Raw genomic sequence first — 57,671 nt, 5'->3', positions numbered from 1 at the left:
TTCCAGCTCCGCGAACGCCGTCTGGCGCGCCGCTCCACGGCGCGCGCTCGCGGCGAGTATGGCGCTGCCCGCGTCGGCCATGACACGGCAGATGTCGAGGATCGGGATGCCGGCGGCCAGGTTCGGATAATAGTGGACAAGCCGAGCGTGGATCATCAGCATGACGAGTGATCGAGCGGCGGCCTGCTGCGGTGCGGTCAGGGTCGACGTCTGTAGTGGCTTCCGCCGTTGCGGCCGTGCGTGTGGCGTGGTGAGGTCGGCCGCCTGGCCGGCTGTCGATTCGTGCCATCGTGGGTCGTCGGGCCAGACCGAAGCCTCGGTGGCCTGCAAGCGACCGCTGCGCCCGATCGCCACGGTCGGACCGGAGCTGGTGCGGCTTACGGCCATCCCAATTCGGTCCTCGGCGTCGAACTGCAAGTCGCTGACCCCATTGAAGGTGAACCTTAACGGCGCGGCCTGCCATGGCATTTCGGACCCGTCCCGCGAGACACGTCCGGTACTGGGTGTGAACCGTCGTGGAGTGGCCAGAGTCAGGTGTACCTGCAATCCCTCATCCGACGGTTGAGCGGTCAGCGAGCGCACGCTGCCGTTGGCGAGGTCGTAGTCCTCGGCCAGTGCATCGATGATTTCCGCGGTCAGCCGGAAGGTGACCGGGAAGACGCGTCCTTGGTAGTCCCGGTGCACGGAACGCTCCGGCGGTGCGGTGGGAAGCACCCTGTCCAGGCTCGGGTTCAGGTCGACCATAAGCCTGCGTCGGTCGGCCCCGAGGCCAGCCATCCAGCGGAGGCCGCTGCTGGCTCGTTTGGATCGAAGTGGCCAGGGAGCGCATGCGGCGCCCACCAGAGGCAGAGTGTTGTTGTCCCAGATGTCGGCGATGCGGCCGATGCGAGTCGCGTCGAAGCTCCGCGCGTCCGTGGCCAGGGTGGCGATCTCTCGGATGGAGCGATCGAGCAGCCCGGCGAAGGCTTCCAGTGGCGAGCTCACGTCGGCGAGTATGGCACCCGCGCGAAGAGGAGGGCCGCGTCGATCACGAGACGACTTGCCGGCAGGGTGCAGCGCCACCGCCGCCGAGCGACCCCCAGTAACCTCGACCAAGCCTGGCTGGGCTGCGGTCGTACCACCAGTCGATAAGTAGCCGACGACAGTGCCCCCGGTCGTCCTGGGCATACCGCCGCCCTGCGTCATAGCGGCGGCACCCTGCAAAGGCGGGAGCCGGGGGTTAGGTATCGAACGTCCGGCGGTAGATCCCCGGGCCTTCCTGCCTGAAGCCGTTCTGCTCGCCACCGGCAGTGCCGGTCTGGATACGACGTGGATGCCAGCAGCGGCGGCCGCCACGGCACGCCGTACGACCTACGGGGCGGCCACCGTGTCGGTATGGGCTCATCCCCGGTGATGTCGGCGGTACTCCGGCGGGAGGTCGCCGAATCCGAGTCCGTTCTCGTCCAGGGCGTTGTAGACGGTCAGCCAGCCGTCGGTGAATCGCATGCCCACGGCCACGGTACCGGCCGCCAGGTCGTCGCCGGCCCACTCGAGAAGCTCTACCGCCTCAAGCCGCTGTCCGCGCCGGGCCGTCAACAAGGCGGGGACGTCATCTCGCCACCGCAGCCGGAAGCCGTCCGATGTCGGCCACGCCGGCGTCCGGGTCACGTCGATCGAGTTCCACGTGATCGACAGATCGTCGAACTTCTGGTGGTTGACTTCGAGGCGTTCTCCTGCGAAGTCGAGCACCACCGGGCAATCGGCGAACCACTCGTCGCGGTCGTCATCCCACACGAGCCAGGTCGAGGTCAGTCGGCTGCCGACAAGGTCCTGCAGCCGCCGAGCGTGACGGTCGGCGATCTCGTCGGCCCCGTTGAGCCACCCCGGTTGGTAACCAGCGATACCGAAGTCGAATGCCACCGAGGGATTGTGCCCGACGTCGGCGCGTTCACGTGACGCTGCCAACCCGGGTGCGGGCCGCATCCATCTGTCGCGAATTCGGTGCGGCGTCCGACGGCGCGGCTCCACCGAGTGTGCGACGAGTCGCTCAGGAACATCCGAGAGGCAGGCCCCGGCCACGACGAGTCTTCCGCCACCGTCCCGGCCGACACCAGTTGGGCTCGGCAGGCGGTCCGGTGCGACGCCAGGACCGGGGAGCGGATTGGTTGCAGGCCAGCGACGAGGTCGTCCCTTCGAAGAGCTCAACCGGTCGCGTCCCGGCCACGTCGCTGAGCAGTAACGTTGGTGTGCTCCGGAGCGGTTGACCTCCCAGTAGCGGTCGAAGTTGTCGGGCCTCGCCGCTTCCGGGATGGCTGGTGCCGGCCGATGTCTCGTGGTGCCAACAAAGTGGCGTTGTTGTCGGACGAGACCACCGCTGCGTCACGCGGTCGCCGCGGCAGCCCGTTAGGCGGATCTGGTGGGCCACGGGCTGGAGGACTTCGTGCTGGCGGTGCACGAACTGGTCAAGGGAAGGCGAGGCGACCTTCAGTCAGCCGATCGTGAACCCGGTCAGCGTGCTGTCCACCGGGGTGGGCGAGCAGGCGAGCGGCCAGGCCCACGCACTGCCATGGGTGCGACGACCGGTCATGTGCTACGGTAACCGAGTTGCAGTTTTGATTTCCGTAGACGTTATCCGGCGCCTGATGGGGCATCTGAAACCCATCCAGGCGCTTTTCGTTTTTCGTGTCGTTTCGACGCGGGTGATCAACGCGGCGGCGTAAGGGTCCGCACAAGGCGGTCTCTCACAGCCTGCGAGGAGCAGACATGACTACAGGTACCGTGAAGTGGTTCAACGCCGACAAGGGCTTCGGCTTCATCAGCCCGGACGACGGCGGCGCCGACGTCTTCGCCCACTTCTCCGCGATCTCGGCGAGCGGCTTCCGCAGCCTCGACGAGAACCAGAAGGTGGAGTTCGACGTCACCCAGGGCCAGAAGGGCCCGCAGGCGGAGAACATCCGCCCGCTCTGATCCACATGCTGTAAACGGCGGCCCGACTGGTTCAGCGGGCCGCCGTTTGGCGTTTAGTGCGCTTGCCACGGCGTCCCCCCACCTCCAGAGGTGCACTCTCGCCCGCGCTGGTCACCACCTCACTACGGTGAAACGGGCCGGGGAGATCGGCCCTTGCGTGCGACTGCCAGCGCCCATCGACCGGCTACTTCCCGACGGTCGGTCCTTGGTGCACGCCATCGGCAAAGGCCACCTCACCGCGATCGACATCTCGCCCACGCCGACGTGAGCACTCTCGGTCCTTGGTCGACCGCACCGAATGCAGCAGAGCGTCCCGGACGGATGTGACCCGCCGTAATGCGCCTCTGACGGTAACGCTCCGCAGGAACGGCGGCCAGTGCGCCCCAGCGGGAGCGGGCTGCACGTCGTCGCTATGGTTGGTGTCGTGGAGACACTGGGCCGACTTGCCGGAGTCACGGTCGACTGCCGGGATCCGCAGCGACTGGCTGACTTCTGGTCCGTGGTGCTCGGAGGACGCGTGACGGAGTCTCTTCCCGGCTGGCGTCGCGTCACTGTCGCCGGGGGCGGCCCGGTGCTGACATTCCAGCCGGTCCCGGAGCCCAAGGCCGGCAAGACGCGACTACACCTTGACATCGCCGTTACCGATGTTGACGAAGCGGTCGATCGGATCGGGATGTTGGGCGGGCGGTGGACAGGTGAACGGCATGACTACCAAGAGGGCGCAGTCCTCGTCATGACCGACCCGGAGGACAACGAGTTCTGCGTCGTGCAGTACTACCGGGTGTGATCTGGTTAGGCTTTCGACCGAGCATCCGAGAACTGCTGACGGCGTCGTACGCACCGTCGTCGTTGCACACTGCACAAGCGGCCGCAAGAGTGTGGAGCCGTCGACAGACTTTTCTGCCGCTGACAAGGGGCGGCGATCGTGGGCGTGATCCCCGATCGACCGATGTGGCTGCGGGAGCCAGCGCTGTTGCCAACCAAGGCACTGGGCCGGCAGTTCACGATCGGTCAGTGGCCCGGTGCGAGCCCGGTTTGGAGTGAGCAGTTCGAAAGCAGTGGGGTGCCCTGAACGGCCTTGAACTGCGTCCCACGGCATCGAGGGCCCCCATCGGCGGAGTCGAGCCGATCTGCCGTGCCCTGACCGGGCACGGGTTGAAGATCGCGGCCAGCACCTACTACAAGCCCAAGGCGATGCCGCCGTCGGCGCGGTCGGTTCAGGACGCCCGGTTGCCCGATGAGATCCGCCGGGTTCACGTGGCCAACTACGGCGTCTACGGCGCCCGGAAGGTGTGGCGGCAGCTACGCCGTGACGGTGTCGAGGTAGCCCGCTGCACCGGGGAGCGGCTGATGCGCGACGCGGGCCTGCGCGGAGTCGTGCGGGCAAGACGATCCGCACCACGGTCGCCGATCCTGGCCATGAACGCGCCGATGACCACGTCGCCCGGGACTTCACCGCCGCAGCAGCGAATCGCTGCTGGGTGGCCGACTTCACGCACGTCGCCACCTTCGCCGGCGTCGTCTACGTCGCGTTCGTCGTGGACGTCTACTCCGGAGCGATCGTGGGCTCGTCGGCGACCCAAAAGCGATCTACTTCGGACGAGAGCTATTCACCATGCCGGCGGTGCGCCGCGCCCCGCAGACTCAGCGACGGGCTAAGGGTTTCATCTGGTTCGCCGTGTCCGCTGTGCCGCGGATATCAGACGATGAAAACGAGCCTGCCGTGTGGGTCGACGGGTTCGACGAGCCGTGGACGACGTCGAGCGGGGCTGCGTCGGCGGCGTCTCTCTCCTGCGATACCATCGGCGGGTGATTCCAGTGGAGGCGGTCGCGGCTGCGTACTCTTGCTGGTTCACGCCCGCTCTGCCGTTATACGGCAATGAGCACGAGCGGTCCGACTTCGCTCCCTGACCCGTGTCGGCGACTGCCCACCGGTCTCTTGCTCTTTTCATCGTCACTGGGAGCGATGTCTCATGCCCAAACCCGGTATCCGGGTCGTTCTGCGTACCCCTCAAGTGCTCTGGGTCCTGTCTTCCGCCCAGGTCGGCCGGCTGCCGTCGGCCTCCGGGCCACTCGCTCTCCTGCTGTTCGCCCGGCAGTCACTCAGCCTGGCCGCAGCCGGGTTGCTCGTCGCCGCCTACACCGCCGCGATGGCGGTGGGCACGCCCCTGTTCGCCCGAGCGGTGGACCGTTGGCGTCAGCCTCCGGTGCTGTGGTTGTCGGCCGTCCTGTCGGGCACCGGGTTCGTTTTCGTGGCTACCGGCGCCCTGGGCGCGACCGGGGCCGCCGTCGGCGCTGCGGTCGCCGGGCTCGGCACGCCCCCGCTTGAGGCGTGCCTGCGCTCGCTGTGGCCGGATCTCCTGCCACCGGCGGCCGTGCCGGTCGCCTACGCGTTGGACGTCGCCGTCCAGGAGATCATCTTCGTGGTTGGTCCGCTCACCACGCTGCTCGCGGTGGCCCTCGGCGGGCCGTCGGCAGGGCTGGTCGTTGCCGCACTGCTCCAGCTCGTTGGCATCGCGGTGTTCGTCTGCGCTCCGTCCGTCCGTGCCTGGCGTGGCATTTCGGTGGCACGGCATTGGGCGGGCCCGCTGCGGGCACCGCAGTTCGTGGTCCTGCTGGCGGGGGTCGCTGGCACGGGTATGGCGATCGGCGGCATCGCGGTCGCGGTCACCGCCTATGCGGAGGCGGCCGGTGACCGGCACCTGGCCGGCTGGCTTCTCGCTGCCCAGGCGGCCGGCGCGCTGACCGGTGGTCTGCTCTACACGCGGGCGCGCCCCGGTGGACCTCGACGTCTGCCGCTGCTCGCCGCCGGGCTGGCCCTCGGGTTCCTTCCATTGCTGCTGATGCCACGGCCCACGTTGATGGCGGCGCTGCTGGCCGTCAGCGGTCTGGCCCTACCGCCGATGTTGACTGCCATCTTCCTCAGGGTGGACCAGCTGGCGATGCCGGGGACCGTCGCTGAGGCATTCGCCTGGGTCGCCACCGCGTTCACCATCGGCAGTGCCGCCGGCTCGGCACTGACCGGTCTGGTGGCGGCGAACGGCGTCCGCTACGGCCTGGCCTTCGCACCCGTCGCGGCACTGCTCAGCACCATCATCATGGCGACCCTCGCCAGGAATCCGCGCGCTTCGACATCGGCAGAGGGCAACCCTTCCCCGGTCGGTACATTCCAAGCAGGGTGAGGGACGCCAAGCAGGACGGCCATTACCGTGACAACGCGCGCCGAGCCGATGCTGGTCGCCACCAGGCCGGAGAACGGCAGCGCCAGCAGAGACCCGGCGGCGACAGCGAGCAGCAACAGGCCAAGAGCCGCCGGATCGAGGTCGAGGCGGTCGCGGACCTGCGGAATCCGGGAAGCCCAACTGGCGAACGCGAAGCCGGAAGCGTTGAGGGCCGCGTAGGTTGCCGCGCTGGCAACACGGACCGCTGGCAACGTGGCGGCGGTCGGGGTCATCGTGTTCGGCAAACCGCAAGGAGGAACGGGGCCCACCTAGCCATCAACATGAATTCGAACATAACAAACGGCTTTCCTGTTTGAAACGTTGTCTTCTAGGTGAGTATGGGGTTCAATGGCGGCATGATGATCGGTGACCGTCACCGGCGGATCCTCGACGCGGTGCAGCAAGCCGGCGAACTCGGCGTCGGTCAGCTCGCCGAGCTGACCGGCACCTCGGAGATGACCGTGCGCCGAGACTTGGAACAGCTGGCCGATCACGGGATGCTCGAGCGCTACCGCGGCGGCGCGCGCAGCCTCACCCTGCGTGGCGAGGCACCCCCCTTCGCCCTGCGCATGCAGGAAGGCCGGGACGCCAAGCGCCGTATCGCGCAGGCAGTCGCCGGCCTGATCGCCGACGGCGAGGCCGTCGTCATCGACAGCGGCACGACCTGCCTGGAGGTCGCCCGACTGCTCACCACGCGCCGACTCACGGTCATGCCGCTCTCACTGCATACGGCGAACACTCTGGCCGGCGCTCCGCAGCTTCGGCTGCTGCTGCCCGGGGGCGAGCCCCGGACCGACGAACTGGCAATGACCGGGCCGCTTGCCGAGGCATCGTTGACCGCGCTGCGCTTCGACACCGCGGTCCTCGGCTGCTGCGGGCTGACCGCCGCCGGGCTAACCGCCTACGACCTTGCCGACGCTGCGATCAAACGCGCGATCATCGCCTCCGCCCACCGCGTCATCGCCGTCGCCGACCCCGCCAAACTTTTACGTACAACCTTGGCGTTCGTGGCACCCATCTCGGCGCTCAGCATGGTCGTCACCACCGACGACGCAGCCGACGAGGAAACCCAAGCCCTCGTCGGTGCCGGCACCATCGTCCACAAGGCGTGACCACTATGCCAGAAATCATCCTGTTCGACCTGTTCGGAGTAATCGCCCGCCACCAATCCCCGGCAGGCCAGCAGGCGCTCGTCGCGACCGCCGGCGTCCCCGCCCCCGCGTTCTGGGACGCCTACTGGCGGCTACGCATGCCCTACGACCGAGGAGAGGTAACCGGCGCCGAGTACTGGCACCAGGTCACCACCGAGCTGGGTACCACGTTCGACGCGGACCGGCTCAGCGCGCTCATCCGCGCAGACATCGCGAGTTGGAACTCCGTCAACGACGACATGGTCGCCCTGATCGAGCAGGCCGCGGCCTCAGGCGTGCGCCTGGCGCTCCTGTCGAACGCCCCCGAGGAACTCGCCGCCTACTACGAACAGCACCACACTCGCTGGCTGCAGCACTTCGAACTCATCGCTTTCTCGTGCCGCATCGGCCAGGCCAAACCGGAACCTGAAGCCTTCCGCTGGTGCTGCCACAAGCTGGGCGTAACACCCGAACGGATCCTTTTCATCGACGACCGCAGCGAAAACGTCCACGCCGCGCAACGCCTCGGCATACACACCCACCTGTTCATCGACCCCGCCACGACAGCGCAAGAAATCAACAACACGTGGCGACGGCGCGTCGCCGCACCTGCGGAGTAGCGGCCAAACCCGCGCACATCGAGGCCAGCGGGAGTACGCCAAGACGGCCGCGCCGACGGAGATTTAGGGCGTCGAGGGTAGGGCGGTCAGGCGGATTGCCGGTGGCGGCCGAGTGACAGGAGCAGGCCGGCGGCGGCCAAGGCGATTCCGGCGACGGCGGTGTACGCCGGGAGTTGGGCGGGGACGCCGAGGTAGACGGTGATGCCGAGGATGCGGGACAGGCCCCAGGGCAGCAACGCGAGCTGGTCATTCCACACCGTCAGCGCGCGTTCCAGGCCCACTACCGACACCAGGGCGGACAGCACGCCGAGGGGCACACCCGCGGCGGTGAGGGTCAGCCCGACGGCGCTTCGGTGGTGCAGGCCGTACCGGTCCCGCAGGACCACGGCGACGACCACGAACAGCCAGCAGAACGCCGCGAACGCGACGGTGACGTACGCCGCGCGCACACTCGGTGCAGTCCAGAAGGCGAACCAGTAACCGCCCGGTCCGCGCCCGGCCAGCGCCGCCAGCAGCAGCACGCTGCGCAACAGCGCGACGCCACCGACCACGGCCCACAGGTGGAACGGATCCCGCCGGCCGACGACGAGGCGTACGACGAGGGCGAACAGCGCCCACCCACCGAGGGTGACCAGCAGATGCGCCGGCGCGGCGAACCAGGTCAGCACGAGCCGACTCGCCACCAGCACCACGGCCGGGACCAGCCACACCAACACCCGGTCCGCCCGCGTCATGGGCGTCGGCAGCGCGGCGACCCGCCACGGCCGGAGCGCGCCGAGCAGCAACCCGCGCGCGGCGGCTGCGCCGAACCCGCGCCCGTACAGGCCGAGGAGCACCAACAGCACGATCGCCCCGAGCATCGCCCGGGCCGCCCAGGCCATCGCCGGGTCCCGGTCGGCGCGCCGCGCCCCGAGGTCGGCGGCGGTGAAGTTGTACGCGGGCAGGTCCAGGTCGGCGCCGTAGCGCTGCCGGTGCGCGTCGCGCGCGTCCTGGTAGGCCGCCGCGGCCCGCCGCCAGTCGTGGCGGGCGGCCGGGGCACCCGTGTCCAGCCACTGCGCGTGCCGCAGCACCATGGCCCGGTACGCGCTCAGCGTCTCGAACAGGTCGACCTGGTAGTCGAGAGTCGCGGTGAAGCGCCCGCGCAGTTCCGCGTCCCGCCAGGTCGCCGGCTCGGTCGCGGCGACCAGGTCGCGCATGCGCCGGGCCAGCACGACGGCCTGCGTGCCCTCCTCGATCGCCTCGTCGACGCGGCCGCCGCTCACCGCGTAGATGCTGTCCAGCGCCGCGGAGTCGCCGGTCGGGATGTCCCACTCGAAGATCCACATCATGGGCGGCGGTTCCAGCCCGAGCGCCCGCACCGACCGGTCGGCGTACGGACCGATGTAGAGGCCCTTGGTGACCGCCTGCCGGGACAGCGCCATGGCCTGCCCGATCGCGGCGACGGTGGCCGGGTCGCCGGAGAACGTGCGGTACGCCCAGTCCGCCGTGACCTGCGCCGGGTCGACGTTCGGGTCCCAGGCCAGGCGGCCGACGGCGTACGTGTTGAGGTCGTAGAGCTGCCAGAACCCTGCGCGCAGGTACAGCGACATGGGCCCGGCGCGCAGCGGCCCGCCGTCCTGCGTCCAGTTCCAGACCCCCTCGACGTTCGGGTTGGCGGCAAGGAATGCGCGCAGCGCCTGGCGGTGCAGCGGGCCGAGGTCGTTGGGCAGCGAGCCGAACGCCTCGAACTCGCGCCGGGCCTGGAACTCCACGATGCGGCGGTGCCCGCCGCTCAGCAGGGTGGTGTTCAGCGGCAGGTGGCTGTAGAAATCGCCCAGGGTGTACTTGGTGGACACGATCAGGTGCGGGTCGTCGAGCCCGCCGAGGACCCGCGCGTACGACACCGGGTTGGTGTGCAGGTCGCCAACGGCGCCAACGCCCACCGTCCACGTGCGGAAGATGATTTCCTTCCCGGCTGTGCCCGCGGTGTCCAACAGCGCCCGCAGCATCGCGCGCACAGACGCTTCCGTGGTGACCGCGAGCCGTGACGAGTAGTCCCAGCCGGTTCCGGCGTACACCTCGCCGCCCTCGCCGACGCGGACCATGAGGCCGTCGACGAACGGCATGCTCTCGAACAGCTCGGCCAGACCGGACTGGTAGACCGCCCACAGCCGAGGGTCGGCCGCGTCGAGGCCGCCGACGGTCCGCGTCAGGTATGCCTCCAACGGGGGCGACACCGCGAGCATGTCGGTCAGCAGATAGACCCGCACGCCCATGTCCTCGGCGTACCGGAAGACGGGGCCGAACGCCGCGACCATCGCCCGTGCGCGCTCGACGTGCGGGTCGCCGGGCGGGTAGACCGCACGCCCGTCGCCGACCTTCATGAACGTGACGTACTCCAGGAAGCCGGGCACGACAATTCCGTTGAATCCCTGCGCCACCGAGTGGTCGACGAACTGCCGAAACTGCGCGTCGATGCGGGCCACCGCGCCAGCGTCCACCCACGGCGCGCGAGGCAGCACCGCCGACCCGACCACGTCGGTGTTCAGGCCATAGTCGTCGCCGGCGGCGAAGACGGCCGGGTCGGGCTCGCGTCCCACCGAACCCGCGTCGGTCAGCCGCAGGCCGAGCCGGGGGATGACCACCCGACCCGCGTCCGCCGCGGGGAGCGCCTCGGCACCGGAGCGGATCCGGTCGGCCAGCCGGTACATGCCTGCGGCCACGCCCGCGACGTCGCCGCCCTGGACGGCCAGCTCGGCGCCACGCACGTCGAGCCGGTACGACTCGGGCGTCGCGCTGAGGGTGGCCAACACGTCCGCCCGCAGCGTCCTCACCGCCGACAGGTCCGGGGCCGCGACGCGCCCGGTGCCGGTGCCCGGCGCGGCCGTCGCGGACCTGGCCGGGCTCGACACGGCCGGGACGAGCACCGGCCGGGGCAGGCCGCGGAAGACGACCGCGTCGGCGACGGCGGCTGCGGCCTTCCTGACGCGCAACTCGTCGGGCACGACGAGGGACGCCAACGGCGGAACCGGTGCGGGCGTCCGCGCCGGCGCGCCGGCAGCGTCCTCGCCCGGCACGGCGGCGGGGGCGTGGCTCAGCCCCAGCGTGTCGCCGACACCCCAGGCCGTTGCCGCGCCGAGCGCCAACAGGACCGCCGCGGCGACGAGCAGCGGGTACGGCCTGCGGGCCTGGGCAACGTGAGCCACGCCCGCATAGTAGTAGCCTCGCCGGCCTTCGTCCTCGACGCGGAAGCAGGCGTCGAGCGGGTTCGGTCGCCGGGAACTCCTCTGCGGCCCGGCGCCTGGCGGCATTGGCGGATCGGCGCGGCGGTAACCGCCCTTCCCCGGCTACCCGCGCGGCCGGCTCCGGCCAGCCGCGAGCCGGGTGAAGGCCAGCACCGCAGCAAGGCTCGCCGGCTCCTCGCGCGACCATCTGCGGGGTCGACGAGGGCCCGATCGCGCCGGCTGTCGCTGCCCGCAAACAGCGCACGCTTCCTACTCGGGCTCGGCCAGTGGAGGGTCCACTGCGCGACCTAACGGGCCATCCAACGCAATGTCCGCTTTGTCCAGAAAATGTTATGGTGGAACGTATGTTCAGAACTAGCACGTCACCCGACACCACTGAGTTCGCAGGAAAGCGGGCGATCGTCACGGGAGGTTCTCGCGGGATCGGCGCGGCCATCGCGCAGCGGTTGCTCGACGGCGGGGCGACCGTCGTCACCACGGCGCGTAACGCCTCCGACGAGACGCCGAAGGCCGCCACCTTCATTCAGGGCGACATCGGCACACTCGCGGGCGTGCAGGCATTCACCGCGGCAGCGCTCAACGAACTCGGCGGCGTCGACATCGTGGTCAACAACGCGGCGGCGGCCCGTGCCCACATCGGGGGCATCTCGTCCATCCCCGACGAGGAATGGCTCGACGCCCTCTACCTCAACTACCTGTCCGCCGTGCGGGTCAACAACGCGCTGCTGCCGGCGCTGCGCGAGGCCGGTTCGGGCAGCGTGATCGTCAACATCTCATCGGGAGCGGCCCTCACGCCGGCGCCGCCACTGGCTCACTACGGTGCCGCCAAGGCCGCCCTCAACACCTACAGCAAGGCGCTCGCCTCCGAGCTCGCGCCTGCCGGAATCCGCGTCACCACGATCATCCCCGGCAACGTGCTCACCCCGGGCGCCGACGCGATCCGCCAGAACTTCGCCGACGCGATGGACGTCCCGCTTGCCGCCACCACAGCGAGCATCCCCATGGGCCGTCCCGGGGACCCGCGCGACATCGCCGAGGCCGTCGCCTACCTCGCATCGGACCGGGCTCAGTGGGTCACCGGAATAAGCCTGACAGTCGACGGCGGTGAAATCCCCGTCGTCTAGTGCGGTGCCCACGAACGTTCACCGGGTGTCCAGTGGTCGTTGTGGATCATCGCCTTATGGGCGAGCGAATCTCCTCCCGGTGGTGGGGCGGGCCTGCGCGGGCCAACTGATCCTCGCGCCGCCCGTGGGCGGCGGTGGGGGCCGACCGTGCCCGGCCGGCATTTCCCTGCGTGGTGGGGGAGAATCGAATCATGTTTGTCATTAAGGAGCGGTTCTTCTCGATCGGCGATGACTTCGACGTGCTCGACGAGCACGGCACCAAGGTCTTCCACGTCGACGGCAAGGTGCTCAGCGTCCGCAACAAAGTCGTCATCGAGGACGCCTCCGGCCAGGAGGTCGCCACGCTGCACCGGCACCTGGTGGCGTTGCGTCCCACGTACGAGATCCGGATCGGCGGCGAGAAGGCCGCAGAGGTCCGCAAGAATCTGCTCACGCCGTTCCGCGACAAGTTCACCATCGACGTGCCGGGTCCCGACGACCTGGAGATGAAGGGTGACCTGCTCGACCACGAGTACGTGATCGAACGCGACGGCACCGAGGTGGCCGCGGTCTCCAAGCGGTGGCTGACGATCCGGGACACCTACGCCGTGCAGGTCACTGCCGGCGTCGACCCGCTGCTCATCATCGGCAGCGTCCTCGCGCTCGACCTGGCCATGAACCGCGACAAGAAGAAGGACGACGAGGACTGACCGTGTGGGCGGCAGCCGCGTTGCTCGGGGTCGGGACGGTCTACCGCGTTCACCGATTCGGCGGCGACGGCCGGTCACCTGCGCCGCGAACAGCCGGTAACCAGGCTGGGCAGGAGCGGCCGGCTGCGCTACTGGCTTCGGGGCCGGATGTTGTGGTTGAGGTGGAACACGTTGTGCGGGTCCCAGATCGTCTTGAGTGCGGTGAGTCTGGCGAGCTTGGCGGCCGGGTATGCGCGGCGTACCCCGCGTTGCCCCTCGTCGGCGGCGAGTGAGTTGACGTAGACCCCGTCGGCGTACGGGTCGAGCGCGGCTCCGGCACTGCGAGCCGCTGCCATCCGAATGTCGTCCTCGGATGGCTCGGTCCAGCGGGAGCCGGCGCCGTACTCGAACGCGGTGCCGCGGTGGCTGAACGCGGCGTCGGCGTCCGCCACGTCGGCGATGGCGCCGCCGTGCGCCTGCAGGCCGACACCGGCCAGGTGTACGCCGGTGTGCAGGTCCGACGCGCCGCGCAGCAGGAACGCCTCGATCGCGGCGGTGGGGAACCGCCGCAGGTAGTGCGCACTGGAGTACCGGCGGTAAGCGTGGCCGCCGACGGTGTCGTCGCGTTGCTGCAGCTCCAGGTACGACGGGGTCGTGACCCGCTCAGCGACCGGGTGCCCGAGCGCCCGCATCGCCGGCAGCAACCGGTGACCCTGTGCCGGGTCGCCGACCCATACGAAGCCAACGGTGGCGATCGGGCCCCTGGCCGTGCTGTGGACATCGGCGGTGAAGGTCGCCTGCCGCGGCGCGGGGGCGTTGAGGTCCCGCCAGCCTTCGAGCACCGGTACGGCGTCCTCGGCGCGGAAGTCGAACTCGGCGACCAGGGTCTGCGTTCCGATGTGATGGAGTTGGAAGTCGAAGTTGGTAACGATGCCGAAGTTGCCGCCCCCGCCGCGCAGGCCCCAGTGGAGGTCGGGGTTCTCGGCTCGGCTCGCGGTCACCACCTCGCCGTCCGCGGTGACCATCGTGTAGGAGACGACGTTGTCGCAGGCCAACCCGTGTTGGCGGGCGAGCCAGCCCATGCCGCCGCCGAGGGTCAGGCCACCGACCCCGGTGTGCGAGACGTTACCCGCGGTCGTGGCGAGGCCGTATGGCTGCGACGCCTTGTCGAGTGCGCCCAGCAGCGCGCCGCCCTCGACCCGGGCGCGCCGCCGGATGGGGTCGACCCGAACCCCGTTCAACGGGGTCAGGTCGATCATCAGACCGTCTGCGGGGACGGCGAGGCCGGCCACGTTGTGGCCGCCACAGCGTATCCCGATCTCCAGGTCGAGTTCGCGGGCCAGGCGCACCGCGGTCACCACGTCGGCGACGCTCGCGGCCTGCACGATCATCCGTGGGCGGCGGTCAATCATGGCGTTCCAGACGGTGCGGGCCGCGTCGTAACCCGGGTCGCCCGGGGTGAGGAGGCGGCCGTCGAAGCGAGCGCTGGTCCCTGTCGTCATACATGTGAGCCTGACCGAAATCGGTACACCCGGTAAGGTCCGATCGCATGGGCCAAATCAGGACCAATTCCAGCACGGCGACGGACCTGCTCCTCGATGTCGACCGGTCTGCGGCCGAACCGCTGCACCGGCAGATCGCCGCGTCGATCCGGCGCAGCATCCGGGCCGGCCGGCTGCGTCTCGGGACGTCCCTGCCACCCACCCGCACCATCGCAGCCGATCTGGGAGTGTCACGCGGCGTCGTGGTCGAGGCCTACCAGCAACTCGTCGCCGAGGGCTACCTCACCAGTCGGGCGGGCGGCTACACCCGGGTGGCGGTCGAGCCGGTTGCGCCGTCGGCGGGTCGGCCGGGCGGGGATCGGCCGGCGGCCCGGATCGACTTCGGGTACGGCCGTACCGACGTGTCGTCGTTCCCTCGGGCCACCTGGCTGCGTTCGGTCCGAACGGTCCTCACCACCACGCCGAACGAACGCTTCGCCTACCTCGACGGGCGTGGCGTACCCGAACTGCACGCAGCCCTGACCGACTACCTCAACCGGGTCCGCGGCACATCGGCCCGCCCGGAGAACGTCGTGATCTGCAGTGGCTACGGCCAAGGCATCGCGCTGATACTCCAGGTGCTCGCGGCGCGCGGCGCCCGCCGGCTGGCCGTCGAGGACCCATCCGCGGACGACGACGCCCGCCCCGTCGCGGCCGCCGCCGGCCTGGACGTGATCGGCGTCCCGGTCGGGCCCAACGGCATTCTCGTCGAGAAGCTCGAACAGACCGACGCGGACGCCGTCGTGCTGACGCCCTCGCACCAGTGGCCCACCGGCGGCGTCCTGTCGGCCACCGCGCGGGCCCGGGTCATCGGCTGGGCGCAGCGCCGCGGTGCCGTGGTGATCGAGGACGACTACGACGCGGAGTACCGCTACGACCGCTCGCCCGTCGGCGCCATGCAGGGGCTGGCACCCGACACCGTCGTGTACTGCGGCACAGCGAGCAAAACCCTGGCGCCAGGGCTGCGCCTCGGGTGGTTGCTGGCGCCGTCACACCTGGTCGACGACATCACGGCCGCCAAGGTACGGGCCGACCGCGGTTCTCCCGTCATCGACCAACTGACCTTCGCCGACTTCCTCACCCGCGGCGAATTCGACCGGCACCTGCGACGCATGCGCCCGGTCTACCGCCGCCGCCGCGACGCACTCCTGGCCGCGCTGCGCGCACGGCTGCCCGAACTGAAGCCGGTCGGTGTCGCGGCCGGCCAACACGTCGTGACCTGGCTCCCGCACGACCTCGACGAGGGCGCGGTCGTGGCTGCCGCCGCCCGGCACGGACTGGTCGTGCAAGGCGTCTCCCGGTACCGCCTGAGCCCCGCCGGACCCGGCGGGCTGATCTTCGGCTACGCCACCCTCACCGAACGCACCATCACCGACGGAGTGGAAGCCCTTGCCACCGCGGTCGCAGAGGTCCGTGCGGAGATCTGCCGCTGATGGTGCCCGTCCGCCGGTCTAGGGTCCCTGGGGTGGTCATGAGCGCGCGGGATGTTGTGGGCGTCATTGAGTCAGACCCGAGAGCAATGAGAATTCTTCGGGCTGCGGCCGACCTTGGACTGCCGGACTGGTGGATCGGCGCCGGCTTCATCCGCAACCGTGTCTGGGACGCGATCAGCGACCTCCCGGTCTCGTCGGAGCGCGACGTGGATGTCGCCTACTTCGACCCGGAGAAGCTGGACCCACGTGAGGACGCACGCGCCGAAGCCCAAGCGATGGTGGCCCTGCCGGGGGTGCCGTGGGAGATTCGCAATCAAGCACGGATGCATCAGCGCAACGGTGATCGGCCGTACGCGTCCACGCTGGACGCGATATCACGCTGGCCCGAAACAGCAACGTGTGTCGCGGTCACTCTGCGGGGTGGCAGCGTTCGCCTGGCGTCCTGCCATGGGTTGGCCGACCTCGTGGAAATGGTTGTCCGCCCCTCTCCAGCCTTCGACAACGCACTGGGGCGCGCGACGATACAGCGCCGCCTGGAGGCCAAGGGATGGCTCGACCGATGGGCCGGACTGCGGCTGGAGATCTAGCTGTCGCCTGCGCCAGGCGCAGACAGCTCCTGGGGGACGACGCCCGTGAGGCGGGCCGGCGCGGCTGCTAATGAACCCGACGGCCATATGAGGGCGTAGGTTCGCCAACATGTTCGACCTGCCGCTCGCGTCCGCGTTCACGGTCTTCAACGACCAGGACTCGGGATGCTTGTCCTACGGCGTCGAGCATGCCGGGCGCCGCTGGTTGGTCAAGAAGGCGACCACCGCACAGGCTCGCCACTCTCTGATCCGGGCCACGCACGTCCACGCCGCAGTCCAGCACCCGGCGATCGTCCGCCCCGAGCGGATCCTCGACAGCCTTGACGGGCCAGTGCTGGTCTACCCGTGGCACGACGGGTCAGTACTGAACCACGCCACCACGCAGGGCTCGAACCGAACCGCACTTACCCGGTTCCAACAGCTGCCCCTCTCCGACGTCGAGGCGGCGATCACCACGATCCTCGACGCGCACGAGACCGTCGCGGCGGCTGGTCACGTCGCGGTCGACCTGTACGACGGCTGCTTCCTCTACGACTTCGACGCCCGACAGATGTGGCTGATTGACCTGGACGAGTACCGGCGCGGCCCCTTCATCCTCGACGCCGACCGGCTCCCCGGATCCCGCCGCTACATGGCCCCAGAAGAGTTCGTCCGCGGTGCCGTCATCGACCAGCAGACCACCGTGTACACCCTCGGCCGCACCATCTGGCACCTGCTCGACTCCTCAACCGGCTGGCGAGGCACCACGGCCCAGGCTCGGCTTGCCACCCACGCCACCCACCCGACACCTGGTGATCGACACCCCGACGTCCGGGCACTCGTCGACGCGTGGCGAGCCACCCTCTCGACGTGAAACGGGCGTTGCTCGGTCTGAGCAATGGCGTTGCGCATTGCCCAGGCCGGCCAGTTAGGCTGCTGGCATGAACAGCTCGCACGCGTTCCCGACGGCGTCCCCCGACGTCCTGTTCGGCGCGCTGCGACGCCGGCGGTCCAACGACCGCCTGCGCTGAGCATTTTTCTCTGCGACCGGCGGATCGAGCCGCCGGTCATCGTCGATCGTCCTCGGTCCGCTCGCATTCCCCTTCGGTGATCCGCGCGGCGGATCCGAGCGAGATCGGCGTACCCATGGATCTGGAAAAGCTGCTGACAGACCGGCTGGCGCCGGCGTTCGCGACGGTGGCCGGCACGTCGGTCGACCCGGTGGTACGGCGGTCTCAGCGCGCGGACTTCCAGTCCGACGCGGCGCTGGCGCTGGCGCGGCGGCTCGGTCGGCCGCCGCGGGCGATCGCCGCCGAGGTGGTGGATCGCGCGGACCTGGCCGACCTGTGCAGCGCGGTGGAGGTCTCTGGGCCGGGCTTTCTCAACCTGACCGTCGCCGACGAGACTCTGGCCGGGCTGGTCTCCGCGCTGGCCACCGATCCGCGGCTCGGGGTGCCGGTGGTCGCCGAGCCGGAGACGGTGGTGGTCGACTATTCGGCGCCGAACGTGGCGAAGGAGATGCACGTCGGGCACCTTCGCTCGACCGTGATCGGCGACGCGGCGGCTCGGCTGCTGCACTGGCTGGGGCATCGGGTGCTGCGGGCCAACCACCTGGGCGACTGGGGCACACCGTTCGGCATGCTGATCGAGCACCTGGTCGACCTGGGTGAGGCCGAGGCGGCGCAGGAGCTGTCCATGGGTGACCTGGACTCGTTCTACAAGGCGGCTCGGGTCAAGTTCGACGCCGACGAGGCGTTCCAGGAGCGGTCCCGGCGGCGGGTGGTGGCGTTGCAGGGCGGCGACGAGGCGACGCTGCGGCTGTGGCGGCTGCTGGTGCAGCAGTCGGAGCGGTACTTCCTGACCGTGTACGACCTGCTCGACGTGACCCTCACCGAGCGGGACTTCCACGGCGAGAGCAGCTACAACGGCCTGCTCGGTTCGGTAGTCGAGGACCTGGACCGGCTGGGTCTGCTGCGCGATAGCGACGGCGCTGCCTGCGTGTTCCCGCCCGGCTCCGTGGGCCGCGACGGCGAACCCCTGCCGCTGATCGTGCGTAAGTCCGACGGCGGGTACGGCTACCCCGCCACCGACCTGGCGGCGATCCGGCACCGGACCGGCACGTTGGGCGCGACCCGGCTGCTCTACGTGGTCGGTCTCCCGCAGCGGCGGCACTTCGAGATGGTGTACGCCGCTGCCGCGCAGGCCGGCTGGCTGGCCCCGCCGGCCTGGGCCGAGCACGTCGGATTCGGGTCGATCCTCGGGTCGGACGGGCGAATGCTGCGCAGCCGGGCCGGCGGATCGGTGAAGCTGGTCGGGCTGCTGGAGGAGGCTATCGCCCGGGCCACCGCATTGGCCCGGGAGCGCAGCCCGGAGCTGAGCGAGGCGGAGGCGGCCGAGGTAGGCCGGGCGGTCGGTATTGGTGCGGTCAAGTACGCCGACCTGTCCAGCGACCGGCACAAGGACTACGTCCTCGACTGGGAGCGGATGCTCGCCCTGGACGGCAACACCGCGCCCTATCTGCAGTATGCGTACTCGCGGATCCAGTCGATCTTTCGGCGGGCCGGGGTGGCGGCCCGACCCGAGGCGAAGATTTCGCTGGCCGAGCCGGCCGAGCGGGCGCTCGCCTTCGAGTTGGTCGGCTTCGGCAGGGTGGTCGGCGAGGTGGGGGACAACCTGGAGTTCCACCACCTGGCCGGGTATCTGTACCGGCTGGCCGCCGCGTTCAGCGCGTTCTACGAACGGTGCCCGGTGCTGCGGGTCGAGGGGCCGACCCGGGATGGCCGACTGGTGCTCTGCGACCTGACCGCCAGAGTGCTCCGGCAAGGGCTGTACATCCTCGGCATCCGGACTTGTGAGCGCCTGTAATCAAAATGGACGGTTGCTCTGGTTGAGGACTGCGATCGGCAACGAGCTGCGCGACGCTTGATCACCCGTAATGCGAGCCATACGTCCAATCCGGCTCGCCGCGTACCCGTCGGCCATGTTGCTGGCACACGGCCGGGGCGGTGAACAGGCAGGCCATGTGCCACACATCGGGCGCACTCCAGGGAAATGAGGCGGCGCGGCAGGCAGCTATGACATAGATGGAATTACATGTATTGAACAAGCTCAGGTATGAAGGCCGAAGGCACGTCTCGGTGCTGATTCCGGAGAAGGAGCGACAGATGAAGCATTCCCTGCGCCGTCTACGAACGGGGGCGGTCGCGCTCGCTGCCTGCTCACTTGGGCTGAGCCTACTGTCGGTACCCGCCGCCGAGGCGTACTCGGTTGCCCCTCTCGCGCCGCAATCCGAGCGGGCACCGGAATCGAACCAGTTTTCGGCAGAGGGCGTGACCACCATCGGTGAACTCCGCACCGTCGACAGCTCCCTGTCCTACGCCTCCAGCGGCGGGACACAGATCATTCAGCATCCCGGCGCCACGTACGTCAAGGTGCACTTCAGCGCACTGCGATTGGCCCAAGGCGACTACGTCACCGTGACGAGCCGCGATGGCAAGGAGAGCTACCGGTACGACCGCCACCTCAACAGGGCGACCGGTTCGGACTACACCACCGACGGACAGCCGGGTTTCTGGGCGATGTCGGTGCAGGGCGACACCGCCGTGGTCACTCTGCACAGCAGCCGCGCCTCACGTGGCAGCACCGCCACCATTGACCGGTTCTGGCGCGGATACGACGCCACGGAGATCGCCGAGCACAACTTCTCCACCCAGTCCGTGTGCAGCACCGACGCCCGACGGGACGTGGTCTGCTACCAGAACAGCCACCCCACCGAGTACGCCCGCGGCAGGGCGGTGGCGCGGCTCCTGATCAGCGGCGGTGGACTGTGCACCACCTGGCGGGTCGGCAACACCAACCGGATGCTGACGAACAAGCACTGCTTCTCGACGCAGTCAGCCGTCAGCGGCAGCGAGATGCAGTTCAACTACCAGTGCGCCACCTGCGGCGGCGCGAATCCCGGCGCCGGCACCAAAGTCAGCGGTGCCACCCTCTACCGGGTGAGCAGCGGCGGCTCCAACCAGCTGGATTACACCCTGTACTCGGTCAACAACTTCGCCGCCATCCAGGGATTCGGCACGCTCTACCTGGCAACCACCGCCACCAGCAACGGCACCCGGATCTACGTGCCCGGGCACGGCGACGGCAGCGCGAAGCGGCTCTCGATCTACGAGGACGCCCAGAACGGCGCGACCTGCGCTGTCCGGAACGCGAACTACAACACCTGGAACATCAGTTACAGCTGTGACACCTCCGGCGGCAACTCGGGTTCACCCGTGCTGAATGCCAGCCACCGTGTGATCGCCCTGCACCACCTCGGCGGGTGTCCGTCGAACCAGGGCGCGAAGGCGCACCTGATCTACAACGAGATCGCCAGCCTGATCGACAACGGCTGAGACGGTGGGCCGCCAACGCGCGCAGTGCGCTTGGCGGCCTATCGGCATTCTCGCCCTTCGACCTCGGCGACCTCGGCCATCGAGACGGACGCCGGTCCGGCGATCCCCGTCGGACCCGTTCACGACCACCGTGCACATTCGACGTCGAGGCGTGCGTCGGTGCGCACCCAGACTTCGCCCCCGGCGGCCCCGGCCGGGGCGTCGACCCGTTCGAGACCGAGGAATGCGATCAACTGGAGCAGTTCGGCTCGTTCGGCTCGGTCATCGTCGACATCATGCGAGTCGAAGAAGACGTAGTACTGGTCGCTCGGGTCGACGATGCCCGAAGCTGCCCAGATCCGACCGACTTCTTCGATCGCCGCTGCTTCCGTCGTGATCGTGGCGGCGCGGGCGGCACCGCGGGCCTCCGGCGACGCGTCGAGGTCGGAGAGCTCGGAGAACCACTGGCCGAAGTGGTCGAGGCCGGCATATCCGTTCTCGAAGAACAGCATCGCGCTCGGAAGGTAGCGGTTGGCCCTGTCGACCTGGAGGTGTTCCGACCGAGATTGGTCCGCGTCCTTGATCCGGGAGATCACCCCCAGACGGGGCATGAGCACCAATCTCTGCCTCGCCGACTCATCCTTGATGGTGTAGGTGTCGGACTCTCGACCCCGGAAGAACGCAGCGAACGCCACGTAGGCCTCCTGAGGGTCGCCCACGGAGACTTGTTGGTCGTTGCCATCACCGACAGCGAAGACGAACTGCTTCGGTCCGGGATCGTAGGGGCGGGCCATGTGCGTCCTCCGCTCGCGTGTGACAGCACCACCAGCGTGGTGGATCAGAGCGGACAGGCCCGCGGCCCTGATCATAGAAGTTCGGCAGTTTCTGCACGGCCGTACCCCTGGCTCACCCGAAAGAGCGGGTTCGTCACAAGGCCGTGGCATCGCGGTGAGCGATGCCACGGCCGCTTTGTCGTGTCAGTCCGGTCCTCGACGGGATCTCCGACGTGGCGCAGAAGGAGACCGGTGAGCGCCGTCGGCCGGCGGCGCTCGACGAGCCGGCACGGGTCGCAACAAAATCACCCGTTCGGCGGCGCGTGCGCGCACGGTGGCCGGGATAGGCTGCCGCGTCGTAGAGCATGATCAACGTATCGCGGGGGCTTTGTGATGAGAAAACGTGCGCTTGCTCGGCTCGCGCTCGTGCCGCTGCTCGCGGCGGCCGGCATGGTTGGTTCGGCGGCGTCGGCGGCACCTGCGACCGCTGCGGCGAACGAATCCTCTGAGTTGTACGTCAGCAACAAGTACTGCTCGCCGACGGGCGTGCAAAACGGCAGCCCGGAGGCGCCGTTCTGCACCATCCAGGCCGCCTCGGCCGTCGCGGGGCCGGGTCAGACCGTGCTGGTGCAGCCGGGGGTCTACCGGGAGAACGTGTCGTTCAACCGTTCCGGCACCGAGTCGGCGCCGATCACGTTCCGAGCGGTCTACCTTGCCAACGATTCGGTCCGGGTCGGCAAGTACGAAACCACCGCCGTCACCGGCGCAGTCATGGTGATCTCGGGTGTGCACGACGTCGTGATCGAGGGCTTCGACGTGTACGGCGCCGACCGCTCCGACGCCATCGCGGTCATCGATTCCAGCCGCATCACGCTCGACAAGATGACGATCCACGGCGGTTCCCTCGGGCCCACCGGGGTGGAGGTCAGCGGCGTCTCCGACGACGTGACGATCAGCCGCGGCCTCATCCAGAACACCTCCGGACCGGCCCTCGACCTCGACCCGGGCACGACGAACGTCACCGTGACCGGCAACCAGCTCATCGACTCCGGCCTGCTCGCCACCGTGTCGCCCGGACTCACCGTCACCGGCAACACGGTCGTGACCGACTGCCGGCCCGGAATCGACCTGTACGCCAGCTCGACCGGCGCCTCCGTCCGTAACAACATCGTGCAGACGTCGAAGTCGCGTCAGCCCTGCGCCAACCCGGCGGGGGCCACCGCCATCCGGGTCGACAGCAGTTCCGCAAGCGACACCACCGCCGATTACAACCTCGTCGACCCGCTCAGTGGTGGACCGATCTACACCTGGGCCGGCGAGGCATACGCCGCGCTCGCGCCATTCACCACGGCGACCGGCCAGGGCACCCACGATCTGCACGCCAACCCGCTGCTCACCCTGCAACAATTCAACACCTGGAGCAGCTGGTACGGGACTGGGACGGCGTCGCCCGCCCGGGATTCGGCGGACGCGGCCGCCCCGGGGGCGCTGGACACCGACCTGCTCGACAACTCGTACGCCGACGACCCGCAGGTGCCGAACACGGGCACCGGCAGCCAATACCGGGACCGGGGGGCCGTGGAGACGCAGGGCCCACGTGTCACCGATCCGCAGTATCTCCGCCGTAAGGCCGGCGGCGGCCCGTTCGACGTGGTGGCCGGCCAAGGCATTCGCTCCTCCTGGACGGTCGAGCAGCAGCGGGCGAAGTACGCCTACCAGTTCTACGGCGACTTCTACGAGACCCGCTACTGGCACGTCACCGATTCCAACTCCGTGGAGCACACCTTCCGCCGAGGCGGTCGGGTCTGCGTACAGATGCAGGGCAGCCAGCGAGACTTCCGATCGTCCGACAGCTACCGTACGGAGGTCTGCACGGTCGTCGGGGCACGGTACGTGCCGGTGACTCCGACCCGGCTGCTCGACACCCGGACCGGGCTCGGCACCACCTCGAAGCAGCCGTTGGGGCAGGACGGCAGCGTCGTCATGCCGATCACGAGCCTCGCGGGAGTGCCCGTCGCGGACATCACCGCGGTGGTGCTCAACGTGTCGGTGACCCAGCCCACCGAGTCGGGCTACATCGTCGTCTATCCCTGGGGCGCGGTACCGAACGCCTCCACCATGAACTTCGTCCCCGGAGAGACGGTGGCCAACCAGGTCACCGTGCCGGTGTGGAACGGCCACATCGCGTTCACCCACCGCGGCCTGGGTCAGGTGCACGTCGTGGCGGATCTGCAGGGCGTCTACACCGCGTCCGGCTCCGGCTACGCCTCCATGTCACCGGCTCGGATGCTCGACACTCGCGAGGGCCCGGCCGGTCCCATCGCCGCCAACGCCACCCGTACCCTCGACCTCTCCAGCAAGCTGCCGTCCGACGCGACCGCCGCCGTCCTCAACGTGACCGCGACCGGCCCGACGGCCAACGGCTTCCTCACCCTCTTCCCGTACGGCGGCACCGCGCCCACGGCGTCGCACCTCAACTACGTCCCGGGGCAGACCATCCCCAACCTCGTGACCGTGCCGGTCGTCAACGGCCGGGTGAACATTCGCAGCGCCAGCTCCGGCACCACCCACGTGGTGGTGGACCTCGCCGGCTGGTTCAGCCCGTCCGCGACTCAGACCTTCGTGCCGCTCGATCCCACCCGGGTGCTGGACACCCGCGACGGCACCGGGCGCGGAACCGTGAACGCTCCGCTGCGGGGGTTCGAGACGATCAGGGTCGACCCACGCGTGGTGGCAGCAACCTGCAACCCGGCATGCCCCGCGCCGACCGCGATGGTGACGAACCTGACCGTGACCGCACCCACCACCGCCGGTGTACTCATCGCGCACCCCGGGGGACAGCAGCGACCCACGGCCTCGAACGTCAACTTCGTGGCCCGCGAGACTGCGTCGAACGCCGCCCTGGTGGGGGTCGGCGCCGGGGTCGACGTGTACAACAACAGCTCGGGTCAGACCCACGCAATCGTGGACCAGCTCGGTTACTTCATCGGTCCGCCCGCCTGACGGGTCCCGCGCGACACCACGGCCACCGATCGCCCGCCGATCGGTGGCCGTCGTGTCAGGTCTGCTGCTGGGGAGGCCTCGTCGGCGCGCCCGAAGGCGCCAGCACCGGTGGTCCCGGTGGTGGACGGATGTGGCAGCGCTGCACGGAGCAGGCGTCAGGAGACCGATGGCGGCCAGCGGTATCCGCGCCAATCGTCCCAGGTCGCGAATCCAGCCGGTGGGTCATCGATGGGTTCACTGCCGTCGAGCTCGCCTCGCGTGGGGATCTCGACGGTGGCAGCCCACTCGGCGAGTTCCTCGTCGGAGATGGGCCAGGTCGTGTGTGGCGCTTCGACTTGACGCCGATCACGTCGTCTCCGCTGCTCGGCCGGGGTGAGTTCGAAGTAGTGCAGCTCCACCATCGCACCGAGGTCTGCTGCTGCCTGGCGGAGCGCGGAGCGCTCGTCTCGACTCCAGAGGCCGTAGTCGATTACGACATTGTTGCCCAGTTCAAGGGCGCGCAGACCGATCTGGATGAGTCGACCCTCGATCACGTCCCCAGCCGATGGTGGATTCTCGTGGCCGTAGAGAGCCTTCACCCATTCGTCCTTCGTGAGCCGAAGCGCATTCTGCTCGATCTCGATGCGTCGAGCGGCAGTGGTCTTCCCGGTGCAGGGGAGTCCCACAGTCAGGAACAGTGTTGGTTGCCTCATCATCACCCGTCTCCGACCGAACCGAACGTCTGATCATTGCCGACACCCGTCATGCCGCCTCCGAGGGCTACGGATCTTCGAAACCTGCGCAGCCAACATCACCGACCTTGCCGAGGAACACGGCCACCCTGGTCGGGGTACGTCGATGCCGACGGCTTCTTCTGGACGCCCGACCAGGCGCTCGGCTCGCGGCCCTGGGGCTACGTCGGCGGCAGGACGCCTGCCACCAAGGCCAACATCGCCGGGACCGAGGACGACGCGCTGGTCCGCACCCAGCAGACCGGCCAGACGTTCAGCTACGTGTTCTAGAACGCGCGTCTCCCTCCGGTCTCGGCCGTCGCGACGAATACCTGACAGATGCTCGACGAAGTGGCGACCAACTGTCTGGGTAACTGTTCAATCGTGTCGTCGGAGGGGGTGGGCCGGTGCGGCGATCGGCGCAGCTGATGCTGTTGGTGGCGGCTGGGCTGCTCGCCGCTGCCGCCGGCACGGTGCTGGCGGTGTCGGTCAATGTGGCCACGGGTGGGGCGGCTCGGGGGATTCCAGCGATCGAGTGGCACCCGTGGTGGTGGTCCGCCGGGGCAACCGCCGCGGTCGCCGGTGCAGGGTTGATGACGTGGTGGGCCCAGCGCCGGTATGAGCGAGCGTTGCTGGAACTGGTGCCAGCGGTGCAGCGGCCGGAGCCGTGGGTGGTGGACCGACCCTCCGAGCTGGTGGAGGTTGTACGGGCGTTGCGGGGGCGCGGTGTGGCGACGGTGGGCATCACCACCGCGGTGCATGGAGCCGGTGGCTTCGGCAAGACCACCTTGGCGAAACTGGTGCGCGCGGACGCGCGGGTGGTGCGCCGCTTCGGTCGGCGGGTGTACTGGGTGACGCTGGGACGCGATCTGCATGGCGCCGGGTTGGTGGAGAGCGTCAACAATCTCGCCCTCAGGATCGATCCCAGCCGAGCGCAGCCAACGGCCGGTCTACGTCAGGCCGCCGAGCAGTTGGCAGCGGTACTGGCAGACGGCCCTCGGCGGCTGGTGATCCTCGATGACGTGTGGTCCGAGGATCAGCTGGCAGCCTTTCCCGTGGCTGGCCGGTCGGCCCGATTGGTGACCACTCGCTCGAGGTCGCTGCTAGCCGGAAGGGCAATCCCGGTCCGGGTGGACCGAATGTCGCCTGAGCAGGCCCGCACCCTGCTGGTGTCTGGTCTTCCGCAGCGACCCTCACCGGCGGTCGTCGATGGTCTGTTGGACGAAGCCGGGAACTGGCCGTTGCTCGTACGCCTGATGAACAAGATCTTGGTCAAACAGGCCCTGTCCCGCACCGATGTGACTGCATTGGGCCAGGATCTGCTGGAGCAGCTCCGCCGCAACGGGGCTCTACGAGTGGACACAATCACCGGCGCGGCGGCCCGCCAACTCGACGTCGATGATCCTGACCAGCGGGCTGACGCAGTGGCGGCCACGATCGAGGCGAGCACCGGACTGCTCTGCAGCAACGAGTACGACCGATTCGCCGAGCTAGCGATTTTCGCCGAGGACGAAACCATCCCTGTGCCGCTGGTAGCGAGGTTATGGTCGGCCGCCGGGATGTCCGAGATAGCTAGCCGGGCCTTGTGCGCACGGCTGGCAGATCTGGCACTGATCGCCCTCACCCCGACTAACGGCGGCGGCACCCTCAGCCTGCATGACGTCGTCCGCGACTACCTCGCCGAACACCTACGAGGCACCAAACACCTTGGGCCGCCGGAGATCACGCGGCTGCACCAGGTGCTGCTCGATGCGGTCACTGCTGACCTGCCTGATGAGTCGGCGGTGTCCGGCCCGAAACCACCCGTCGCCTGGTGGCAGCTACCCGAGGACGCCCGCTACCTGCGCGAGCATCTGATCGATCATCTGCTCGCCGCCGACCGCCACGGCGAAGCCGAACGCCTGGCCACCGATCTGCGGTGGGTCCAGGTGCGGCTCCAAGAAGCGGGACCACTGGCAGTTCTCACTGACCTTGCCCTGGTGAATAGTCCCCGTGCGCGCCGGCTGAAGAGGCTACTCGAGCATTTTGCACACCTGCTGGCACCGACCGAACCCGCACCTTCACGTCTCGACATCTTCTACAGCCGGGTCTCGAACGACCCGGACTGGGGGCCGCCGGCCCGTGTCTTCGCAGCCCAACGCACTCCACCCGCACTGATCTGCACCTGGCCGATGCCCGATCTTCCGCACCCCGCGCTACTTCGGTCACTCACGGCCCACACCGGCGCAGCGGCCGTGGTGGTCGCCCCGGACGGGACCTGGCTGGCGACCGCTGGCGGCGACGGTGTGGTACGGATCTGGGATGCCGTCGCCGGCCAGGAACGCGTCCAGCTCACCGGCCGTATCAGGGGACTGTCCCCAACGCAGATGGCTATCGCGCCGGACGGCAGCTGGCTGGCCACCGCCGGCTACAACGGCACGATACGGACTTGGGATGCGGTCACCGGCCGGGAACGTGCCGTGCTGACGGGGCACGCTGGCCCGGTGTCGGTGGTGGTGATCGCACCGGACGGGACCTGGTTGGCCACCGCCGGCCGCGACGGCACGGCACGGATCTGGGATGCGGTCACCGGCCGGGAACGTGCTGTGCTGACGGGGCACGCTGGCCCGGTGTCGGTGGTGGTGATCGCACCGGACGGGACCTGGTTGGCCACCGCCGGCCGCGACGGCACGGCACGGATCTGGGATGCGGTCACCGGCCGGGAACGCGCCATGCTCAACGGTCAACTCAATGCGTATTCTTCACCGCGAATGGCCATCGCGCCGGACGGCACCTGGCTGGCGACCGCCGGCCGCGACGGCAGGGTGCGGATCTGGGATGCGGCCACCGGCCGAGAACGTGCCCGGCTCATCGGGCACACCGGCCTGGTGTCGATGGTGGTGATCGCCCCGGACGGCACCTGGTTCGCCACCGCCGGCTCCGAGGGTGGCAAGCTGGAAGGCGTCGGCGACGACACGGTGCGGATCTGGGACACGCTCACCGGCCGCGAACGTACCCTGCTCACTGGTCACGTCGGCGCGGTGTCGGTGGTGGTAATCGCCCCAGACGGTAGCTGGTTGGCCACCGCCGGCCCCGACGGCACGGTGCGGATCTGGGATCCGATCAGTGGCCAGGAAAGCGCCCGACTTGCCGGTCACACGCGTGACGTGACCGCGATGGTGGTTTCACCGGACGGCAGCTGGCTGGCCACCGCCGGCCGCGACGGCACGGTGCGGATTTGGGACGCGAGCGCCGATGGGCGATCCCAGACCACTGGTCACGTCGGTCGGCTGCGGGCGATGACAGTCGCGCCGAACGGGACCTGGCTGGTCACCGCCGGCCGCGACGGTTCAGTGCGGATCTGGGACGCGACCAGCGGCCGGGAACGCGCCGCACTCACCGGCCACCCCAGCGGGTTCTCCCAATCGCCAATGGTCATCGCGCCAGACGGGACCTGGCTGGCGACCACTGGCCGCGACGGCGCGGTGCGGATCTGGAATCCGGTCAGCGGCCAGGAGCACGCCCGACTTGCCGGTCACACCAGCGTGGATGCGATGGTGGTCGCGCAGGACGGCACCTGGCTGGCCACCGCCGGACGCGCCGGCGGCACCCACATCCTTCAAATTTGGGACGCCACCCGTGGCCGAGCACGCTCGCGCCGTAATGTGGACGCCAGCTCGAGGGTGGTAGCAATTTCTCCTGACGGCACCTGGTTCGCCACCGCCGGCACCGACGGCAAAGTACGCGTCTGGGACGCGGCCGGTAACCGAGCAGGCCCCCGCCGGACGGTGAAAACCGGCATGGTGCTCGCGGTAGCAATTTCTCCGGACGGCACCTGGCTCGCTACCACCGACCTTCTTCATCGAGTACGAATCTGGGAGACGGCTACCGGCCGGGAACGTGGTCAGCACACCGACGGCATTGGGCTCTCCTCGGTGATGGCGATCGCCCCGGATGGTTCCTGGCTCGCCACCACCGGTCGTGGCGGCACCGTGGTCATTCGGGACACGTCTAGCGGTCGGGAACGCACCAAGCTCACCGGCCACACCGGCGAGGTGTCGGTCGTAGCGATTACGCCCGACGGCGCCTGGGTCGCTACGACCACGACCGACGGCACGGTGCGGATCTGGAGCCCCGGCAGCGGTTCTTGCGTCGCCATGATGCGCGTCGAACGAGAGATCACCGCTTGCGCCTGGAGTCCGGTCCGCTACGAACTCTTCGCCGGAGGCCCAGCTGGCCTCTACCGATTCGACTTCAAGCCGCCGATTGCGTAGACCCGGCCTTGGCTGGCACCGGGCCGAGCTTGTCAGGGCGCAGGGTCGGGACTCGCACGCCCGTTCCGCAGGCCGGCTCAAGACCGCGGCCAGCTGGGGCGTGTCCTGCCGATCTTGTTCCCGATCGGCTCGGCCGTATGAGTAAGGTGCGCGTCATGATCAAGGACGCTGCATGCCGTTGACGAATCCGTGGCTGGCCGGGCCCACGCCGGCGAAGCGGCTCGATCGTGAACGGCTTGAAGAGCGCATTCTCAACCTGCTGTCGTCGCAGAACATGTGCGTGCTCGCGACCACGGGTCCGGACGGGCCGTTGGCCACCCCTGTGCGGTACTACTCGCTCGGCTTCACGGTCCTGTTCACAGCCGCGCCGCGTTCGCCGAAGATGCGCAACGTCGCTGCCGATCCGCGGGTGTCCGTCGGGATCTTCGCGCCGCTGGTCGGGCTGGCCAGCAGCCGCGGGGCTCAGTTGTTCGGTGCTGCCCGGGTGCTTGACCCAGGGCATCCGGACCGTGCGCACTACTGGGAGGCGTTCCGATGGGAGAACGAGCACGCCGAGCGGGGGCGATTGCTGTCCGAGCCGCCCGAGGACACGCTGGTGGTCGTCGAGGCGGAGCGGATTGTCTATACGGAGCACTGGCTGCGACGTGAAGGGTTGGCACCCCGCCAGTTCTGGCATCGCTGAGGTCACGCCACGGCGCACCCGTGCAAGATCCCGTTGATGACCTGACGGTGATCGCGCCACCGCCCCCGCGCACCGCCGGGCTCCGGTAGCAGCGGCGCGATCACCGCCCATGCCTCATCGGTCAGTTCACCACGACGCACCACCGGCACATCGTCAACGATCAACCACTACAAGATCGGCAGGACGCACCCTAGGCCGGCGGCTCGACCGCCTCGACGAGAACCTCGAGCACGTGTCGGTACGGCTGCCCGGTCGCCCGACTCATGCCCATCTCGCAGGTGCGGTTGCAGGAGGCGTACGCGTCGTAGTCGCGTTGATTGACCTCGGCGGCCTGGGCTGCGGTGGCGCTGGCGGTGACCTCGGGGTGCAGCATTCCTCGGTCGCCGGCGAAGGCGCAGCACCCCCAGCTGTCCGGCACGGTGACGGTGTCGGCGACGGCCCCGGCCACCGCGCGCAGGTCATCGATGCCGCCCAGATGCACAGTGGAGCAGGTGGGGTGCAGGGCCAGCGAGCCCAGACGGCGGGGCTGCGGCAGCGCCGGCAGGAGGTGCTCGGCGGTGAAGGTCACGCTGTCGACGAAGCGCAGCGCGCCGTACCGTGCCCGGTCCTCCTCGGCCAGCGCAGCGGTCAGCTGCGTCAGCCCGTGCGTGCAGGACGACGCGTCGCACACGACGGGCAGTCGCCCCTCGTCGCTGGCCGCCCAGAGCGCGGCCAGGGTCCGCTCGGCCATCTCGCGGTGGCCGCCGGGGTAGCCCTTGGACTGCCACGGCGTCCCGCAGCACAGGCCCGCCGTGCCGGTCGGTACGACGAGCGGCACCCCCGCCAGTTCGCAGAGGCGCAGGAACGCCGCAGCCGTTCCGCCGGACGAGGCGTCCTCGGGGGCGAAGAGGCTGCCGACGCAGGCCGCGAAGAACACCGCCTGGGCGTCTGGCGCGCTGCGGGGGGTGGGGCGGGGAGCGCCGGCGCGCGGCATGTCGTCGCTCCACAGCGGCACGAGTTCGGTGGCGCCGAGCCCACGGATCGCCTTGGTGGCGGCGCGGGTCACCGGCGTCGGTACGACGTGTGCGGCGGTCAGTCCCACCCGGACCCCTGTCACGGCGGCCTGCCAGTGCCGCGCGGCGGTGCGGGCGGTGCGCTGGGCGCGAGGGGTGTGCCGCTCGGCGCGCAGTCGCTTCATCGCCGCGCCGGTGTCGATGCCGACCGGGCAGGCGGTGACGCAGAGGCTGTCCGCGGCGCAGCTGTCCACCGCGGCGTACTCGTAGTCGGCGGTCAGCTCCCGGCGGCGCTCCTCGTCGCCGGCGGCGGTGGCGAGGGCGATCTGCCGTTGCAGGACGATGCGCTGCCGGGGCGTGGTGGTGACGTCGGCGGTGGGGCAGACCGGCTCGCAGTAGCCACACTCGACGCAGGCGTCCAGCTCGGGGTCGACCGTCGGGACGGCCTTGAGCTGCCGCAGGTGCACGGTGGGGTCGTCGTTGAGCAGCACGCCGGGGTTGAGCAGGCCGCTCGGGTCGCACAACCGCTTGAGCTCGCGCATCACGTCGTACAGCTCGTCGCCGTACTGCCGGCGGACGAACGGGGCCATGGCCCGGCCGGTGCCGTGCTCCGCCTTGAGCGTTCCCCCCTCGGCAAGCACGAGGTCGACCATGTCGTCGGTGAACCGGGCGTAGCGGTCGATCTCGGCCGGTGTGTCGAAGGACTGGGTCAGCATGAAGTGCAGGTTGCCGTCGCGGGCGTGCCCGAAGATCACCGCGTCCGGGTAGCCGTGCCGGTCGAACAGGCCGATCAGCCCGTCGCAGGTGCCGGTCAGGCGCGGCATCGGCACCGCGATGTCCTCCAGCAGAGCCGTGGTGCCGGGCGGGCGGGCCCCGGCGACAGCGGTGTAGAGGCCCTTGCGCAGGTGCCAGAGGTTGGCCCGTTCGCGCGGGTCGCGGGTCAGCTCGGTGCCGGTGACGGCGGGCAGCCGGTCGAGCACCGGCCGGGCGTCGGCCAGCGTCGCGGCCAGATGCTCCGCGCTGTCCTCGGCGAACTCCACGAGCAGCGCGGCGTGGCCGGTGACCGTCAACCCGCGCAGGGCCGGGCTCGCACCCGGGTCGCGCTGGCTGACCCGCAGCGCGGCCGCGTCGAGCAGTTCGGCGGTACGCGCACCGGCGGCGAGCAGGGCGGGCAGGGCATCGGTGGCGGCGCTGAGGCCGGGCAGGATGAGCAGGCCGGTGGCGGCGTGTTGGTGGATCTCGACGGTCCGGAAGACGGCCTCGGCCACGAACCCGAGAGTGCCCTCGCTGCCGATCATCAGGTGGGCGAGCATGTCGGCCGGGCTGTCGTGGTCGAGCAGGGAGTTCAGCCCGTACCCCATGGTGTTCTTCATCGCGAACAGCCGCTCGATCGTGGCGCGCGACCCCGGTGTCGAGCGCACCCGGTCGCGCAGGCGCAGCAGCCCGGCGTGCAGCTCGGGCTCGTCGGCCCGCAGCCGGTCGTCGGCGTCGCGCGCGCCGGAGTCGACGACGGTGCCGGAGGGCAGGACGAAGCGCAGCGACTCCATGGTGCGGTACGCGTTGTCGGTGGTGCCGCAGGTCATCCCGCTGGAGTTGTTGGCCACCATGCCACCCACCGTGCAGGCGGCCTCGCTGGCCGGGTCGGGGCCGAGCCGGCGTCGGTAGCGGGCCAGCCGGGCGTTGGCCTGCCGGATCGTCAGGCCCGGCTGGAGCCGGATGCGGCGGCCGTCGTCGAGCACCTCGGCGTGCCGCCAGTCGGTGCGGACGTCGACCAGCACGCCCGCGCCGCCGGCCTGCCCGGCGAGGCTGGTGCCGCCGCCCCGCAGGGTCAGCGGCACCCCAGCCTCCCGGGCACCGGCCATCAGCGCACCCACCTCGGCCGCCGAGGCGGCGCGGACCACGGCCTGCGGCTCGAACAGGTACGGCGAGGCGTCGTGCGCCGCCGCCAGCCTCCGGGGCAGCTCCGCGCTGGCCCGGGTCGGGTCGTCGAGGCGCGAGCGCAGCAGCTCGGCAACCTCGCGGGCGCGGGCGCCGGCCGCGGTCGGCGCGGGTACGCGTACGGGTTCCATCGGCGGGTCCTCCCGGGACGTGGTCAGCCGGCCACCGGAGGCACGGCGGGACGGTCGACGATCAGCAGCCGGTCCGGTCCGTCGCTGACCGGTGCCGGCAGCCGCAGCGGCTGCCGGCCGGGGGTGATGCTGCCGAGCACGGAGGCGTGCCGCGCGCCGGTGCCCGAGGGCAGGGTGCCCGGCAGCCCGTGCACGGTCAGGTAGCCCAGTAGCGCGAAGGCCAGCGCCTCCTTGGCGTCCGATGCGACGCCCAGGTCGTCGCTGGACGACAGGTGGACGCCCGGCAGCTCATCGGCGATCATGCGCATCAGCGTCGGGTTGTGTGCGCCGCCGCCGGAGACGACGAGCCGGGTGACGTTGTGGTCGCGGCAGGCGCCGGCCACCGTGACCGCTGTGAGGCGGGTGAGCGTGGCCAGCACGTCCTGCGGATCCGGCGTGGGCGCGTCGGCGAGGGCGGCGAGCAGGTAGGGCAGGTGGAACAGCTCTTTCCCGGTGCTCTTCGGGCCGGGCAGCCGGTAGTACGGCTCGTCGAGCAGCCGTCGCAGCAGCTCCGGGTTGACCTGCCCGGCGGCTGCCCCGCGCCCGTCCCGGTCGTACTCCTCGGTGCCCCCGCTGAAGTGGCGGGCAGCGGCGTCGAGGAGCGCGTTCGCCGGACCTGTGTCGAAGGCGAGCGGGTCCGCGTCCGGCGCGACGACGGTGATGTTGGCGATGCCGCCCAGGTTCAGGGCGGCCGGGACGCCGGGCAGGCCGCGCAGCAGCAGTGCGTCGAAGAGGGCGACCAGGGGAGCGCCCTGGCCGCCGGCGGCCACGTCGCGGCTGCGCAGGTCGGATACGACCGGGAGGCCGGTGGCCTCCGCTATCCAGGCCGGTTGACCCAGCTGGAGAGTGCCCCGGACCATGCCGGCCTCGACCCAGTGGTGCATGGTCTGCCCGTGCGAGACGACCAGGTCGGCATCGCCGCCGCACAGCTCGGCGAGGGCCCGCGCGCCGGCCTCGGCGAAGGCCTGGCCGATGCCGGTGTCCAGCACGCAGATCGCCTCGGTGGTGGTCGGCGCGGGCGGCAGGGCGGCGGCGATCTGCGTGCGCAACTCGTCGGAGTACGGGTGGCTGAGGCGGCCCAGCGGTCGCATCCGCAGGGTGTCGCCGCTCAGGCCGAACTCGGCCGCGGCGGCTTCGATGCCGTCGTAGGAGGTTCCGGACATCAGGCCGATCACGCGCATCACGTCCTCCTTCACGCCCGGCCGGCGGGCGCCGCCGCGGCGTCGTCGTCGACCTCGTCGCGACGCCCATGGTCGTACGGCGTCTCCGGGGCCGGGTGGAACCGGCTGGACACCGCGCCGACGACCAGGGTGATCAGGACGCCGATCGGGACCAGCCACTGCGCGGCGATGGCGGTGGCGGTGGTGGTCCCGGCCGTCGTCACGTCGATCTTGACGTAGCGAACGATGTAGGTCATCACCGCCACGGTGACGAGGAAGGCGATGACCGCGTCGACCTGGTTGGCCCGCTTGACGAGACGGCCGAGCAGGAAGGCCCCGAGCAGCGCCCCGTAGGTGTAGCCGGCGATGGTCAAACCGGTCAGGTAGACGTTTCCGGTGCTGGAGCTGAACGCGCAGGCGAAGATCGCCATCAGCACCGCCCAGACCAGGGTCATCACCCGGGCGAGCCGGAGCATCGCGTCGTCGGACGGGACCTTGCGGAAGAAGCTGTGGATGAAGTCGGCGACGGTGGAGTTCGACATCGAGTTCAGCGCCGACGACAGCGAGCCCATCGCGGCGCCGAGGATGCCGGCCACCAGCAGACCCGAGATGCCCACCGGCAGGGCGTGCAGGATGAAGCTCGGGTAGAGGTTGTCGCTGCTAGCCAGGCCGAGTTCCTTGAAGGTCTGACCCTTGTTGTACGACCACAGCAGCGCGCCGACCAGGGAGAACGCCGCGAACTGGATCACCACGAAGATGCCCGAGGAGATCATCGCCTTCTGCCCCTCGCGCAGCGTGCGGGTGGACAGGATGCGCTGCACGATCAGCTGGTCCGACCCGTGGCTGGCCATCGCGAAGATCGCGCCGCCGATGATCGCGGTCGGCAGGGCGAACGGGCTGGTCAGCACGTGCGCGAGCGTGAAGTTGGTGTCGAAGAGCTGGAACTTGCCGGCGTCCAGCGCCTGCGAGTAGCCGTCGAAGCCGACGGCGTGGCTGAGCACCGCCACGGCCAGGATCGCGCCGCCCAGGTACAACCCCATCTGGATGGCATCGGTCCAGATGACCGCCTTGATGCCACCGAGGTAGGTGTAGACCACCGTGATGAGCGTCAGAACGATGATGATGGCCTGGTAGCCGACATTCAGCCCGAACTCGTCGAGGAGCAGCTTGATGGGGATGGCCGAGGCGAACAGCCGTACGCCCTCGGCCAGCAGGCGGGTGAAGACGAACGTGACCGACGCCAGACCTTGAACTTTCAGGCCAAACCGCTCACCGAGGTACTGGTAGGCGCTGACGAACCCACCCCGCTTGTAGAGCGGGATGAGCACCGCGGCCACGACGACCCGACCGATGACGTAGCCCAGGGCCAGCTCGACGTTGCCGAAGCCCTGGCCGCTGTAGGCACCGCCGGGAACACTGATCACGGTCAGGACACTGGTCTCAGTGGCCACCACGGAGAACGAGACGGTCCACCAGGGCAGTCGACCCTCGCCCACGAAGTAGTCCTTGGCGGACTTCTGTTTACCGGACAGGCGTAGTCCGACGAAGGCGATCACCACGAGGTACAGCACGATTACGACAAGGTCGAGTTGACGCACGGCTCGCTCCCAACCAGCGGGGTTGTCAATAAGTGACGTTGGCCAACACTAGCGCGAAACTTTTTGCCGCTGCCTGTCCGGGCTGGTTACGCTGTGGTTTCAGCCTGCTGATAAGCGGCGCGGTGGCGCAGCAGAACGCGCCCGCTGCTCCGGAATTGGCACGGCGCGTTGCCGGAGTGGTCCTCGACGAACCGCCGCACCCCGGCCGGCGACTGGAACCTGGAGAGGAACGACCCCGTGGACCTGAGCACCCTCGCCACCGAGACCCGCAACGACAAGACCACCGACCTCGACCGGATGTCTCCCACCGAGCTGCTCCTCGCGATGAACGACGAAGACCACTCGGTCGCGCAGGCTGTCCGTCGAGCCGTGCCAGAGATCGCGGCCGCCGTGGACCTCGTCGTGGCGTCACTGCGCCAGGGCGGGCGGCTCATCTATCTCGGCGCCGGCACCAGCGGCCGGATCGGCATGCTCGACGCCGTCGAGATCCCACCCACCTTCGGTACGCCGCCCGACCGGGTTCTCGGTCTGCTCGCCGGCGGGGCGGGCGCCTTCGCTGTCGCCGTCGAAGGCGCCGAGGACCAACCGGCCGGCGCTGTCGCCGACCTCGACGCGATCGGCCTGACCGCCCGCGACACGGTGGTCGGGCTCGCCGCCAGCGGCCGTACCCCATATGTGGTCGGCGGGTTGGCTCACGCCCGCGCGCTCGGAGCGACGACCGTCTCCGTCGCCTGCAACACCGACGCGGTGATCAGCCGGCACGCCGACGTGGCCATCGAGGTGCCCACCGGCCCGGAAGTACTCACCGGCTCCACCCGGCTCAAGGCCGGCACCGCCGAGAAGCTCGTCTGCAACATGCTCTCGACCGCCACGATGGCCCGGCTCGGCAAGGTCTACCGCAATCTGATGGTGGACATGAACGCGACCAACGAGAAGCTCGTCGACCGGGCGCGTCGGATCGTCGCCGAGGCCGCCGAGACTGATCTCGACACCGCGACGCGGGCGCTCGCGGCGGCGCACGGGCACGCCAAGACAGCGATCGTTCTGCTGCTCGCCCACTGCACCGCCGAGGAGGCCGCAGCACGGCTGCGCGACGCCGACGACGACGTCCGGGCGGCCGTCGCGCTCTGACCCACATGGGCGAACCCTCACAGGCGCGCGGAACTCGAGCGTTATCAGCATGCGACCACCGCGGTACCCGTCGCCACCGCCGCTGCGCCCCGATGGAGGCGTGAGTCGCGGAGCCTAGGCTGGACCGGATTCCTGTGCCGGCAGGTGCAGGTGTTGTAAGTCGTCCGGGACCGGTAGGTCCGGCCGGTAGACCAGCAGCGGCGGTTGGCTGTCGGTGTCGGCGCGGGCGGCGGGAGCATCGGCCAGCGAGAACTGGTCCCGGAGGCGGCCGAAGAAATCGTCGACGTCGGCGACGATGAGCTTCGCGCGGCGCCGGGCGGGGTAGACGGATACCCAGTCACCGGGGTCGAGGATCCCGTGTACGCGCCCGTCGACGACGACGGCGACCTGGCCCGATCGAGGGAGCACCTGCACGCCCACGGGTTCGTCCGGGGCGGTGACCATGCTGCGGTTGAACGCCATGTGCGGCGCGACCGGGGTGAACACGAGGGCGTTGAGGCGGGGCGAGAGCACCGGTCCGCCCGCCGCGAAGGAGTACGCGGTGGAGCCCGTCGGCGAGGCGACCATGACGCCGTCGGCGGAGTAGGTGGCGAACAGTCGCCCGGACAGGTACACCGCCACGCTGGTCTGCCGGTCCCGGCCGAGTTTTTCGAACACGACGTCGTTGAGGGCGCTCAGGCCCAACGGGACACCCCAACCCACCTGGTCGGGCGTGCCCGGCCGGGGAAGGGGCGGGACGGGATCGGGACCGCGGCCGTAGCGGAGCAGGGTCCGAAGCTCCGCTGGGACGTGGAGCGGCCGCGACGCCCGCAGGGTGAGCAGCATGCGTTCCTGGATGGGTGCGCGGCCGGCGAGGGCGGCGCCCAGCACCCTCGGTAGGTCCGTCGCAGCGAACGGGGTGAGGAAGCCGACCCGGCCGGCCTTCACGCCGAGAACCGGTGCGTCGGCTTCGACGGCGACGGCCAATCCGCGCAGGAGGGTTCCGTCGCCGCCGATGGTGACGACGAGTTGGGGCCGCTGCGCCATGCCGGCCAGCACGTCGGCGGGGCTCTGCTCGTCCCGCCAGACATCCAGCGCCTGCGACGCCGCGCCGTGCTCGGCGCAGATCCGCGACACCATGTCCGCCGTCTCGGCGGCCTGCGGCCTGGTCGGGTGTACGACGACGCCAACGAGCATCCGAACCCCCCACGCCCTCTCGGCTATCGACTCAGCTGACGATGAACACTGCGGCATTACTCTACGTACGGGATCCATGGCATGTCGTGAGCATCCCATCTGTGGCACGCCTGTGCTGCTAGGCGTCACCGGACTTACGCTGCACGTTGGCTCGCGCCCGCCCCGACGGCACGCTCGCTGAGCTGCCAGAGGCGCTCCACCGCCGCTGTGCCAGTCACGAGCGGCGCCGGAATCGCAGGCAGGCAACCTTCGTAGTAGGCACCGTTGACCGGCACCTCCCCGGTGGCCGCCCGCAGCACCGCCTGCATCCCGTCGATCACTGGGACACCATTGCGGCCATAGACGCTGAGGAGCCGCGTTGCCACGACGCCCGGGTGAACATTGGCGACCGTCACCTCGGTACCGGACCTGTCAGCCAGCGCCACCCCGAACATGGTCAGCGCCAGCTTGGCCTGCGCGTACGCGGCCACCGGCGCGTACCGTCCGATGCGGTTCAGATCACTCCACGGCAGGTCACCCATCCGGTGCAGGCATGACGACACGTTGACCACTCGCGCGCCGCGCTTGCCGCGCAGCGCCGGCAGCAGCGACCTGGTCAACAGGTACGGTGCGAGGTAGTTGACCTGCCACGACAGTTCGTTGCCGTCTACCGTCTCTGCCCTGCGCGCAGCGCCGACCATTGCTGCGTTGTTGATGAGCAACTGCAGCCCCGAGGACTGGGCAACCACCGCGTCGGCGAGCGCACGCACCTGCGACAGCTGCGCGAAGTCCGCGATCATCGGCGTGACCGGCGCCGACGCCCCGACGGCGTCGAGGAGCCGCCGCGTCGCGTCACGGCCCTCGGTCTCGGTCCTGGCGTGCAGCAGCACGTGCCACCCGCGGGCCGCCAACGCCCACGCGACCTCGAAACCGATGCCGCTGCTGGCCCCGGTGACCAGAGCGGTCCGGGAGACCTCGTCCATCGGGCTCCTTTACGCCGGTGTGCTGTGCGCTGTTGGGTTGTGCTCTTGTCGAAAAAGAAGGTTGCGGCGGGTTCGAAGCCGAACCGGCCCGAACCCGCCGCGCGACGGGGCGGAGGCGCCGAGAGCAGTTAGCGACATGCGCCGCGCCCGGATGTGGGGGACGGCGATGTGTCTGGACCGCACCGGTCGCCCGTCCACTACGGCTGGGCTCGGACAAGCCCGGCCGGGGTGCGCCACGTCAATCTGACTACCGTCGTTTCGTCCACCTCGTTTTTGCGACAACAAGCACATCGCGTACGGGGTGTGCGCCACAAGGCTCTTCACACCGCTGATACGGAACCCGGCCGGGAATTGACGCCGCCGATACGCCAGCTCCCGTCAGTGGCCGCCGGTTCCATAGCGATCGCGCCTGCGGCGGATCGTGCGCGCCTCTTGGCGCCGGCACCAGCCGGCTCGCTTGACCGCGTAGGTGCCGTTATGGCCGTGTCAAGAATCGGCCCGTGGTCGTAACGGGTACGTGAAAGCTGTCGACGGCGGTCGGCCCGGCGGACTGAAATGGCGCCAGGCGGACTCGACGCGCGGGTCCGCACGGTCGCCGGAGGCTTGCCATGGCGGTGGAACGCAACCTGTGGGAGGCGCGGGGCGCGCAACAGACGCCGACGGGCGTCAGCGTCGCGATCGGCTGGACGGCGATGATCGCCGCGTCCCTCGTGGCGGCGGCGCTGTTCTCGCGCTCGGAGATGCCGGGGCGAGTGCTTATTGTCGCTGTGGCGGCCGGTGCCTTTGCGGCGCTGGTTCCTGACCTGTGCGCCGTGGCTGCGGTCACCGGTTTGGCCATGGCCACGTTCGTCGGGTTCCTGGCGAACCAATTCGGCGAACTGACCGGCGGCGACGGTGCCTGGTCGTACGCCGTAGTGATCGGCTTCGGTGCGATCCTCGGGACCGGCTACCGGTTCATGCGACAGGTCCCGCAGACACGACACGCGCATTCAGAACCGCTGCAGGTGGTGGCGGACAACCCTTTCCCTGACGAACGTGATGTAGCTGTCGCGCCGCCCGACAACGCCTTCGACGGCCGTCGCGCGGCTTGAGCCGCTCGTAGTACCGCCGCGCCTGACCGTTCGCGCCGGCCGCGTCGGCCACTGGCCGCTGCGAGGTGGGCAGCATGCGCGCCTCGGGCACCCCAGCCTGCGCACCTCGGTGGACATGGCGCCACCGCCCTGGTGGCCGGTGTCACAATCGCGACCGCTGGGCCACTCCCAATCGCATGGCTCCGAACTCAGGGGCGAACAATCGAATCCGCACCGCAGGCTTGACCCTGACGCTGCGTCAACCCTTCATGCTGGCTGCCATGAGCAATTCGCCAACAACAGCTCAGGCCGAGCAATCCGCGATCCACGTGCACGGCCTGGAGAAGTCGTTCAAGGACCTGAAGGTCCTGCGCGGCGTGGACATCGACGTCGCGCGGGGCAGCATCTTCGCCCTGCTCGGCTCCAACGGGGCGGGCAAGACCACGGTGGTGAAGATCCTGTCCACACTGCTCAGGGCCGACGCGGGGACCGCCCGGGTCAACGGCTTCGACGTCGCGGCACAGGCAGCGGAGGTGCGCGAGTCGATCAGTCTCACCGGGCAGTTCGCAGCGGTCGACGAGATCCTCACCGGGCGGGAGAACCTCGTCCTGGTCGCCAAGCTTCGGCACCTCAAGGACCCGGGCGGGGTCGCGGACGACCTGCTGAGGCGCTTCTCGCTCACCGACGCGGGCAGCCGGAGGGTGGCGACGTACTCCGGTGGCATGCGCCGCCGCCTGGACATCGCGATGAGCCTCATCGGTAGCCCACCGGTGATCTTCCTTGACGAGCCAACGACCGGGCTGGACCCGGAGGCACGCATCGAGGTGTGGCAGGCCGTCAAGGAACTGGCCCAGGGCGGTACGACAGTACTGCTCACCACTCAGTACCTCGACGAGGCCGAGCACCTCGCCGACCGGATCGCGATCCTGCACGAGGGCCGGATCATCGTGAACGGCACCCTCGACGAGCTCAAGCAGCTCCTCCCACCCGCGAAGATCGAGTACGTCGAGAAGCAGCCGAGCCTGGAGGACGTCTTCCTCACTCTCGTCGGCGCCCGAACGAACAAGGAACAGTGATGAACAAGCACTTCGTCGGCGACACTGCCGTTCTCCTGGGACGCTCGCTGCGCCACATCGCCCGCAGCCCGGACACCATCATCACCACCGCGATCATGCCGATCGCCTTCATGCTGCTGTTCGTCTACGTCTTCGGCGGCGCGATCGAGACCGGGACCGACTCGTACGTCAACTACCTGCTGCCCGGCATCCTGATCATCACGATCGCCTCGGGCATCTCCTACACCGCCTTCCGGCTCTTCCTGGACCTGAAGGGCGGCATCTTCGAACGGTTCCAATCCATGCCGATCGCCCGCTCGTCCGTGCTGTGGGCGCACGTCCTGACCTCGCTGGTCGCCAACCTGATCTCGCTCGTCGTCGTCATCGGCGTCGCCCTGATCATGGGCTTCCGCACCGGCACGAACGTACTGGGCTGGCTCGCCGTGGCCGGCATCCTGGTCCTTTTCACCCTGGCGCTGACCTGGATCGCCGTGATCCCCGGCCTCACCGCGAAGACACTGGACGGCGCGAGCGCGTTCTCCTATCCGCTCATCTTCCTGCCGTTCGTCAGCTCCGCCTTCGTGCCCACCGAGTCCATGCCCGGCCCGGTACGTGCCTTCGCCGAGCACCAGCCGGTGACTTCCATCGTCAACGCGGTCCGGGATTTGTTCGCCCAACAGCCGGTCGGCGCCGATATCTGGATCGCCCTCGCCTGGTGCGTCGGCATCCTCGTTCTCGCCTACGTGTTCGCCAACGTCACCTACCGACGCAGGATCTCCTGAGCCGGTGTCGACCGGAGCTGGACCAACTGCGGGCAGGATCAGAGCATGCTGACGATCGGTCAACTCGCGGCGTACGCGGGCGTCACGGTGCGGGCGGTGCGGCACTACCACCAGATCGGCCTGCTGCCCGAGCCGGAGCGGGACGCTTCGGGCTACCGGCGGTACGGCGTGACGGCGGTCGTGTCCCTCATCAAGATCCGCACCCTCGCCGACGCCGGCGTACCGCTGTCGCGGATCAGTCGGATGCTCGACGCCGACGCAGCAGCCTTCGACGAGGCGATCCGGACCATCGACGACCACCTGCAAGACGAGATCGAACGGCTGCAGACCAGCCGCAGGCACATCGCGCGGCTCAGCGCCGGGGACAGTCTGGCGCTCCCACCGGAGGTGGCCGCTTATCTCGACCGACTCCGGGGCATCGGGGCGTCACAGCGGATGGTGGAGGCCGAACGGGACGGGTGGATCCTGGTCGCGGCGCGCTGGCCCGACCGCATCGTCGAGTGGATGCCCGGCAAGATTTCCGCTCTCGACGATCCGCAGGTCGTCCGGCTCTATCGGGTGCTCTCGGCGATCTTCGACGGTGACGAGGCCGACGACCCGCGGCTGGCGGAGGCCGCCGACATCATGGCTTGCCTGGCGGAGCAGGCGTACGCCGCCGGCGAGGTCCCTCCCGCCGAGGAGGTCGAGGACGACCTCCCGCACGACCTGATCGACGCGCTCGCCGACGAGGCCGACCCGCGGGTGCGGCGGCTGCGTGAGTTGATGCGCGAGCGTGGCTGGTCCGGTTGGAACCGGATGGAGCGGCTGGCCGAGCCGCCCGACTGACCTGCCGGCGCCGCTTCGCGCGCCTTGACGTCGGCTCCTCGCGTCGGCAGGAGGCTTGGGATCAGGCAGGGGTGATCCGGTGCTGATCGCTGTGATCCTGGGGCTGCTCCTGCGCAGCCCAGCCTCCCGGGTCCGCAGATCCGCTCAGCGGTTGTCGGTGGTGCAGCAGCCGTCGGTGCATTCGCTGGTGTCGGCGCCTGCGGTGGGGGAGCGCAGGGCAGCAGCCGGAGCGCAGCAGTTGTCACCGCGCCAGGCTTCGCGGCCTTCCTTCACCGCGACCGCGGCGATGATCAACGCGGCGGCGGGGTCGGCCCACCACCAGCCGAACAGCGAGTTGACCGCCAACCCGACCAAGAGCACCGCCGAGAGGTACGTACACAGCAGGGTCTGCTTGGAGTCGGCGACGGCCGAGGCCGACCCGAGTTCGTGTCCCGCGCGGCGTTGCGCCGCCGACAGGGCCGGCATCACCGCCAGGGACACCGCGGCCAGAGCCAGGCCGATCGTGGAGTGCTCCGGGCGGTCCGCGCCGATGAGCGCGCGCACCGACTCGACGGAGACGTACGCGGCGAGGGCGAAGAACGACAACGCGATGATCCGCAGCGCGGCGCGTTCCCGGCGTTCGTGGTCGGGGCCGGAGAACTGCCAGGCCACGGCGGCGGCCGAGGCCACCTCGATGACGGAGTCGAGCCCGAACCCGATCAGCGCGGTCGAGGACGCCATCCTCCCGGCACTGATGGCGATGACCGCCTCGATCACGTTGTAGGTGATCGTTGCGGCGACGAACAGGCGCACCCGCCGGATCAGGATCGAGCGGCGGGCCGGTGACGGGCCAGCCGACATCAGCGGACGTGGCGCGTTCATCAGCAGCATCCCTCGGACTCGGCGGCCGGGCAGGCGGCCGGGTCGACGGCCAGGACCAGACCGAGGAGGTCCCCGAGGGCGTGCGCGAGGCGGGCGTCAGCCAGCTCGTAGCGGCTACGCCGGCCTTCCGGCACCGCGACGACGAGGCCGCAGCCCCGCAGGCACGCCAGGTGGTTGGACAGGTTCTGCCGGCTCGTGCCCAGCAGGTTGGCGAGGTCGGCCGGGTAGCCGGGTCCATCGCGCAGAGCGAGCAGGAGCCGGGCGCGGACCGGGTCGGACAGAGCGTGACCGAAGCGGGCCAGGACCTGTCCGTGCGTCAGAGTCTCCACAACCCGACAGTACATTGAACGGTGAATTAACAGAACGCTGAACTATTTGGTCACGAATCTTGACGTGGCTCGAACCAATCATCTTAGTATGCGCATGTGAGCATGATTTCTGGTCTGATTGGCCAGCACGGCGCTGCCGGCGTGGCGAACACGGCGACGGAGAAACACTGATGGGCCACGGCCACAGCCACCAGGTGACGGCGACCGGGCAGCACCGCCGCGCCTTGGCCGGCGTGCTCATGGTGTCGGTGGTGATCTTCACTGTCGAAGTCGTCGGTGCGGTCGTCACCGGCAGCCTCGCGCTGCTCGCCGACGCCGGGCATGTGCTGGCCGACGCCGGCGGTGTCGCCCTCGCACTCGGCGCGGCCATGCTCGCCGCCCGCCCGGCGACCGGGCGGCGGACCTTCGGCTGGGCCCGTGCGGAGATCCTCGCCGCCGCCGTCAACGGCCTTATCCTGGCCGGGATGGGCGTCTACGTCTTCGTCGAGGGCGTCCGGCGTCTGTTCGAACCGGTCGACGTCCAACCCGGTGGCATGGCCGTCTTCGCCGCGATCGGTCTGGTCGGCAACCTCGTCGGGGTGGCGTTGCTCTACCGGGCCCGTGACGCGAGCCTGAACATGCGCGGCGCCTTCCTCGAGGTCGCCACCGACACCGCCACCTCCGTCGGCGTCCTCGCCGCCGCCGCGGTCATCGCGCTGACCGGCTTCACCCGCGCCGACGCGATGGTGTCCCTCCTCATCGGCCTCGTCATCGCCCCACGCGCGCTACGGCTGCTGCGCGACGCGGTCAACATCCTGCTCGAAGCCGCCCCCGCCGAGGCCGACCTCGAACAGATCCGCCAGCACATCACCGACGTCGACCACGTCCTTGGCGTGCACGACCTGCACGTCCACACCGTGACCTCGGGACTGCCGGTCCTCACCGCGCACGTCGTTGTCGATGACTCCTGCTTCCACGACGGCCACGCCCCACAACTGCTCGACGCCCTGCAAACCTGCCTGGCTGGGCACTTTGACGTCGAACACTCCACCTTCCAGCTTGAACCAACAGGCCACGCCGAGCACGAACACCCCACTCACCCCTGAAAGGCGTCGTCCACCCTGCCCGCTGGCCGTCCATTCCTGCGGCCTCTGGCGCATCTCGGACGCGGGGCTCTTCTCGCGCCGCTGGCCCGTCGGCGAGCGTTTCGCGGGAAATCGGGGTCGCCGGACCGGCGCCGACCGGGCATGATCCTCTACGCACCGAACCCGGCGGGCCTTTCATCCCGTGCGGCGAGATATGCGATACCCAGCTCAACTGGCCTGGCAAGGGCTTGGCTGTGCCGCTCAGGAGAACACTTTGCACTGCACAAAATGCGGAATCGACCTCGAAAACCCCGACCAAGGCCATACGTGCCGGTCCTCGGCACCTCCGCCCGCGCTCAGGACAGCAGGTTGGAACGTCGCGACCTGGTGCGTAGTCGGGTTCGCCGCCCTCTTCGCCCTCGCCGCGATCGCCGCGGCCATCCTCGGTAGCTCGCCGAGCGACCGGGCCCGGCCGCTGTCCCCGTCCGGCACCGGCGCAGCAATCGGTTTCGTCCTGGCCAACCTGATCCTGTTCGTCGCCATCATCGGCCTGGTCATCAGCGGGCTGATCTGGGGTCGCGGCACTCGCCAGCTCGCCGAGGCGCACGGCTCCTCCGGCCGCTCGTACAGCCGCCACTGGGGCACGCGCGTCTTCCCCGCCTGCATCGTCTTCAGCGCCGCCATAGCCTGGCTGGCTGCCGACCGGACCGCCCCGGCCGTCCTGTTCGGCCAGGCGGCCCTGCGCACCCTCGGAGCCGCCGCGCTGGTCGGGGGCATGCTGCACAGCCGGGCGCGGATTCTGCGGCTGATCGCCCACGCCAACCGAGTCGGCGCCGGACACTATTCGCCGGTCGCCGGGCAAGACCCAGCGTGGCCGCTGTCGCCCACCCCGACCAGCGACGACTGGAACGCCGGCCAGTGGGACCCGGACGTGTTGCGCGACATCGACGCCCGCCGCCACCGCGACAGCACCTGATCTCGAGGTGCGGCCGGGGGCGCGAGGTTGAGGCATTCGACGCCTGGCGTTTCGTTGGTACCTCGACGAAGCCGCCGAGCCGTACCCCGTCCGGTGTTCCGCAGCCTCGTCGAGCGCTCGGGGACCAGCAACGGCCCGAAGGGCCGCCACGGTGAGGAACGCGCGGATCTGCCGCGGTCCGGGCGCAACGGGCGTGACGGTGGGGGTGTGCGGTCAGTCGGGAGCAAGAGCGGTGATGGTGGCGCGGATTCGGGTGCTCAGCAGCTCGTCGGCCCAGACCAGGTGGTCGGCAAAGCTGGTGACCGCGAGGCGGTTGTCGCCGTTGACGAGTTCAGTCAGGTCGGGGATTGCCTCGACGGCGTGTAGTTCCAGGATCGTTGCCAGGCCGTACCGTCCGGCGTAGTCCGTGACACCGGTGACGAGCGGCACGGTCAGGTCGGCGGTCGGGGTGCCGAGGCGGGCGAGAGCCCGCGCGGCCGCCACTCGGCTCCATCGGTCGCCGAGCCGGTCGTTGAGGAGCGGGCCGAGTTCGGCCAGCGCGTCGCGGTGGGCCGGGGCCAGGTCCGCGATGAGGTCCGCTGCGGCGCGCGCCGGGGTCTGCCCGGCGGCGAGTACGGCGCGAACGGTTGGCAGGACCGGTGGTATCGCCTCGAGGGCGGCGACTATCCGGGCGGCGAGGATCTGGGCTTCCCGCTGTGGGTACGTCGGGGCCGCAGTGCCGGTGAGCCGGTGTCGCGCGGCGGGCAGGAGCGGGCGCAATGCCTCGCCCAGATCGCCGACGAAGGTGTACGGGCCGGGTTGTGGCGGCCGTCCGGCGGCCAGGGCGGTTCCGATGAGGTCCAGGAGCGGCTGCACGTCGCCGGTGATACGTCGGATGGCCAGTGCGGCCATCGGGTCGCCGAACTGGATGACACGCGTGTGCAGGTGCGGTACGGCACCAGGATCGTCGTGCCCGATCTCTAATAGCGCCCAGGTCACCTGCGGTCCCGCGTAGGGCATTGCAGCGAGCAGTTCCGGCACCGCCTCTTCGGCACGCCAGTCGCCGAGCACCCCGGCCAGCACGTCGGCCCGGACCGGCTGCGCGGCCAAGCGCTGTCGTACCGCAGCGAGTACCACGGGCGTGAGTCGGGCGCCGTCGAGCAACCGCGGCGCACGATGCCCGGCGGCTGCCGCCGCGCACACCGGCTCGATCCAACGGGGATCACCGAGCCGGGCGAGGGCGGTGACTGCCGGGAACTCGACGCTGAACCCTGCTTCCCCAGCTGCCTGCGGGAATTCGGTGGCGGCACCGGCGAGCAGGTCCGCGTACTCGTCGGCGGCCGCGCCGATCCGGCTGAGTGCGTCGACGGCGGCGTCCCGCACGCCAGGGTCCGAATCGCGTACGGCGTCTGCGACGAGCGCCACGATCTGCGACGGCGCGGATCGGCTGGCGTCGCATCGGCGCGACGCGGCCCACAGACCAACCTCACGAGTCTTCGGCTTGCGGGCCCGTAGCAGTTGACGGAGCAGGTCCACCGCGACCGCCGCCTGCGGGCTCACCAACAGCTCGTCGAACCAGTCGCTGCCGCGGGCCCAGCAGTACGGGATGACGGCGCCGTCGTCGATCGCGGCGACTACCGCGGCAGCGGTGCCTGTTGGCCAGGGCACGCCGGCCCGCAGGAGTGCGACGGCGGCCGCGACCCGAAATCTCGGCGTGGAATTCAGGACCCGTTCGGTCAGCACCGGTCCGGCGGCGGCGGCGTCGATCATGCCGAGCGCGAGCGCGAGTGATGCCTGCACCCGCTCAACGGTCTCCGCACGCCACCGGTGCCAGAGCGGTTCGGCGGCAGTCCCCGCCTGAGCTACCGCGTAAGCCGCGGCCTCCCGTACCTCCGGGTCGCCGTCCGTGAGCAGCGCCAGCAGCACCGGCAACTGCGCGGCGACCGCAGAGCGCACATCTGGAAAGTCGTCGCCGTAGGCGTGCTGTCGGTCGGCGAGTTGCCCCAGCATCCAGACAAGATCGGCCTGTCCGTGTGGCGTGGCCCTCGCCAATTCGGCCAGGAATGGCACTGCCGCGACGGTGGCAGGATAGACGCTGCCCTGGTGAAAAATGCTGCCGTACAACTCAGAAAGAGCACTCTTGGCGGCGTCCGCATCCGGCGAGCTCGCAAGCTGGAGCAGGTCTGCGGTGTCCAGAGCCTCTCCGTACGCGTGGCTGAGCTCCTCCCAGCGGACGTCGCCCAATCCCCTCAGCACCGCCATACCCTATGTCCCCGGCCTTCGTACGGGACTGCTGCCCAGCGCCACGTCGGTCGGCCCGCCCGGCAGATCCACCTGCCGCCACGTGCTCGAGCGCGCTCAGCTGCTGCCGACCGTGAGCGTAGGCAGGCGACGAGCCGCTAGCCGACCGGCCCGCGTCCGGGGCGCGCCGGGGCGACGGGCGGGCAGCGTCAGGAGGTACGTCGCGCCGGCGGGCGCGGCGAGCTGCACGGCCATGTCGACGGGGGCGATCGGAAAGATCTCCGCGATGTATGACAACCGAAGCCTGCTGCGGTGCCGATAGGAGTGGTGTCGGAGAGAGGAGATTCGTTGTCGGCAGAAGAGGACGAAGAATATGTCGAGTACGCCTCGGTGGCGCTGACTCGGTTACGGCGCTCCGCGTACCTACTGTGCGGCGACGCGCATCGCGCGGACGACATCGTGCAGTCGGCCTTGGTCACTGTCTATCTGCGCTGGTCGAAGATCAGGACGGTCGAGAACATCGACGGGTACGTGCACCGCATCCTGGTGCGTCGCTACCTCGATGACGCGCGCAGGTCCTGGGCGAAGGTGCTGTTGTCGTGGCGGACGCCTGATCTGCCGTCATCGGCGGGACCGAGCGTCGAGGATGCCGACGCCGTGCGCTCAGCACTCGCGGCGTTGAGCCGAGGCCAGCGCAGTGTGCTGGTTCTGCGCTTCTTCTGCGACATGTCGGTGCAGGAGACGGCGATGGTGTTGGGCTGTTCCACGGGCAGCGTCAAGAGCCAGACATCTCGGGGGCTCGCCACGATGCGTCGCCTGCTGAGCGAGCAGTGGCCGGGGATTGACCAGGAACGTCTACAGGAAGCGGAGTGTGTGTGATGCATGGTGCTGAAGACCGTGACGCTGCGGTACTCCGCGTCCTTCTGTCCGAAGTAGCGCCGCCGCCGAGCCAGATCGGCGCGACCGGCCTGCTTGCCGTTGGCCGGCGGGCACGCCGCCGGCGACGGTCCGCGGCGGTATCGGGGATTCTCGTGCTCAGCATTGCGAGTGTTGCCGGGATGAGCGTGCTCGGCCAGAGCCGGGCCGGCAGCGGCAGCGGCAGTGCGAGCCTGGCCCCGGCTGCGGACGGGGGAGCGGCTCGGCGCCCCTGCACGGTGGCGGCGTTGCAGCTGCCGCCGTCAGCGACATCCGCAGAGATCAACGCAGGCTCACCCAGCGGTCGGTTTCTGGCTGGCTTTTCCTCGGTCGGGAAGGCGTTGGCCACGCCGACCCGCTGGGACGGCACGCGGGCCGAGGCCATCAAGGTCATCGGGCCCGCTGAGGCCAAGGGAGTCAACGACAGTGGGGTCACGGTGGGCAGCGGCCAGGGCGCGAATGGCCGCTCCATCGCCTGGGCGTACGTCAACGGAAAGGTGATCACATTGCCGATCCCAGCGGGCTACACCGGCGCCGAAGCGACCGGGATCAACGCTCGCGGGGAGGTGGCCGGGGTGCTGTTCGGCGGCGTGCGGACGGCAGCCGCCCGGTGGCGCGACACCACCGCGAACGCTCAGGTGGACATCCTTCCCGCGTCGGGTCCGGCGATGGCGTTCGGCATCTCGGACAGCGGGGTCGTGGTCGGCGGCCTGGACGACGACAAGGGTGGCTCGGCCTACCTGTGGGACGCGCAGGGCCAGGGCAGCAGCCCGGTCGTCCCGGACGGATTCGTCAGTCCGCGCGTGAGTGGCGCTCAGGGTGAATGGGCGTACGGCGTGCTCAGCCGGAGGACTGGAGAGCCCGCGCTGCCGAAGGTGCCTGAGCGCCGTGGCAGCCGGGTGGCGACCTCGCCGAACTCCGGCGGTCAAACGACGGACAGCCAGACGGCGGCAGTGGCGTGGGACCTCCGGACGGGCCAGGCGACGACTGTGTCGGGGGGTGATGTCGGGGCCGTCAGCTCGGACGGCGAGATGGTCATCAATCATGACGGCGGGACCGCATCGCTGCGCTCTGCGGACGGCACCTTCCTCACGTTGCCCAGCCTCTTCGACAATGACAGCACGTATGCCGTTGCCCTCGATGGCGGCGGTACGCAGGCCGCCGGCATCAGCGGGCGTAAGCCGGTGCGGTGGCAGTGCCCGGAAGGTGGAAAGTGATGCACTCCCATTGGAAAACAGCGGTACGGATCTGCCTTGCCCTGACTGTCGTGGCTGGTGCCCAGGTCACGGCACGTGGGGCCGATGCGGATGCCAGCAGCGCTGCTGCCCCTCCCGCCACCGAAGCAGGGCCGGTGGGGCCGGTTCGGACCGTCACCCTGCTCACCGGCGATCGAATCACCGTTTACGGCGCAGATGCCAACCGCTATTCGATAGTCCGAGGTAAGGGGCGCGAGCACGTGACATTCGCCGCCACCAAGGCCGCGGGTCATCTGCGGGTGGTGCCGAGCGACGCCGTGCGACCGTTGCGCGACGGGCTGCTGGACAGTCGGCTGTTCGACGTGACGACGCTGCTCGACAGCGGCTACGACGACCGGGCCGGTGAGCTGCCGCTGATCGTCACCTACGCTGACGGCGCCGTCGGGCGGACCGCGCGGGCTGGCGCGGCCGCCGCCGGAGCCCGTGTGGTGCGGGCGTTGCCGGGTGCGGGCAACTTCGCGGTTCGCGCCGCACGCACCGACGCCGGAGCATTCTGGCGCAGCCTTCCCCACGATGCGCGGGTGACGGCCCAGACCAGCGGTGTACGCAAGGTGTGGCTGGATGGCCTGCGCAAGCCGGCGCTGGCGACCAGTGTGCCGCAGATCGGCGCCCCGACCGCGTGGCGGGCCGGCTACACCGGTAAGGGCGTGACCGCGGCCATCCTGGACACCGGTGTCGATGGTGATCATCCGGATCTGGCTGGCCGAGTCACGGCTGCGAAGAACTTCACCGACGGCTTCGAGGACGACCGTGACCTCGTCGGGCACGGGACGCACGTGGCATCCACCATGGTGGGCAGCGGGGCCGCCTCCGATGGAAGCCTCCGCGGGGTGGCACCGGACGCGACCCTGGTCAGCGGCAAGGTCTGTGTCGTCTTCGGATGCGCCGAGTCATGGATCATGGCTGGGATGCAGTGGGCCGTCACCGAACAGCACGCGAAGATCGTCAACCTGAGCCTCGGCGGCCCGGACGGGCCGGAAACGGATCTGCTGGAACAGGCGGTGACCGACCTGAGCACCCAGTACGGCACCTTGTTCGTGGTGGCCGCCGGCAACACCGGACCGACCCAATCGATCGGCTCGCCGGCCAGCGCGCCCGCCGCGCTCGCCGTCGGCGCGGTGGACCGCGACGACGCCCTCGCCGACTTCTCCAGCCGGGGACCGGCGAGTGCCGACGCCGGACCAAAGCCCGAGCTGACCGCACCCGGGGTCGCCATCACCGCGGCCCGCAGCTCTGACGGGCACCTCGGCACGCCCGGCGACCCGTACATGAGCCTGTCCGGTACGTCGATGGCGACCCCACACGTCGCCGGTGCGGCGGCGCTACTGGCCGAGCAGCATCCCGACTGGTCCGGCGAGCAGCTCAAGGCGACGCTGATGGCTGCTGCGCACCGTGTCCCCGACACGGGGGTCTTCGGGCAGGGCGCCGGCCGAGTCGACGTCGGTCGGGCGATCACCCAATCGATGACCGCGAGTCCACCGAGCGTGGCGTTCGGGCTGCAGCAGTGGCCACACGCGGACGACGCACCAGTGATCAGGACCGTCACCTACCACAACAGCGGCAGCGGACCAGTCGAGCTGGCGTTGACTGTCCAGGCCACTGGTCCGACCGGCCAGCCGGCCCCGGCCGGGATGTTCACCGTGGCGCCGGACCGGCTCACCGTACCGGCCGGCGGCACCGCCCAAACCGCGCTGACCGCTACTACCCCGTCTGACGGACCGGCCGGCAGCTATGGCGGCTACCTGGTCGCCACCGCCGACGATCTGGTCGTGAACACGCCACTGTCGATCGGTCGGGAGAAGGAAAGCTACGACCTGACGCTGGTGCACACCGGCCGGGACGGCGCACCAGCGACCGATGTGCAGCCGATGGTCTACCGAACCGACGGAGCGACTGAAGAGATCCTCGTGCCGGCCAGCGGCACATTACGGCTGCCGCGCGGGACGTACATGGTTGGTACCTGGATCTACGAGCCCGATGGCAAACTGATCCACCTGGTGCAGCCGCGACTGGAGTTGACCCGGAACCAGACCGTCGACCTCGACGCCCGCGTGGCTAAGCCGCTCACGGTGACCGTGCCGAACCCCACGGCCAGCTCCCTCAACGCGGAGCTGATTGTGGGCGTTCCGACCGAGGACAAGGCAGGTATCGCCACCCTGACGTTCGCCGACTCGTTCGACCAGTGGTACAGCGCGCAGCTCGGGCCGGTCGGCACGCAGGACGGTGTGTGGGCGAAGGTCGGCAGCCAGTGGGCCCGTCGCGGTGACGCCGGCCCGACCGACAGCCCGTACGGCTATCGGCTCGCGTGGTACACCCGGGGCGCCCTGCCCACCGGGTTCGTCCGCAACGTACGCCCCGAGCAACTAGCCGCAGTGCGAGCCTCGTACGCCAGCACCACCCCGGGTCTACGGGGCCGCTTTACCGCGATCGCCTCAGCGGAGGATCTACCCACGGGCGGCTTCCTTTCCGACGTCGACTTCGCGCTGCCCATGACCCGCACCGAGTACTACAACGTCGACACGGGCGTGACCTGGGAGAACGACTTTTTCGAACACAGCGCGGATAATGAGCATTTTGTGACCTCGTTGTGGGGCGTGGGCCGCTACCAGCCGGGCCGTACATATCGGGAGAACTGGAACCGGGGCGTGTTCGGGCCGGCCTTCTTCGGACTCGAGATCCCGGACGGCGAACCAAAGGGAGTCACCCGGATGAACAACACGATCCACGCCTACCTCTCGCTGTACTCCGACACGGCGGACCGTTTCGCGCTCTCCGAAGACGCGAAATACACCTCCACGCTCTATCGCGACGGAGTCCAGCTCGGCACGGCGGACGGATGGGAGAGCACGTTCGAGGTCCCCACCCAGGACGCCGGCTACCGGCTGCGGCTCGACGCCCACCGCGACGCACCGTCCAGCCTGGCCACCCGAACCAGCGTCGAATGGACGTTCCGGTCCGCGGCGAGCCCGGGTAGCAGCACCCCGCTGCCGGTCTCGGTGGTGCGGTTCGCCCCGCAGTTGAACGAGGCCAACACGGCGCCGGCCGGCACCCTCAACATTCCGGTAACCGTGTACCGCCAGCCCGGTGCGCCCGCCGCCACCGTTCGCGACCTCACCGTCGACGTCTCCTACGACGACGGGCGGACCTGGCAGCGGGCCGAGCTGAAGCGGGCCAACGCCGGCGGGATGCTCACCGTGCACCATCCAGCCCTCGCCGGCTACGTGTCCCTGCGAGCCCGAAGCAGCGACAGCGCGGGCAACACGGTGGACCAGACCATCATCCGGGCCTACCGCTACGGCCGGACCAGCTGAACGAAGCTGGGGCAGGACCAACGAGAACGGCATAGCGGCGGTGGAGGTTCCGATCCTTGGTGCGGATCGGAACCTCCACCGTCGTTCGTCGGTAAGAAGGCGGCTCTCCCGCGCGCTACTCAGTGACGGCGAAACCTTTCGCGAACGAGGGAGCAGCAACCAGTGACAGCAACCCAAGCCGAGGTTGAAGCGAGCAGACGGTTCACCGCGATGTATGCCGCGCACCACGCGCGGGTGTACGCGTACGCGGTGAGCCGGGCCGGGCGCGAACTCGCCGACGACATCGTCAGCGAGACCTTCCTCGTCGCGTGGCGCAAGCTGGCCACCATACCGGCGGCACCGCTGCCGTGGCTGCTCGGCGTGGCCCGCAACGCAGTGCGCGAGCGTTACCGCGACGAGGTCCGGCAGGCGAGCCTCGCCGACGAAATGCGGGCCTGGGTCGACGAGGCGGACGCGGACGTGGCCGACCAGGTGACCGAACGCGCAGCGGTGCTCGCGGCCCTCGCCCGGCTTACCGAAGACGACCGGGAACTGCTCACCCTGCTGGCCTGGCACGACCTGTCGAGCCGGGAAGCCGCCCAGGTCATCGGCTGCTCCACCGCAACCTTCTTCGTCCGGCTGCACCGGGCCAGGAAACGGCTTCGGGAAGCCCTCAGCGGGGCGCACCAGGTCGCCAGTCGTAGCCCGATCACCCTTCGCACCCAGGAGTACAGCCGATGAGCAGGAAACGCGCTGAACTGACGATGCTGGCTGATGCGCGTCCGCGTCGGCTGGACCCGGCCCCCGGATCCCGTCCGGACGCCAGCAGATTCACCGCCCATCCGCAACCAGCCGCCGGCCGGGCCGCGGGCTGGCCGACCCGCCGCGTGATCCTGGCAGGCGTGGCGCCGACCGTGGCGGTGGTGGCGGCCGGTGCGGTCTTCCTGACGGCGGGCACCACCGGTGGCGGGACCGGGCCGCAGGCCGGGCTGGGTGCCAGCAGCCCGGCGGTCGCTCCGAGCGAAGCACCCGCTACCGCCACCGCCGGCCCGGTCCCGCGTACGGCGCGTGAACTGCTGCTGGTCGCCGCCAAGCAGAGCGCCACGGGCGATGCCGCGACCGGTGGCCGCTACTGGGTCCTCGAGCAGGAACACGGTGTTCTGCACGAGGTCGGCCCGAAGAGTCGGCGCTACCGAATCCTGGACCGGTCCAGCAGCCGGCTGTGGTACGCGTTGTCACCGAGCGACGAGGGCGTCAACCTCACACGCGAACTCGGTGCCGCGCCGTTCACCGCCGAGGACCGGGCCGCGTGGCAGGCCGACGGTTCGCCGACGCAGTGGGCTTTGCCGATGGACGTCCCCGACGCGCCCCCGAGCATCGTCACCAGCGCCCCCGGGCCGGAAGTAGCCGGGCTCGACCTGTCGAAGCCTCACGGCGCGGGCAAGCGTGCGGCCGAGAATGATGCCCCCTACTACCTCGCTGGCGGTCCGATCTCGGCGGCCGAGTTGGCCGGTCTGCCCACCGAACCGGCCACGCTGAAGGCGCGGCTGCTCCAACGCTTCAAAACCAGCGAGATCGAATCGGCCAGCGACTACTCGCTCTTCACAAGTGCCAAGAGCCTGGTCTTCGACCTGCCCGTGTCGCCACAGGTGCGGGCGGCCGCGTACCGGATGCTCGCCGACATGCGCGGGGTGACCGCGCTCGGTGCGGTCACCGACCAGCGGGGGCGCTCCGGCATGGCGGTCGCGTTCGCCCGCAAGGGAGACGGCGGCAACTGGGTCCAGACCCGACTGATCATCGACCACCGGACCGGTCAGGCGCTCGCCGAGGAGTCGTGGGACCTGGGCACCGGCCGGACCCCCAAGGGGCCCGGGACGTTCCGCTACTACTCGGTCGTGCTGCGCCTGGGCTTCACCGATGACATCCCACCGAAGGGGCAGACCACGCAGAAGCGGCGGTGAACATGTGAAGCGCCACCCCGGGGGGGGTACGCCGCCGGCGTCAACCCCCGGGGACGGTGACCCACTGGAACTGTGATGTGAAGCGATCCACTCCACTCTTGCAGGGCGGCATCGCCGCCGGGTTGGCTCGGGGGATGGCGCTCATCGCATACGACAAAGCCGACGCCGCCGCGTTCGAGGCGACCCGTCATCTGGACGACGACGCGCTCGACGCGTGGCGCGAGGCGATCACCCGGTATCTGAATCCCCAGCCGGGTATGCGTCTGCTTGACCTCGGCTGCGGCACCGCAAGCTGGTCACAGGCGTTCCGCACGTGGTGGCCCGCCACCGACGTGATCGCCGTCGAACCGTCCGCCGCGATGCGTGAGCGCGCCCTGATCAAGCCAGTCCTGAGCGGCAACGCTGCCGACATTCCGGTCGAGAACGACAGCATCGACGCGGTCTGGATCTCCACGGTCATCCACCACGTTCCCGACCTCCCGGCCGCCGCTCAGGAGATCCGCCGCGTCCTGAAACCCGGTGGCCCGGTGCTGATCCGTTCCGCCTTCCCTGGCCGGCACGACGGCATCACCCTGTGCCATTTCTGGCCCGAGACGATCACCGCGTTGAACGACAGTTACCCGACCGTGGCCACCATCGAAGACGCCTTCGCCGCCTCGGGCTTCACCACCGCCGGGCTCGAGCCGGTCGCGCAGATCTCCGCATCATCGCTGCAGGAGGCCGCCACCGGCTTGCGCCGTGAAGCGCACACCCTACTGCAGCTGATCAGCGATGACGCGTACGCGCAAGGTGTTGAACGGCTCCGCGCAGCCGCGCGGACCGCAACCGGCCCATTGATCGATGTCCTCGACCTACTGGTACTTCGTTGACAATCGAGGTCGGTCGTCCGGATCCAAGCGGCACGTTCGGCGATGGGCGTGGCTGCCGTTGCTCGACCTGATCTCGGCTGGATCAGAGGCGAATACGGAGGTAGGCCCGGTCATCGAAGCTCGCCTGTCCGGGCGCGAGCGCTTTGGTGCCGGCGAGCTCCGCCACGCACCAGGGGTCCTTCGCCAAGAGCGAGGCAAGCTCTGACTCGGACGCGGCCAGTGTTTCGCCGATGACCGGATAGCCGTCGCTGGCAATCATCAGTTCGTCGATGCCATCGGGCACCGGATGCACTACCACCAACGACGGGGGAACGGGCCGCCCATCGATTGCGGCATAACCGTACGGTCCGATGCTGTTGCGCAGGGCACCCTGCCGCCCGGTCAGAGCTCGCGCCGCGAGTCGCCCTGGGTCCGCCTCCACCGCCCGATCCATGTTGATCGTCCCGGCAGCTGCCTCCGCAGCGAGAACCGCAGCCCGGAACGACGCCGCGACGCGGTCGACTCGTTTGCGTGGCTGCCCGACCGACGCGGGGAGTCCGCGGTAGGTGAACCCGACGTCACCGATCTGCCAGATCTCCCGGCGTGCTCGCGAATAGACGGTGACCGCCGCGCTCGGCCGCTCGGCTGCTGTCAGCCCAGAGCCGAGGCGGGCCGCTGTCGGCTCCGCCTGAAAACTGACCACGTGGTTCCGGCTGAATCGGGACCACCTCCTCAAGCATCGGGAGGTGCTGAACGTGGAGGACTGGGCGGAGATCCGGCGGCTGCGGCGGTCGGAGGGCATGGCAATTCAGGCCATCGCACGGC

General features: G+C 69.7%; 45 protein-coding genes and 2 pseudogenes (1 of these 47 running past the window's edge). 30 read left to right on the top strand and 17 right to left on the bottom strand.

Annotated features, from left to right (window positions below; all coding sequences use genetic code 11):
* Together V6V47_RS26850 and V6V47_RS26845 are read right to left on the bottom strand one after the other, a co-directional pair.
* A protein-coding gene (locus tag V6V47_RS26850) for a hypothetical protein (RefSeq protein ID WP_334631150.1) crosses the window boundary here: on the bottom strand, window positions 1–984 show its 5' portion. The gene continues 300 nt to the left of window position 1, outside the view; the window shows 984 of its 1,284 coding nt (coding positions 1–984); it begins with the start codon at window positions 982–984; its stop codon lies off the left edge, out of view.
* A 396-nt stretch (window positions 985–1,380) separates the two neighbouring features.
* On the bottom strand, window positions 1,381–1,899 hold the full coding sequence (locus V6V47_RS26845; protein WP_334631149.1) for a hypothetical protein: 519 nt from the start codon (window positions 1,897–1,899) through the stop codon (window positions 1,381–1,383).
* A gap of 843 nt (window positions 1,900–2,742) precedes the next feature.
* On the opposite strand from V6V47_RS26845, the gene cspE reads away from it, so the two are divergent.
* The 6 genes and pseudogenes from cspE to V6V47_RS26815 all read left to right on the top strand — a co-directional run bounded on the left by cspE (window position 2,743) and on the right by V6V47_RS26815 (window position 7,917).
* Window positions 2,743–2,946 carry a transcription antiterminator/RNA stability regulator CspE gene (gene cspE / locus V6V47_RS26840; RefSeq protein ID WP_043326981.1) on the top strand — a complete coding sequence of 68 codons (204 nt, stop codon included), beginning with the start codon at window positions 2,743–2,745 and terminating at the stop codon, window positions 2,944–2,946.
* A gap of 424 nt (window positions 2,947–3,370) precedes the next feature.
* Entirely contained in the window at window positions 3,371–3,733 is a 363-nt protein-coding gene (locus V6V47_RS26835; protein ID WP_244200459.1) for a VOC family protein, read from the top strand.
* A 329-nt stretch (window positions 3,734–4,062) separates the two neighbouring features.
* Window positions 4,063–4,514: pseudogene (locus V6V47_RS26830) on the top strand (IS3 family transposase); the annotation flags it as partial.
* Between the two features lie 405 nt (window positions 4,515–4,919).
* Window positions 4,920–6,128 carry an MFS transporter gene (locus V6V47_RS26825; protein WP_334631148.1) on the top strand — a complete coding sequence of 403 codons (1,209 nt, stop codon included), beginning with the start codon at window positions 4,920–4,922 and terminating at the stop codon, window positions 6,126–6,128.
* Between the two features lie 395 nt (window positions 6,129–6,523).
* The gene (locus V6V47_RS26820) at window positions 6,524–7,279 is read left to right on the top strand and encodes a DeoR/GlpR family DNA-binding transcription regulator (protein ID WP_334631147.1); all 756 of its coding nucleotides are present in this window, start codon (window positions 6,524–6,526) and stop codon (window positions 7,277–7,279) included.
* A 5-nt stretch (window positions 7,280–7,284) separates the two neighbouring features.
* Window positions 7,285–7,917: an HAD family hydrolase gene (locus tag V6V47_RS26815; RefSeq protein WP_334631146.1), complete on the top strand. Its 633-nt coding sequence runs from the start codon at window positions 7,285–7,287 to the stop codon at window positions 7,915–7,917.
* Between the two features lie 86 nt (window positions 7,918–8,003).
* Here V6V47_RS26815 and V6V47_RS26810 read toward each other — a convergent pair whose 3' ends face one another.
* On the bottom strand, window positions 8,004–11,102 hold the full coding sequence (locus tag V6V47_RS26810) for a hypothetical protein (protein WP_334631145.1): 3,099 nt from the start codon (window positions 11,100–11,102) through the stop codon (window positions 8,004–8,006).
* Between the two features lie 383 nt (window positions 11,103–11,485).
* On the opposite strand from V6V47_RS26810, the gene V6V47_RS26805 reads away from it, so the two are divergent.
* Window positions 11,486–12,265 (top strand): SDR family oxidoreductase, encoded by a 780-nt coding sequence (locus tag V6V47_RS26805; RefSeq protein ID WP_334631156.1) that lies wholly within the window; start codon window positions 11,486–11,488, stop codon window positions 12,263–12,265.
* A 134-nt stretch (window positions 12,266–12,399) separates the two neighbouring features.
* Window positions 12,400–12,954, top strand: coding sequence for an LURP-one-related/scramblase family protein (locus V6V47_RS26800; RefSeq protein WP_334631144.1), 555 nt, complete (start codon window positions 12,400–12,402; stop codon window positions 12,952–12,954).
* A 128-nt stretch (window positions 12,955–13,082) separates the two neighbouring features.
* Here V6V47_RS26800 and V6V47_RS26795 read toward each other — a convergent pair whose 3' ends face one another.
* Window positions 13,083–14,435, bottom strand: coding sequence for an FAD-binding oxidoreductase (locus tag V6V47_RS26795; protein WP_334631143.1), 1,353 nt, complete (start codon window positions 14,433–14,435; stop codon window positions 13,083–13,085).
* A gap of 47 nt (window positions 14,436–14,482) precedes the next feature.
* Between V6V47_RS26795 and pdxR the strand changes: the two genes are divergently transcribed.
* The 5 genes from pdxR to V6V47_RS26770 all read left to right on the top strand — a co-directional run bounded on the left by pdxR (window position 14,483) and on the right by V6V47_RS26770 (window position 20,867).
* A complete protein-coding gene (gene pdxR, locus V6V47_RS26790) occupies window positions 14,483–15,907 on the top strand; it encodes a MocR-like pyridoxine biosynthesis transcription factor PdxR (protein ID WP_334631142.1) in 1,425 nt (474 codons plus the stop codon).
* Between the two features lie 38 nt (window positions 15,908–15,945).
* Window positions 15,946–16,494: a nucleotidyltransferase family protein gene (locus V6V47_RS26785; RefSeq protein ID WP_334631155.1), complete on the top strand. Its 549-nt coding sequence runs from the start codon at window positions 15,946–15,948 to the stop codon at window positions 16,492–16,494.
* A 109-nt stretch (window positions 16,495–16,603) separates the two neighbouring features.
* A complete protein-coding gene (locus tag V6V47_RS26780) occupies window positions 16,604–17,347 on the top strand; it encodes a serine/threonine protein kinase (RefSeq protein WP_334631141.1) in 744 nt (247 codons plus the stop codon).
* A gap of 272 nt (window positions 17,348–17,619) precedes the next feature.
* Complete coding sequence (gene argS, locus V6V47_RS26775) at window positions 17,620–19,338, top strand: arginine--tRNA ligase (protein ID WP_334631140.1); 1,719 nt, start codon at window positions 17,620–17,622, stop codon at window positions 19,336–19,338.
* A 464-nt stretch (window positions 19,339–19,802) separates the two neighbouring features.
* Complete coding sequence (locus V6V47_RS26770; RefSeq protein ID WP_334631139.1) at window positions 19,803–20,867, top strand: trypsin-like serine peptidase; 1,065 nt, start codon at window positions 19,803–19,805, stop codon at window positions 20,865–20,867.
* Window positions 20,868–20,986: 119 nt separating this feature from the next.
* On the opposite strand, the gene V6V47_RS26765 is transcribed toward V6V47_RS26770, so the two are convergent.
* Window positions 20,987–21,715, bottom strand: coding sequence for a hypothetical protein (locus tag V6V47_RS26765; RefSeq protein ID WP_334631138.1), 729 nt, complete (start codon window positions 21,713–21,715; stop codon window positions 20,987–20,989).
* A gap of 297 nt (window positions 21,716–22,012) precedes the next feature.
* On the opposite strand from V6V47_RS26765, the gene V6V47_RS26760 reads away from it, so the two are divergent.
* On the top strand, window positions 22,013–24,622 hold the full coding sequence (locus tag V6V47_RS26760) for a right-handed parallel beta-helix repeat-containing protein (protein ID WP_334631137.1): 2,610 nt from the start codon (window positions 22,013–22,015) through the stop codon (window positions 24,620–24,622).
* Between the two features lie 155 nt (window positions 24,623–24,777).
* Here the strand turns inward: V6V47_RS26760 and V6V47_RS26755 are convergent, their stop codons facing one another.
* The gene (locus V6V47_RS26755) at window positions 24,778–25,317 is read right to left on the bottom strand and encodes an ATP-binding protein (protein ID WP_334631154.1); all 540 of its coding nucleotides are present in this window, start codon (window positions 25,315–25,317) and stop codon (window positions 24,778–24,780) included.
* A gap of 48 nt (window positions 25,318–25,365) precedes the next feature.
* On the opposite strand from V6V47_RS26755, the gene V6V47_RS26750 reads away from it, so the two are divergent.
* The 3 genes from V6V47_RS26750 to V6V47_RS26740 all read left to right on the top strand — a co-directional run bounded on the left by V6V47_RS26750 (window position 25,366) and on the right by V6V47_RS26740 (window position 30,267).
* The gene (locus V6V47_RS26750; protein ID WP_334631136.1) at window positions 25,366–25,623 is read left to right on the top strand and encodes a hypothetical protein; all 258 of its coding nucleotides are present in this window, start codon (window positions 25,366–25,368) and stop codon (window positions 25,621–25,623) included.
* A 116-nt stretch (window positions 25,624–25,739) separates the two neighbouring features.
* Window positions 25,740–29,585: an NB-ARC domain-containing protein gene (locus V6V47_RS26745; RefSeq protein WP_334631135.1), complete on the top strand. Its 3,846-nt coding sequence runs from the start codon at window positions 25,740–25,742 to the stop codon at window positions 29,583–29,585.
* A 172-nt stretch (window positions 29,586–29,757) separates the two neighbouring features.
* The gene (locus tag V6V47_RS26740) at window positions 29,758–30,267 is read left to right on the top strand and encodes a pyridoxamine 5'-phosphate oxidase family protein (protein ID WP_334631134.1); all 510 of its coding nucleotides are present in this window, start codon (window positions 29,758–29,760) and stop codon (window positions 30,265–30,267) included.
* On the opposite strand, the pseudogene V6V47_RS26735 reads toward V6V47_RS26740, so the two are convergent.
* The 4 genes and pseudogenes from V6V47_RS26735 to V6V47_RS26720 all read right to left on the bottom strand — a co-directional run.
* A pseudogene (locus V6V47_RS26735) lies at window positions 30,253–30,407 on the bottom strand (transposase); the annotation flags it as partial. The gene V6V47_RS26740 and the pseudogene V6V47_RS26735 overlap by 15 nt on opposite strands.
* 50 nt (window positions 30,408–30,457) lie before the next feature.
* Entirely contained in the window at window positions 30,458–33,328 is a 2,871-nt protein-coding gene (locus tag V6V47_RS26730; RefSeq protein ID WP_334631133.1) for an FAD-binding and (Fe-S)-binding domain-containing protein, read from the bottom strand.
* A 23-nt stretch (window positions 33,329–33,351) separates the two neighbouring features.
* Window positions 33,352–34,548, bottom strand: coding sequence for an anhydro-N-acetylmuramic acid kinase (locus V6V47_RS26725; protein WP_334631132.1), 1,197 nt, complete (start codon window positions 34,546–34,548; stop codon window positions 33,352–33,354).
* An 11-nt stretch (window positions 34,549–34,559) separates the two neighbouring features.
* Window positions 34,560–36,125 (bottom strand): sodium:solute symporter, encoded by a 1,566-nt coding sequence (locus V6V47_RS26720; protein WP_334631131.1) that lies wholly within the window; start codon window positions 36,123–36,125, stop codon window positions 34,560–34,562.
* Between the two features lie 237 nt (window positions 36,126–36,362).
* Here V6V47_RS26720 and murQ point away from each other — a divergent pair, with 237 nt between their 5' ends.
* Window positions 36,363–37,256 (top strand): N-acetylmuramic acid 6-phosphate etherase, encoded by an 894-nt coding sequence (murQ, locus tag V6V47_RS26715; RefSeq protein WP_334631130.1) that lies wholly within the window; start codon window positions 36,363–36,365, stop codon window positions 37,254–37,256.
* 114 nt (window positions 37,257–37,370) lie between these two features.
* Here murQ and V6V47_RS26710 read toward each other — a convergent pair whose 3' ends face one another.
* Together V6V47_RS26710 and V6V47_RS26705 are read right to left on the bottom strand one after the other, a co-directional pair.
* The gene (locus tag V6V47_RS26710) at window positions 37,371–38,432 is read right to left on the bottom strand and encodes an NAD(+)/NADH kinase (protein WP_334631129.1); all 1,062 of its coding nucleotides are present in this window, start codon (window positions 38,430–38,432) and stop codon (window positions 37,371–37,373) included.
* 134 nt (window positions 38,433–38,566) lie between these two features.
* A complete protein-coding gene (locus tag V6V47_RS26705) occupies window positions 38,567–39,394 on the bottom strand; it encodes an SDR family NAD(P)-dependent oxidoreductase (RefSeq protein ID WP_334631128.1) in 828 nt (275 codons plus the stop codon).
* A gap of 608 nt (window positions 39,395–40,002) precedes the next feature.
* Here V6V47_RS26705 and V6V47_RS26700 point away from each other — a divergent pair.
* The 4 genes from V6V47_RS26700 to V6V47_RS26685 all read left to right on the top strand — a co-directional run bounded on the left by V6V47_RS26700 (window position 40,003) and on the right by V6V47_RS26685 (window position 43,126).
* Window positions 40,003–40,485, top strand: coding sequence for a hypothetical protein (locus V6V47_RS26700; protein WP_334631127.1), 483 nt, complete (start codon window positions 40,003–40,005; stop codon window positions 40,483–40,485).
* A 260-nt stretch (window positions 40,486–40,745) separates the two neighbouring features.
* Window positions 40,746–41,540 carry an ABC transporter ATP-binding protein gene (locus V6V47_RS26695; RefSeq protein ID WP_334631126.1) on the top strand — a complete coding sequence of 265 codons (795 nt, stop codon included), beginning with the start codon at window positions 40,746–40,748 and terminating at the stop codon, window positions 41,538–41,540.
* Window positions 41,540–42,301 carry an ABC transporter permease gene (locus V6V47_RS26690; protein WP_334631125.1) on the top strand — a complete coding sequence of 254 codons (762 nt, stop codon included), beginning with the start codon at window positions 41,540–41,542 and terminating at the stop codon, window positions 42,299–42,301. The genes V6V47_RS26695 and V6V47_RS26690 overlap by 1 nt, the downstream gene beginning before the upstream one ends.
* 45 nt (window positions 42,302–42,346) lie before the next feature.
* Window positions 42,347–43,126, top strand: a complete 780-nt coding sequence (locus V6V47_RS26685; RefSeq protein ID WP_334631124.1) for a MerR family transcriptional regulator — start codon at window positions 42,347–42,349, stop codon at window positions 43,124–43,126.
* 144 nt (window positions 43,127–43,270) lie between these two features.
* Here V6V47_RS26685 and V6V47_RS26680 read toward each other — a convergent pair whose 3' ends face one another.
* The gene (locus tag V6V47_RS26680; protein WP_334631123.1) at window positions 43,271–43,996 is read right to left on the bottom strand and encodes a cation transporter; all 726 of its coding nucleotides are present in this window, start codon (window positions 43,994–43,996) and stop codon (window positions 43,271–43,273) included.
* On the bottom strand, window positions 43,987–44,331 hold the full coding sequence (locus V6V47_RS26675) for an ArsR/SmtB family transcription factor (RefSeq protein WP_334631122.1): 345 nt from the start codon (window positions 44,329–44,331) through the stop codon (window positions 43,987–43,989). Before V6V47_RS26675 ends, V6V47_RS26680 begins: the two co-directional genes overlap by 10 nt.
* Before the next feature lie 155 nt (window positions 44,332–44,486).
* Here V6V47_RS26675 and V6V47_RS26670 point away from each other — a divergent pair, with 155 nt between their 5' ends.
* Window positions 44,487–45,401 (top strand): cation diffusion facilitator family transporter, encoded by a 915-nt coding sequence (locus tag V6V47_RS26670; protein ID WP_334631121.1) that lies wholly within the window; start codon window positions 44,487–44,489, stop codon window positions 45,399–45,401.
* Between the two features lie 253 nt (window positions 45,402–45,654).
* Window positions 45,655–46,356 carry a hypothetical protein gene (locus tag V6V47_RS26665; RefSeq protein ID WP_334631120.1) on the top strand — a complete coding sequence of 234 codons (702 nt, stop codon included), beginning with the start codon at window positions 45,655–45,657 and terminating at the stop codon, window positions 46,354–46,356.
* Window positions 46,357–46,569: 213 nt separating this feature from the next.
* Here the strand turns inward: V6V47_RS26665 and V6V47_RS26660 are convergent, their stop codons facing one another.
* Window positions 46,570–48,591 (bottom strand): HEAT repeat domain-containing protein, encoded by a 2,022-nt coding sequence (locus tag V6V47_RS26660; RefSeq protein WP_334631119.1) that lies wholly within the window; start codon window positions 48,589–48,591, stop codon window positions 46,570–46,572.
* Between the two features lie 102 nt (window positions 48,592–48,693).
* Complete coding sequence (locus tag V6V47_RS26655; protein WP_334631118.1) at window positions 48,694–48,873, bottom strand: hypothetical protein; 180 nt, start codon at window positions 48,871–48,873, stop codon at window positions 48,694–48,696.
* A 51-nt stretch (window positions 48,874–48,924) separates the two neighbouring features.
* Between V6V47_RS26655 and V6V47_RS26650 the strand changes: the two genes are divergently transcribed.
* The 6 genes from V6V47_RS26650 to V6V47_RS26625 all read left to right on the top strand — a co-directional run bounded on the left by V6V47_RS26650 (window position 48,925) and on the right by V6V47_RS26625 (window position 56,867).
* Window positions 48,925–49,455: a SigE family RNA polymerase sigma factor gene (locus V6V47_RS26650; protein ID WP_334631117.1), complete on the top strand. Its 531-nt coding sequence runs from the start codon at window positions 48,925–48,927 to the stop codon at window positions 49,453–49,455.
* Window positions 49,456–49,634: 179 nt separating this feature from the next.
* Window positions 49,635–50,708 carry a hypothetical protein gene (locus V6V47_RS26645; protein ID WP_334631116.1) on the top strand — a complete coding sequence of 358 codons (1,074 nt, stop codon included), beginning with the start codon at window positions 49,635–49,637 and terminating at the stop codon, window positions 50,706–50,708.
* Between the two features lie 239 nt (window positions 50,709–50,947).
* Complete coding sequence (locus V6V47_RS26640; RefSeq protein WP_334631115.1) at window positions 50,948–54,058, top strand: S8 family peptidase; 3,111 nt, start codon at window positions 50,948–50,950, stop codon at window positions 54,056–54,058.
* Window positions 54,059–54,220: 162 nt separating this feature from the next.
* On the top strand, window positions 54,221–54,778 hold the full coding sequence (locus V6V47_RS26635) for an RNA polymerase sigma factor (RefSeq protein ID WP_334631114.1): 558 nt from the start codon (window positions 54,221–54,223) through the stop codon (window positions 54,776–54,778).
* Window positions 54,775–55,998, top strand: coding sequence for a CU044_5270 family protein (locus tag V6V47_RS26630; protein WP_334631113.1), 1,224 nt, complete (start codon window positions 54,775–54,777; stop codon window positions 55,996–55,998). The genes V6V47_RS26635 and V6V47_RS26630 overlap by 4 nt, the downstream gene beginning before the upstream one ends.
* 134 nt (window positions 55,999–56,132) lie before the next feature.
* Window positions 56,133–56,867 (top strand): class I SAM-dependent methyltransferase, encoded by a 735-nt coding sequence (locus V6V47_RS26625; RefSeq protein WP_334631153.1) that lies wholly within the window; start codon window positions 56,133–56,135, stop codon window positions 56,865–56,867.
* Between the two features lie 82 nt (window positions 56,868–56,949).
* Here V6V47_RS26625 and V6V47_RS26620 read toward each other — a convergent pair whose 3' ends face one another.
* Window positions 56,950–57,549 (bottom strand): hypothetical protein, encoded by a 600-nt coding sequence (locus V6V47_RS26620; protein ID WP_334631112.1) that lies wholly within the window; start codon window positions 57,547–57,549, stop codon window positions 56,950–56,952.
* Between the last annotated feature and the right edge of the window lie 122 nt (window positions 57,550–57,671).

It is taken from the genome of Micromonospora sp. CPCC 205539, from assembly GCF_036906815.1.
In the GTDB taxonomy this organism is placed as follows: Bacteria; Actinomycetota; Actinomycetes; order Mycobacteriales; family Micromonosporaceae; genus Micromonospora.
The sequence above is the reverse complement of the archived record's forward strand: the minus strand, read 5'-3'. Positions and strand labels throughout refer to the sequence as shown.

Bases quoted from the DNA above. Each gene is read 5' to 3' on its own strand.
- V6V47_RS26815 (WP_334631146.1), top strand. From the start codon at position 7,285: ATGCCAGAAATCATCCTGTTCGACCTGTTCGGAGTAATCGCCCGCCAC.
- V6V47_RS26785 (WP_334631155.1), top strand. From the start codon at position 15,946: ATGAGCGCGCGGGATGTTGTGGGCGTCATTGAGTCAGACCCGAGAGCA.
- V6V47_RS26765 (WP_334631138.1), bottom strand. From the start codon at position 21,715: ATGATCAGGGCCGCGGGCCTGTCCGCTCTGATCCACCACGCTGGTGGT.
- V6V47_RS26820 (WP_334631147.1), top strand. From the start codon at position 6,524: ATGATGATCGGTGACCGTCACCGGCGGATCCTCGACGCGGTGCAGCAA.
- V6V47_RS26625 (WP_334631153.1), top strand. From the start codon at position 56,133: ATGGCGCTCATCGCATACGACAAAGCCGACGCCGCCGCGTTCGAGGCG.
- V6V47_RS26645 (WP_334631116.1), top strand. From the start codon at position 49,635: ATGAGCGTGCTCGGCCAGAGCCGGGCCGGCAGCGGCAGCGGCAGTGCG.
- V6V47_RS26805 (WP_334631156.1), top strand. From the start codon at position 11,486: ATGTTCAGAACTAGCACGTCACCCGACACCACTGAGTTCGCAGGAAAG.
- V6V47_RS26760 (WP_334631137.1), top strand. From the start codon at position 22,013: ATGAGAAAACGTGCGCTTGCTCGGCTCGCGCTCGTGCCGCTGCTCGCG.
- cspE (WP_043326981.1), top strand. From the start codon at position 2,743: ATGACTACAGGTACCGTGAAGTGGTTCAACGCCGACAAGGGCTTCGGC.
- V6V47_RS26705 (WP_334631128.1), bottom strand. From the start codon at position 39,394: ATGGACGAGGTCTCCCGGACCGCTCTGGTCACCGGGGCCAGCAGCGGC.
- V6V47_RS26690 (WP_334631125.1), top strand. From the start codon at position 41,540: ATGAACAAGCACTTCGTCGGCGACACTGCCGTTCTCCTGGGACGCTCG.
- V6V47_RS26795 (WP_334631143.1), bottom strand. From the start codon at position 14,435: ATGACGACAGGGACCAGCGCTCGCTTCGACGGCCGCCTCCTCACCCCG.
- V6V47_RS26825 (WP_334631148.1), top strand. From the start codon at position 4,920: ATGCCCAAACCCGGTATCCGGGTCGTTCTGCGTACCCCTCAAGTGCTC.
- V6V47_RS26630 (WP_334631113.1), top strand. From the start codon at position 54,775: ATGAGCAGGAAACGCGCTGAACTGACGATGCTGGCTGATGCGCGTCCG.
- V6V47_RS26680 (WP_334631123.1), bottom strand. From the start codon at position 43,996: ATGCTGCTGATGAACGCGCCACGTCCGCTGATGTCGGCTGGCCCGTCA.
- V6V47_RS26685 (WP_334631124.1), top strand. From the start codon at position 42,347: ATGCTGACGATCGGTCAACTCGCGGCGTACGCGGGCGTCACGGTGCGG.
- V6V47_RS26730 (WP_334631133.1), bottom strand. From the start codon at position 33,328: ATGGAACCCGTACGCGTACCCGCGCCGACCGCGGCCGGCGCCCGCGCC.
- V6V47_RS26670 (WP_334631121.1), top strand. From the start codon at position 44,487: ATGGGCCACGGCCACAGCCACCAGGTGACGGCGACCGGGCAGCACCGC.
- V6V47_RS26675 (WP_334631122.1), bottom strand. From the start codon at position 44,331: ATGTACTGTCGGGTTGTGGAGACTCTGACGCACGGACAGGTCCTGGCC.
- V6V47_RS26740 (WP_334631134.1), top strand. From the start codon at position 29,758: ATGCCGTTGACGAATCCGTGGCTGGCCGGGCCCACGCCGGCGAAGCGG.
- V6V47_RS26710 (WP_334631129.1), bottom strand. From the start codon at position 38,432: ATGCTCGTTGGCGTCGTCGTACACCCGACCAGGCCGCAGGCCGCCGAG.
- pdxR (WP_334631142.1), top strand. From the start codon at position 14,483: ATGGGCCAAATCAGGACCAATTCCAGCACGGCGACGGACCTGCTCCTC.
- V6V47_RS26750 (WP_334631136.1), top strand. From the start codon at position 25,366: ATGCCGCCTCCGAGGGCTACGGATCTTCGAAACCTGCGCAGCCAACAT.
- V6V47_RS26780 (WP_334631141.1), top strand. From the start codon at position 16,604: ATGTTCGACCTGCCGCTCGCGTCCGCGTTCACGGTCTTCAACGACCAG.
- V6V47_RS26725 (WP_334631132.1), bottom strand. From the start codon at position 34,548: ATGCGCGTGATCGGCCTGATGTCCGGAACCTCCTACGACGGCATCGAA.
- argS (WP_334631140.1), top strand. From the start codon at position 17,620: ATGGATCTGGAAAAGCTGCTGACAGACCGGCTGGCGCCGGCGTTCGCG.
- V6V47_RS26755 (WP_334631154.1), bottom strand. From the start codon at position 25,317: ATGATGAGGCAACCAACACTGTTCCTGACTGTGGGACTCCCCTGCACC.
- V6V47_RS26700 (WP_334631127.1), top strand. From the start codon at position 40,003: ATGGCGGTGGAACGCAACCTGTGGGAGGCGCGGGGCGCGCAACAGACG.
- V6V47_RS26695 (WP_334631126.1), top strand. From the start codon at position 40,746: ATGAGCAATTCGCCAACAACAGCTCAGGCCGAGCAATCCGCGATCCAC.